The organism is Acinetobacter sp. YH12219 (assembly GCF_013417875.1).
Lineage (GTDB): Bacteria > Pseudomonadota > Gammaproteobacteria > Pseudomonadales > Moraxellaceae > Acinetobacter > Acinetobacter amyesii.
Window position 1 is genome coordinate 57,672 of record NZ_VPDC01000005.1, and the last position, 57,671, is coordinate 115,342.

Sequence of the window (57,671 nt, forward strand, 5' to 3'; positions counted from 1 at the left end):
GGGTACGGTGTATGCCTTGTCTGCAACAGATGAAGATGCCATGTCTCAAGGTCTGGCAAATTTAATTAGTAGCGATGGGTCATTGGGTTGGTCATTGGCAACCGGTCTATCATTATTGGTATGGTTTATTTATGCGCCACATTGCTTGGCGACACTGGCGACAGTTAAACGTGAAACTGGCTCCTTGAAAACGGTGAGTTTCATGACTATCTATTTATTTGGTTTGGCTTATCTAATGGCATTCATCACGTATCAAATTGCAACACGCTATTTTGGATCGTGAATTGTGAATGGCAAAAGCTGAACAAAGGAGAGAGACATGCTTGAATCAATAATTATTGCGGTATTGGTGATTTGGAGTGCTGTCGTGGTGTTTAAGAAGGTATTTCCAAAAACATCGAACTCAGTCTTCACAACTTTTTCTGAGCACTGTGCAAACCGTGGTTGGAACAGTTTAGCCAAATGGTTAAAGCCCAAAATGGCCGCAGGCTGTGCAGGCGGTTGTGGATGTTCAGCTTCGGATAATCCATCTGCAAAAAAAGCTGAAGTACAAGCGGTGAAATGGAAATAAGCTCACCGTCAATTGCTTGAAGAAACCGCCCAAGATGGGCGGTTTTTTTACGAGCGGACACAAAAAAACTGCGAGAAAGTGAAAACATAAAAAGCATTCAAAACAGCAAAGTGCTAACATTTTGTCAGATTTAAAAACCGACCAAAAAATGGGGCGAAAATGTTAATACAGCGTGGTGGATTGAAGGTTGTTGCCGGATTAGGGATTTCTGGTGTTTCCGCAGTGAATTTCTTACATAGCCATGGCTACCGCGTTGCAGTCACCGATTCACGAGCAGTCCCACCGGGTCATGATCAAATTCCAAGTGATGTACAAACTAGTTTCGGTCAGTTGGATCAAGATTTATTACTCCAAGCAGAAGAAATTATTATCAGCCCGGGGCTAGATCCAAAATTACCGCAAATTCAGGCGGCCATTGCAGCCAACATTCCTGTGGTTTCAGAAATTCAAATTTTACGTCGTGCGACAGATAAGCCAATTGTTGCAATTACAGGTTCGAATGCGAAAAGTACCGTAACGACTTTATTTGGTCTTATGGCAGCAGATGCAGGCAAAAAAGTGGCAGTGGGTGGAAACTTGGGCCGTCCAGCTTTGGATCTCACCAAAGATGATCCTGAGCTTTATGTTTTAGAGCTTTCAAGTTTTCAATTAGAAACCACGTCGAACTTGGCAGCAGAAGTGGCTGTTGTGTTGAACATGAGTGAAGACCATTTGGACCGTCATGGCGATATGATGGGCTATCACACTGCGAAGCATCGTATTTTCCAAGCGGTGAAAAAAGTGGTGTATAACCGTGATGACTCATTAACACGTCCATTGGTTCCAGATATTACTCCAATGCAAAGCTTTGGCCTAAATGCACCAGATATGAATCAGTTCGGTATTTTACGTGATACTGATGGCACAATTTGGTTGGCACGTGGTCGTGAGCGGTTACTGAAAAGTGCAGACATGTATATCCAAGGGACACATAATGTGGCAAACGCCTTGGCATGTTTAGCTTTGGGTGAAGCGATTGGTTTGCCCCTAGAAGGCATGTTGGAAACTTTGAAAACATTTAAAGGTTTAGAGCACCGCTGTGAATTTGTCAAAGAAGTGCATGGTGTTCGTTATTATAATGACTCTAAAGGCACCAATATTGGTGCGACTTTAGCTGCGATTGATGGTCTAGGTGCTGCGATTGAAGCCAAAGGCGGTAAAGTTGCGATTATTTTAGGTGGTCAAGGCAAAGGGCAGGACTTTACTGCGCTGCGTGATTCACTTTCAAAATATGCCAAAGTTGCGGTATTGATTGGTGAAGATCGTCCAATTATTGAAAAAGCGGTTGAAGGGACAACCACGCTGATTCATGCTGAAAGTTTGAAACAAGCGGTTGAGCTGTGCCAACAAAATGCGGTAGCCAATGATGTGGTGTTATTGTCTCCAGCGTGCGCAAGTTTTGATATGTTTAAAGGCTACAGTGAGCGTGGACACCAATTTGTTGATTGTGTGAATGCACTCGTTTAAAAGAATGATAAGGAAAGTTGTATGGCTGGGTTAGCTCAGGCGACCATAAATAGAATAAATGAAGTTGTAGAGCGTTGGATTCCTCGGTTACCTGCCGAGGTCAACGTGCGCAATGTTCTGGTGTTCTGTGTTTTGGCATTGTTGTGTATTGGTTCGATCATGGTGGCATCTGCATCGATGCCTTATGCAGAACGCATGCATGAAAATGCCTTTCATTACATTTCACGACACGGTATTTCGATTGCCGCTGCCGCCGCCGCCGCCTATATCGCCTATAAAGTGCCGTTGAATGTTTGGTTTAACAACACCTTCTTTTTATGGATTATCACGATTATCTTACTGGCTGCTGTATTGGCTGTCGGGACAGAGGTCAATGGTTCTAAACGTTGGATTCGTATTGCTGGTTTCACCTTACAGGCTTCGGAAGTCGCCAAAGTCATGATGGCGATATTTACCGCGGACTATGTGGTACGACGTGCTGAAGAAGTTCGCAATAACATCAAGGGCTTGGTACGATTGGCAGTGATTATGGCTGCAACTGTCGGTTTAGTCATGGCAGAGCCTGATTTAGGGGCGACGGTGGTGATTGCCTTAACTATGCTAGGGGTATTCTTCCTCGCAGGTGCACCGTTGATTCAGTTCGCAATTGCCTTTGGTGCGATCATCATGGCCTTTGTGTTCTTGATTTTATTTGAACCTTATCGTTTAGAACGTTTGATGTCCTTCTCAAATCCATGGAATGATCCATTAGGCGCAGGCTATCAGTTGTCCAATGCATTAATGGCTTTTGGTCGCGGTGAATGGTTTGGTGTCGGCTTGGGTCATAGTATTCAAAAAATGTCGTATTTACCTGAGGCACATACCGACTTCATGTTGGCGGTTTTGGGCGAAGAATTTGGCTTCTTTGGGATTTTGACCGTATTGACGCTGTCATTTGTGATGTTGGTCTGCTGTATTCGCATTGGTCATCGTGCTTTACGTCATCAATACTTACGTGCAGGCTACTTGGCTTATGGCATTAGTATTATCTTCTTGCTGCAAATTTTGGTGAATGCCGGCATGAACATGGGCATGCTTCCTACCAAAGGTTTGACCTTACCGTTTATTAGTTATGGGGGGTCTTCTTTGATTATCTGTGCGGTTATGGTGAGTCTGATCTTAAAGATCGATGCGACGACCAAAGAAGTAAACCCAAGTAAAGAAGAATCAAGCTTCTAAATTGGTATCTCGTTGCGGATCGGGAGATGCATGGTGGAGGACACTGGCTGGCATCTCCGTTCCACAATGGAGACATTTGACCAAGCTCGCCTTGGCTTTAGAAAGGGGAATCAATGGAATAAAAAATAAAGAAAAATAATTACGTTGCTGTTTTAACTCATACTGAGTTCTGCTTCGGCAGACAGGGCAAGTAAATTGGCTCTTTTCAATGACTTTGGTTTTCGGACCAACTCCAAAAATAAAAAACATTAGGCTCTCCAATGGTCGATTGATCACTTTATTAAAGCATAATTCAATTGAAAATCGAGTGATTGGCTTAGATCAATATTTGGGTTTATTGATAGATTTGAGGCAATGCTGTGCCATGGGGAATATGTTGAATATCCCACTGCGCAATCGCCTGTTGCAGCATAATACGCGGCGTGTCTAAGTCGACTGGCGGTTGGTGTAGGGCCTGCAATGCTTGTTGCAATAAAGATGCTGCTTTTTTTAAATCAAGAGCTTGAGCCATATTCTGTTTTGACAGTTTTTGTCCCTGATTATTCATTGCCAATGGCAAGTGCATGTATTCAAGGCGTGGATAACCCAAAACCTGTCCGAGCCAAATTTGACGTTCGGTATTGTCCAAAAGATCAGCTCCACGTACGACATGGGTCATCCCTTGTAGGTAGTCATCCACCACGACAGCAAGTTGATAATTGATAATGCCATCACGGCGTTTTAAGACAAAGTCACCCAAATCCTGTTGCAGATTGGAGCAATGCGTCCCTTGTAAGCGGTCGGTAAAACAAATGTTCTGTGCATCGACTTTGATTCGAATGGCCTGATCCTGAAGGGGAAGGCCGAGATTGCGACATGTGCCTTGATAGATATGATTCGAACCAAGCATTTTTCGGGTGCATTGACAAGCATAGATCAAGTCTTGGGAATACAAATGTGCAATGACTTCCTCATAGATTTCTAAGCGGTCTTTTTGGAAAATGATCTCGGCATCTGGTTCGAATTGAAATGCATCAATACAACGTAAGATATGTTCTTCGCTGCCGGGAAATATACGTGGAATGTCGGTATCTTCGATACGAACCACCCATTGCCCCTGATGGGCACGGGCATCGCAGTAGCTTGCGACTGCTGTAATTAAAGAGCCAAAATGCAAAGGGCCGGTTGGCGATGGCGCAAACCGACCCACGTAATGCTCTGCAGCTTTCCCTCCCTTATCTAAAGGGAGGGCTAGAGAGGAATTACTCAACACAGAATTAACCGTTATTTTGCTTCTCTTTGATCTCTGCAAGTGTTTTGCAGTCGATACATAAAGTCGCTGTTGGACGCGCTTCTAAGCGACGTAAACCAATTTCGATACCACACGTTTCACAGAAGCCGTAGTCATCATTTTTGATCGCTTCAATTGACTGTTCAATTTTACGGATCAGTTTACGTTCACGGTCACGTGTACGAAGTTCAATCGCAAATTCTTCTTCTTGCGTTGCACGGTCGTTCACATCTGGAAGCGCAGTATTTTCGTCTTGCATGGTATTCAAAGTACGGTCTACTTCAGACATTAACTCAGCTTTCCACGCCAATAAGATGTGACGGAAATGCTCAAGTTGCCCTTCAGACATGTATTCTTCATTCTTTTTAGGCTGATAAGGTTCAATACCAAATAAGCTTGCAGTAGAACCACCTTCAGTCGCCTTTGGCTTTGATTTGCGCACGCGTTTGGTAGACTTTTCGTCTACTACATCAGTTTGTTCGTCTAAGACTTGATTTTGGTTGTCATTCGCCATGTAGGGCATTCCTCATCATATGCATATATCTATACGCAAAAAATATGGTGATATGCAAGTTTTTTATCCACCCAACACAGAGTTTCCTTCTGTGGGGGTCGTCATCATATAGACTTTTTCTGCTTATTGATAGTCTTTGATGTTTGGATTCTAACTATCACTTTTCCTTTAGAAGCCATAAAGTAAAGCAAAAAAATCAAATTGAAAAGTTAATAACCTGAAATTTCAACATTAATTTGAGGTTGCTTTAATTTGACCCGAACAACTTCAGTTTTAAATTCACCATTATCATTCAGATAGAGTGCACGATACCCTGGTAAAGCCTCATCTAAGGCAAAATTTTCACTATGCGGTTTGAACTGAACACTGGTCGAAGGCGTCGATAAAAACTGAATATTACGCCATTGATTAGACGAGTCTTGATGTACGTGTCCGCATAGTACAATTTTGACATTGTCATGGCGTGAAAGCACATCTATGAGATGTTCAGCGTTCTTTAGTTTATGCTGATCTATCCAATGCGATTGCATGGCAAAAGGGTGGTGGTGGCATGCCACAATGATATGTTGCTGTGGGTGTGCTGTGAGTAACTGATCTAATTGTTCCAACTGCTGTTGTGATACCCAACCATCCACTTTTCCTTTAACCGCACTGTTCAGTAAAATCAGACACCAATTGCCTAATGCGATGCAGTGAGCACGATCTTCCTGTTGATGAAATGGGAAGCAAGACGCTTCGTCATGGTTCCCCGGAATCTGATAAAACGGAAACGGCTGCTGTTGCATATATTCGAGATAACGCGCATAGGTACGCTCTACCGGCACTTGTGCAAGATCGCCAGTATGGACAAGCGTATCGATGTGATGATGGTTCAACTGAATTTGTTGAATCACATCGTGAAAACTCTGCTCTGGATTCATGCGGACAAATTCAAGATCTTCCTGATCCATTAAATGTGTGTCCGAGATCTGGATCAGTGTCCAGTCGTATTGTGGTGTATCCCTTAAAGTCATGTCCTTCCCCTTAGACATTCCTTGTAGTATGTATTTGTTGTTGTAACCATTGCAAGGCCATAATGACAGGTGCATTTTTTAGCCGACCATTGGTTAATAATTCAGGAATATCAGCATAGTTTAAGATATGCAATTGAATATTTTCTCCCTCATCAGGCATGCCAAAGACTCCTCCATGTTCGGGCAGTTCAGCTTCAGCACTATAAAGGTGGAATAATTCAGCACAGGCACCCGCAGAGGGATAAAAACTAAATAAATGCTGTAGTGCATCTAATTCACAGCCTGATTCTTCCAAACTTTCACGACGGATACAGCTTTCAGCAGATTCATCACCATCGAGCACGCCGGCAATGATCTCTAGTTGCCAAGGTGAAGTTTCATCATCAATCGCCCCAATGCGGAATTGTTCAATTAAGGCAAATTTTTGTTGTTGATGGCTATAAATCAGTACACCTGCTGCTTCAGGACGATGAATCAATTCACGCTGAATGGTTGGAATCATGCTGTCTTGATGGAATAAGCGGTGTCGAAGCAGAACTTTTTCAACTTGAATAAAGCCTTTATAAAGATGTTCACGCCCTTCAATGCTGTAATCTTTTTTGTTATATGTGGCCTGTTTAATAATATTCATAAGCGCTAATTAGGATGAAATCTTCCATTTCATCCTAACCGAGATTTTGTTGAATACAAAAGATTTTTTTTAAGCTTTACACTTTATGGTACAACTTTTGACCATGTTCATGATAGGCCGCTTTCATGCTCTGTAAACCTGTTTCAATTTCAGGATTAGATTCTGAAGAAGGCTGCATATCTTGCTGATTTTTTGCATAATCTCTCACATTTTGTGTGATTTTCATTGAGCAAAATTTAGGTCCACACATGGAACAAAAATGGGCCGATTTATGTGCTTCTTTCGGCATGGTTTCATCATGCATGCTGCGCGCTGTATCAGGGTCTAAGCTCAGATTAAATTGGTCTTCCCAGCGGAATTCAAAGCGTGCTTTCGACAATGCATTATCACGGGCCTGCGCACCGGGATGACCTTTGGCAAGGTCTGCGGCATGGGCTGCAATTTTGTAGGTGATAATGCCGTCTTTGACGTCTTTTTTATCTGGTAAACCAAGGTGCTCTTTCGGGGTCACATAACACAGCATCGCGGTGCCATACCAACCAATCATTGCTGCACCAATCGCAGAGGTAATGTGGTCATAGCCCGGCGCAATATCAGTGGTGAGTGGTCCAAGGGTATAGAAAGGTGCTTCTTTGCAAACCTCTAGCTGTAGATCCATATTTTCTTTGATCATGTGCATTGGGACGTGGCCTGGACCTTCAATCATGACTTGCACATCATGCTCCCATGCACGGTGAGTCAATTCACCTAAGGTGCGTAATTCACTAAATTGGGCTTCATCGTTGGCATCTTGAATACAGCCCGGACGTAAACCATCACCTAAACTGAATGACACATCATAGGCTTTCATGATTTCGCAGATTTCATCAAAATGCGTATACAGGAAGTTTTCTTCATGATGCGCTAAGCACCACTGCGCCATGATGGATCCGCCACGTGACACAATCCCTGTTAAACGGTTGGCGGTGAGTGGAACATAACGAAGCAGCACGCCTGCGTGAATCGTAAAGTAATCGACACCTTGCTCTGCTTGTTCAATCAGTGTGTCTTTGAAAATTTCCCAGGTTAAGTCTTCTGCGACACCGTCAACTTTTTCTAAAGCTTGGTAAATCGGTACGGTGCCAATGGGTACAGGTGAGTTGCGAATAATCCATTCTCGGGTTTCATGGATATTTTTACCTGTCGATAAATCCATAATGGTGTCAGCGCCCCAACGAGTTGCCCACGTCATTTTTGCCACTTCTTCATCAATGCTTGAGCCGAGCGCTGAGTTACCAATGTTGGCATTGATTTTCACCAAGAAGTTACGACCAATAATCATCGGTTCACATTCAGGATGGTTAATGTTGGCAGGGATAATGGCACGACCTTCAGCCACTTCTTGACGTACAAATTCAGGCGTGATTTCAGTTAAATTACGGGCGCCAAAATTTTGACCGGCATGTTGGCGCATATCAACACCTTCACGCTGACGTTGATTTTCACGAATCGCAATGTATTCCATTTCAGGAGTGATGATGCCTTGTTTGGCATAGTGCATTTGAGAGACATTGTGTCCACGACGAGCGCGACGGGGTTTTGAAATATGCGCAAAACGAATCTCTGCAGTACGAATATCTCGAAGACGCTCTTGTCCAAATTTTGAAGTTAAGGTATCGAGTATTTCCGTATCATTTCGAGACTCGATCCAAGATTCACGGACATTAGGTAGACCTTGATTCAGGTCAATTTGAATATTGGGGTCTGTATAAGCACCAGAGGTGTCATAAACCATGATCGGCAGATTTTTTTCTCCACCCAGACCTGTAGGCGTATCTGTAAGACTGATCTCACGCATTGGTACGCGAATATCTGGACGTGAGCCTTGGATATAGACTTTCTTTGATGCAGGGAGAATACGAGTGAGATCTTTAGCATCTTGTTCATGTTGAGCAGCGCGATCTGAAGCGGTGAGATTCGTTAATTGGTTCATTGCAATGATCCTTATGAATGACATCAACGAATCAAGCACGACCAAAAACGTGGCGGTTTATCTGATGGATTCACCTGAAAATAAAGGCGTAAAACCAAGAGATAAGAAGGGCTTAAGTTTTTAGATGGCTTGATTCCTACGCAGGTATTAACCTGATCAGGTTCAACGGTACTCATCCTTAAATTTAGCGAACTAAATTTAGATGATCTCAGCAGGAAATTACCTGCGCTCCGTCAAGCTTTGTGCGGATATTAGCATGAAGGCTGTTTTAAAACAGTGTTATTTTTCATCGATTTTGCAGTGCAGAATTTTGGCTAGGCACATGTGCAATTGAACTTGCATTGGCTAAGTAGAGGACTGATTTACACAGATGGCGTCACTAAAACAGTCTTTCTTATAATGCGGATCAGGATTGCGGACACCAATTAAATTCAACAGCTGCGCTTCTGATCGCTGATTAGATGCAGCAGTATTTTGATCTAATAATTTTAAAAATAAACGCGCCTGATCTGCCAATTTGGAGTTTTTTAATTGAGCCAAGCGTTCAATTTCTTCTAAAGAACTGGCTTGAATACTGAGGCGGTCTGAAAAATCATTGGAAACTGGACTATGTGCCGAACCAATAAATAACAACTGGCTATATTGATATAGTAATTGTTGTGCATCTTTTTTGTAGGGGCTATCTGGATATTGTTTGAGATAGTCTTCCCAAAAAATTGCACGTGTCGCAATCTCTTGTGGCTCAATGGCTAAACTTTGTTGCAGCAAGGCAGGTTGTGCATTTTGTTCAGCCAGTTTTTCAATAAAGACTTGCTCAGATTCTTCCATATAAGGCGCAAAAATTTTGGCTAAATATTCAGGACTGCGGCGATAGCGTAATTGTCCTTCACCTGCATCGAACAACTCCACATAAGCTTGGCCTTTATGTTTCAGTAAATACTGATCTCGGGCAGTGAGCTGCTCATAATGATTTTGTTGAATGGTGGGATGCTGAGCCATATCAAAGGCAAATTGTTCGAACGCCATTTGCTGTTGAGCTGTACGTTCAACATGTAAAAAGTTGCGATACATTTGATTGGACAAACGCAGTAATTTTTTTTGTTCGTCCGCTTTTAATAGCGGTAAGCAGACTTTGAGATCTTGGTTGATTTGTTCTAAAGCGAAAGTTGTTCGTTGATCGTCTATTTCCAGCATGTTTTTTTCAAGTTTTTTGCACAGCAAAGACAAATCGACTGCTTCTTTTTGAACAGTCTTATTGTTGGGAAACTCTGGTGCAGGTTGAGGTTCAGGCTGTTGTTGGCATCCATTCAACATACTGAAACATAAAAACATTGCACTAAACTTTGCAGGCAGCTGAAAAAATTTTGACACAGGAACTCGATGCGCTATAGAAGTGGTATTGTCCGATGGAATGTCGACTATTTTATAGATGAAACACGTGCAATATGTGTACTATTGTACAGTTCTTTGTTATAGCGTTGTGAGTAGTGTCCGAAAACGACTGAAATTATCCGGTTTTGTCGCATTTGATATAAAAAATTAATAAAAATCATACGGAAATTTGCAAGGATATGATTAGTATTTGCTTAGTTTTAGGCTTGAATATTCAATCTCGGGTATTTGAATATTAGGAATTTACAAAAAAAATGAACAAAAAAGTTGTGGTGGGTCTTTGTTTGCTTTTCACGAGTAAATGGGCGTGTGCGCTAGACCTTGTGCAAGCTTATGAACGTGCAAAACAAGAAGACCCCAATTGGCAAGCCAATAAACTACAATATGAAGCGGATAAATTGAATTTGGGGATTGCCAATGGGAACTTACTTCCAACGGTAACAATCTCCGGAAATGTGACCCGAAAAAATCAAAATTCCAACCAAAGTGGCGCTCAAGCAGGGCTGATCATGCCAGACAGCACCACAACAAGACAAATTGCGCTCACTGCCCGTCAGCCCATTTTTCGTTGGGATGCATGGGAAGGGCTGAAGCAAGTCAAGACCTCGATTAATTTAAGTGAAATTAATCTGCGGATTCAAAAACAAGATCATATTTTAAATGTTTCTGAAGCTTATTTTAATGTCCTACGCCAACAGGCATTAACGGTTGCCAACCTACAAGAAGAACAGGCGCTTTCTGAACAGCTGCGCATGATGAATGGCAAATTAAAAGAAGGCTTGGTGGCAAAAAGTGATGTCAGCGAAGCCAATGCACAATATCAAAATGCACGGGCAAACCGCATGGCAACCAATGTTCAATTGGTTTTGGCGCAGGAACAATTACAGCAATTGATTGGGCCATATCGAGAAAATTTGGCGGTGTTACGTGAAGATTTTCAGTTTGAAAAACCGATTCCAAACAATGTACAAGCGTGGGAAGAACTGGCTCAGGGGCAGAATCTAGGTATTTTACAAGCGCGTATGCAACAACGATATGCGGAAGATGGTAAACGTGTCGAAAAAGCCGCCTTATATCCTCAGATTGAAGCGGTAGGTACCTATGGGTATAACAAGCAAAGTCCACAATCCATCATGTCGCAAGATGGTCAATTTGATCAGGTGGGGATTGAAATGAACTGGAATGTGTTTAATGGTGGACGGATACAGAAATCCATTAAGCAAGCGGCGATCAATGTTGAAAAAAGCCAAGCACAGGTGGATGCAGCGATTCGAAAAGCACAAACCGATGTAAAAAAATCTTATATGCAAGTCGAAACGGATCAAAGTAAATTACAGGCACGTAAAGCTGCGATGGATTCTTCCGCGCAAGTGTCTTTGGCGTCACAAGCCCAGTACCAAGAAGGTCTGAAAACTATGGTTGATGTGCTACTGGCACAGCGTAATGCTTTTTCAGCCCGTCAAGATTATTTAAATTCCAAGTACGATTATTTAATACATGTACTGCAACTCAAAGCCTCCGTTGGGAAATTAACGGAAGCTGATTTAGTGGAAATGAATGCGTGGTTGGTCGATCAGAAAAATCAGCCATCGATCCTACTAAAGAAATAATCCATGGTCATAAAAGTTTCACAATCAATATGCTTTAATATGGCACTAAAATCTGCCGATTCAAGTTGTAGTGGAGACTCGCTTTGCCTAATAATCCTGTTTTAAACCATCACATTTCTTCGCAATTCAATGAAGAATTGCAGGATGTGCATACCAAATTTATGACCATGGGTGGTTTGGTGGAGCAACAGGTTGCAAATGCCATTCATGCCTTATTGGATACGGATGCAACGATAGCGATCGATGTTCAATTTCAAGACAATACGGTGAACCGTATGGAAACTGAAATTGATGAAGCGCTTACCCTAATTTTGGCACGTCGTCATCCTGCTGCGATTGATCTACGCATGGTGATTGCGATGTCGAAAGCCAACACCGATTTAGAACGGATTGGTGATGAAGCGGCAAAAATTGCCCGTATTGCACAAAGCTTGTGTGAAGAGGGTGGTTCACCGCGGGGTTATATGGAAACACGGCATATTGGCAACCAAGTCCGCGTGATGATTCATGATGCGCTTGATGCCTTTGCACGTTTGGATGTAGATCAGGCTTTACGTGTCCTTTTGGCCGATGCTGATATTGACCGCGAGTACCAATCGGCAACCCGTACCCTCATGACGTATATGATAGAAGATCCACGCCACATTACTCGGGTCATGAATGTACTTTGGGTGCTGCGTTCACTTGAACGTATTGGTGACCATGCTCGAAATATCTCTGAACAAGTGATTTATATGGTGAAAGGTCTAGATGTCCGTCACACCAGTGTTGAAGAAATTGAGCAAAAAGTTCAGCGTTAATGGATTAGCATCAAGATGAACGAAGCCCATCAAACGATGGGCTTTTTACGGTCTAAATTAACTATGTGTTTCTTCGTCTTCCTCAAAAGTTCGGGCAATTTTGTCAATATTTAAACTTTTCGCCATCGCATCGAAGATTTGCTTATAGGCACCTTCTTGATGGTACAAATCATGATGCTCCCCGTGTTCTACGATTTGTCCGTCTTTCATCACATAGGTGTAATCAGCATCGATAATTTGCGACAAACTATGCGAAATCATGATAACGGTACGCCCTTGCTTAATTTGATCCAGACTATTTTTAATTTGTTCAGCCGCGATCGCATCTAAACTAGCAGTCGGTTCATCCAAGAAAATAATCGGCGGATTTTTTAGGAACATACGTGCCAAGGCAATGCGCTGTTGCTGTCCACCTGAGAGCAGTAAAGCATCGGCTTCATAGGCATGTGGCAGTTTTAAGATCTGATCATGGATCGAGGCTTTCCGTGCGGCATCAAAGACTTCTTGCTCTGTAGCTGTACTTTTGCCATAGCGAATATTTTCAAAAATTGAACCTGGGAAAATATGATTTTTTTGTAAAACCAAACCAATATTTTCACGTAAATACTGCGTATCAATCTGTTCTAAATCGATGCCATCGAGTTTGATATTGCCCGCTTGAGGATGATAAAACTTATCCAGTAAGCTAATTAATGTCGATTTACCAGCGCCAGATAAACCAACCAAGGCGGTAATTTTATTTGGTTGGATGGTCATATTGATACGGTGTAATGCCTGAAAACCATTGGGATAACTAAAGTCGACATTGCTCAATTCAAATTGACCTTGAATCGGAGGTTGGGCAGTACCACTGGTTTCAATTTCATGATCCGCTTCTAAGATGTTAAAGAAGCTTTCTGAATAAATCATCGCAGAGTTAATTTCATCATAGATACGATGCAGCGAGCGAATCGGGGCAGAGACATTATTAAATAACAACACGTGATACATAATCATCCCGATACTCATTTGCCCATCCAAAACAAAATAGGCCGTCAGAATGATGATCAGCACTACACCGACCTGTTCAATAAAGGTTTTGAGTCCGTCAAAGATATAACTGGTTTGCCGTGTCTGCATCTGGTTTTCAGTCAGTGACTTTTGCAGATTTAATTGCTTTTTCGATTCGACGGCTTCTTTGTTAAAAGATTTAATGACCGTTATCGAATTGATAATACTCAGAGTACCCTGATTTTTCTTTTCAAAATTATCGCGTAGGGCACGGCGTTTGCCTGCCAGTTTTTGTGATTGTTTAAAGGTCAGCCAAAAATAAATCGGCACAATAATTGTGGCCACCACACCTACCCAAACATTGGCATAATACATTAAGCCCAGTGCAATAATCGCACTGGTAAAAAGCGGTAAAATATCAATAAAAAAGATTTGAACCAATCGTGTGAGCGAGCTGACCCCCCGATCAATTCGAGTTTGGAGCTTACCTGCTTGGTTGTCTTGTTGATCGAAGAATGCCAATCGATAGGTGATAAATTTTTCAATAATGCCTTGGGACAAATCCTGAGAAATTAAAATACGTAATTTTTCACCAAACGATTTTTGTCCAAATTGCACGATGGCATTGATGACTTCTTTTCCCAGTAAGACCACGCTGATGGTGATTAATATATGCCAACCATTGGCTAGACCGAGACCTTGTTGCAAAAGCTGATTGATGCTGTCTACGGCATATTTGAGTGTTAGGGCATTCACCTGTGCCGTAAGTGAGCCAATTAAAGTCAAGATCAGCGTCACGACCACCAGCCAGCGGTATGGCTGTACGAATGGGCGTAATTTTTGGAAAAGTTGCCACAGATTCATAAGCAATTATTTTTATTGTGAATATGAGCTTTAGTCTAAGACTGAAAATTCTATGCGACAAGTAATGACAATGTTTTGATTTGTGATGAGCGTTTTTCGGCTAAGATATTTTTTAAATGTGCTCACGACATCAGCATCACGCTGCTGTGCCAAACAGTGTTGAGTTGAACCGATGAATTTTGAATTATTTACGCCTGAACCGCATGCAAATCTGTTGCCCTATGATGGTGAAGTTGAAGATTATGGATTGATCTTCAATGCTGAAGACAGTGAAAAATATTTACACTATTTCCTCACGCAGTTGGCTTGGCAGCATGATGAAGTCATTTTGCATGGACAGTATTATCAAACGGAGCGAAAAGTGGTTTGGTATGGAGATGCTCATTATGAGTATCACTATTCAGGCATGCAAAAGCAGGCATTGATCTGGAATCCAGCTTTACTACGCTTAAAGCAACATATTGAGCAACGGGTGGGTCAGGCGTTTAATTCCTGTTTGGCCAATTTATACGAAAATGGTACGCAAGCGGTAGGGTGGCATAGTGATGATGAGCCGTCTTTACTTTCACCCACACAGCAGGTGGTGATCGCATCTTTAAGTTTTGGCGCAAGCCGAAAGTTTTGCTTTAAACATAAAAGCACCCAAGAGAAAGTACAGCTTTTACTGCAAAGTGGACAGTTGATCGTGATGCGTGGGCAAACCCAACGGTATTGGAAACATGCCCTAATGAAGTCGATGAACGTGACCGAGCCGAGGGTGAATTTAACCTTTCGTTATTTCTATGATCAACAGCCATAAAAAAAGCCCATATCTAGATGAGCTTTTTTCTTTCTCTGAGGAAGAGTATAGCGACAATCAACTGAAATCATGGAACACATGATTGAGATGACTGCTAAAGAACAATAATCATATTATGATAATATATCTGGAATTTATAATTAATAAATTCAATTAACAACATGGATTTATCAGATTAATTAAATAGCATCTTTACAATATTGCATCAGTTATGCGCAAACAGATCAGGCTTAAATGGCGTCCGATTCTTCCATCATACTGCTGTATTTTTTCTCAATACGCGCTGTACAGTCTTGCAGCATTTCTACAACTTTCTGAAAATTCATAAAATCAAAACGATTTTTAGACGCCAATAGGGTCAAAGCAAGTGGGGGTTCTTTACTGGAGAATTTAATCGGAATCGATAGGCTCGACATATTCGGGTCAACTTCACCATTGGAAAAATAATAACCCTGCTTTTTAATCTTTTTCATTTGCAGCATAAATTCTTCTTCATTATGCGCAAAACCAACTTGAGATAATTCATCTGCAAAACGGTGGTAATAATCTAAAATCCGTTGCTTGGGTAACTGGGACAAAATCACTTTAGATGATGAGCCTTTATACATCGGACGCGGGCTACCTCGACCATAAGCCAAGGCAGTATAGTCTTTGTAAAGTTCATGATGCACATCAATACAAGAGTCGATATTCAGATGCGTCAATAAGCAACAAGACTCTGTGCGTTCCACAATTTCTTTCATGAAGGGAATGCTAATTTGCACCAATGGATCGGTGGTGCGAGAAATAAAATCAAGCACAGCAATTTTTGAACCCAGTGTGTAATCGCCAGAAGTCCCACTGAGGCGCTGCAATAATTCAGCAGAAACCAGTTCTTTTAAATAGCGATAGCTCGTTGGTTTAGATAAGCCTAATTCTTCACTAATAATGTCGACATTGATGATGGGACGAGCAACTGAAAATAAGTCGAGTACGGTGAGAATTTTACCAAAACTGGAAAGCGCCATAAGAACCTGCTTGGTCACAATAAAAAATGAATCGTTAAGTTACTTTATAACAAATTGCTCGGCCTGATGTTGCGATTTTCTACACTGGAAATGAAACAAATCTGAAATATCACAGGGTTTCTTGGGTCATCCTGATAAAAGCATAGTAAAAACCTGAAATACTCATTTAAAATATAGTTGAATTATCAAAATAAGATATTTTTATTGACTTCGGTTTGTTTTTTTAGCAAAATTACTATGAAAATATCCTATATTGAATAAATATTGCCCATCTGTTCGATGCGCAGGCAATGTTGCACATTACTTTTTGTATTCAAATGGTTTGAAATACGATTTGAATCGCTTCTTTACTTATTGAAATTTCTAGTCATTCCTGTGCCGTGATACAGGTTGTGCTGTCGAATGTTTAAGCATTCGATACGAGGTCGTTTTCACTAAAAAGAAGCAAACCACCGAGATCCATCATGCTGCTGACGAAACAAATACTCGCTTTTCGGCCCAATAAAATGGACTGGATTTTTGCGACCAAAACGTTCATCGCGGGCATGTTGGCATTGTATGTAGCCTTTGTACTGAATTTGGCTTATCCGATTTGGGCAATTGGCACCGTTTTCGTGATCGCGAATCCATATTCAGGGATGACGTCTTCAAAAAGTTTGTATCGAGTATTAGGGACGTTCTTAGGGGCGGCCGTGTCGGTGGTGGCACTGCCACATCTCATTCACATGCCTGTACTGTTTACAGTGTTTTTGGCGGTTTGGGTTGGGTTTTGCCTGTATTTGTCACTGCTAGACCGTACGCCTCGTAGTTATGTTTCCATGTTGGCGGGTTATACCACGGTCATTATCTGTTTTAACGTGGTGCATTTTATTGATACCGCTTCGATTTTCGATATGGCTTTGGGGCGTTTTCTCGAAATTACGGTGGGTGTGGTCTGTAGTGCCATCGTGACCACGACATTATTTCCAATGCATATTGGCCCTGCAGTCGAAACACGCGTGAGCAAAACCTTTGCCGATACCAAAGAAATTTTTGATCAGATTTTATTAGAGCCTGCTGAGCTAGAAAATTATTCTAAAAATCTTGGCAATATTGCACGAGATATCGCGGATATACATGTCATGGCGGTGCATTTGTCTTATGAAAAATCCATCTTAAAAGGCATGACACGTCCATTGCAGGAAATCTTGCATCAGTTGAGTTTGTTGGTCAGTAACTTGGTGGCCATGTCTGAACGGATGAAACAATTAGATGGTCTGGACACACATTATCGGACGGCACTCAAGCAAGCCCATGAACATATTGCCGCGTTTTTATTAGATCAACATCAGATTGAGGAAAGTGAACTTAATCAATTGCCTGAACAGTTTGAGCAAGATTTTCAACACATTCATGCACAGGCATTGCCATCACAACAGGTGATTTTGGGCAGTCTAAAAATGGATATTCGCCATTTTATTCAGAATATTCGTGCGATTCGCTTGCTTTGGCAGCGGGTACAGCAAGGCGACTCCACTTTACCAGCTACACTGACCGCCTTGGGCAATAGTCATTATCCGACTTTGCACCGAGATGCGGGGGTTGCCATTCGTGGCGGGGTGTCTGCATGTTTGATTATTTTAATTTCTACGGGTTTTTGGATCGTTAGTGGTTGGAAAGCTGGATTTATGATGGCCGAAATGGCTGCGATCAGTGCCTGTATTTTAACTGCAATGGATAACCCTGTTCCTGCATTGAAAATGTTTATTCGCGCCAATATGTATGCGGCTTTCATGGTGTTTATCTACGCCTATGGCATTTTCCCGCATGTGACCGCTTTTTGGCAGTTGATCGTGGTGTTAGCACCGTTTGTGATGTTCTGTCTGATGCTGTTTTTACATCCGCCTTTGATTGGGATCAGCTTGCCGCTTTTGATGGGCACCATCATGGGACTGAATTTTCAAAACCGCTTTAGCCTCGATCAGGTGTTTTTCTTTGATGCATCGATTGGGACGGTTTTGGGACCCATTATCTCGGTATTTATTATTCATTTAGTACGTGCAATGTCACCAGATATGACGGCCCAACGCATACTTTCACAGCACTACAAAGCACTGCGTCAGGCTTTATATCTGCCGTACGGCTTACCGTTTCGGGTGCATTTACGCAGTATGTTGGACCGAATTGGCATCCTAAACAGCAAAATGGTGCAATCAGGGAATTTGAAACAACAGATCGAGTGGGCTTTGGTGGAAGCCAGTGCCGTGATTGATTTGACCCGCTTGCAAGAACTCATGAATAAACTCGATCCGAATGATGCACTGGTCAGTGAACTTGAAGAGTTACAACAAGATTTAGATGACTATTTCCGTGCCATGGAACAAGGGCAAAAGAATGTGTATATGAGCTTGAAACAGCAAATTGTAGAGCGAATTCAACGATTGAATCAGGCCGTTCAGGGTATTGAAAACGACGATGTTATGCATCGAATTCAGTATTCACTGAACAATATTCAAAGCAGTTTTTGTCATGTTCTAACACAGCAGACTCCAAATCATTTACAGGTCGAGGCACAACATGGGTGAGCTAAATGTATATGGCGTCTATGTGCCCATTCTATTGATTCAAGCGGTATTGGCCTATCTGTTATTGCGGGTCATCATGCGTTTGCTTGACCGATGGATGGCGCAAGATTGGGTGCCGATGCCCAATATTTTTTATTTGGGTGTATTTGTGATGTTGCTTTGGCTGGTGCATGAAATCTTTATTTTCTGCCAGTTCTAAGCCCCTAAAAAAATGAAATGATTGAGGTAATCGTATGACCAATTTGAATGTCCGAAAATATATTCGGCCTATATTGCTAATAATTGTGCTATGTGGCGCATTACTTGCGCTGAAACATATTTGGGAATATTACAATTCGGAACCATGGACGCGTGATGGACGGGTACGTGGTGATGTAATTCAAGTGTCATCGGATGTTTCAGGTTTGGTCACAGACGTCTTGGTTCAAGACAACCAACAAGTGAAAAAAGGCCAAGTGTTATTTCGTATAGATGTGGCACGTCAAGCGTTGGATGTTGAGCAAGCGAAATCTGACCTGGCGAAAGCCAAAGCAGGACTGGCAGGGGCTGAAGCACAGCTTGCTGAAGCCAAAGCCAATCTAGTGAAGTCACAAGCCAATATCAATCTTGCAGATAAAAATGCAAATCGTTATGCAAGTTTGATGGACGGTGCGATTTCAAAACAAGAACAAGATCAAATGTTTGCAGTGCGTGATCAATCACATGCAGAGCATGAGCAAACTCAGGCAGCGATTGAACAAGCCAAAGCCAGTGTGGTGCAGCAAAAAGCCCTAATTGAAGCAGCGAATAGCAGTTTGCATTTGGCTGAGTTGAATTTAAAACGTTCGGAAGTGGTTGCACCGACTGATGGAACATTGTCTAACTTTGAACTCAAAGCAGGGAATTACGTCAAAGTTGGCCAAGCCGTAGCGGCCTTAATTGACCGTCAACAATTGTATGTTGTGGGATATTTTGAAGAAACCAAACTAGATAAAATCTATGTTGGCGCACCTGCAACAATCCAACTGATGGGAAGTTCTGAAGTTTATAAGGGGCATGTACAAGGCGTTGCAACAGGGATTGAAGACCGTGAACGTACATCGACTGATGGTTTACTGGCTAATGTCAATCCAACCTTTAGTTGGGTCCGTTTGGCACAGCGTGTACCAGTGAAAATTGTACTGGATGAAGTGCCGCATGATCAGCTGGCTTTTGTCGCGGGTCGAACCACCACGATTCATATTGTGGATAAAAACTAAGTTATCCCCAATCATTTCATTTGCGCAGCATTGAGTGATCAATCTTGCGCATAAAAAAGCATCCTTTTTCGGATGCTTTTTTATTTGCCTGTTTGTTGAAAGCGCTTAAGGGTTCAGTCCCACTGGATTTCGATACCAACTTTCAATAAATAATGCTGCAGCAAGGCTGTCGGCAGAAAGATTCTTCGCACGGCCTTGGGCTTGATAATGATCTAATTCATCACGCGCTTCACGTGTCGTTAAGCGTTCATCGACCATCAAGGTTTCAATATTGGTTTGGTGGCGAAGGCGTCGTGCAAATTTACGCGCACGTGTGGAGAGTTCAGATTCGCTATCATCCATATTGAGCGGTAGACCCACGATAAACAAATCCGGCTGATACTGTTTCACAATCTTGAGTAGATTATCCCAATTGGGAATGCCATCTTTCATGGGAAAGAGTGGTAGAGGATTTGCACTTTCAATCAGGGCTTGTCCCACAGCCATTCCTGTTTTTTGTGTGCCAAAGTCAAAGGCCATAATCATTTGATATTGTGGTAAATCAGGCATGTCCAATCTCAGATGATAACCACATGCGGTCTACCCCCATTTTTTTATAGGCAGCGTCCCAGCGGTCGTCATAAGGTAAGTTAAATATTAAATCCATGTCTGAGTCACAAATGAGCCAATCACCCCGAGCAATTTCTTCTTCTAATTGGCTTTTACCCCAACTGGCATAGCCTAGGGCCACCTGATAGCGACCCACACCTTCATTGTGTGCAATCGCATCTAAAATATCTTTAGAGGTGGTAATACAAACATTTTCACCTACAGCAATAGACGAATGCCATGTCGGTTGACCGGTATGAAGAACAAAACCTGCCTCTGGGCGCAAAGGTCCACCTTGCAACACTTCATGAGGATGCACATTATCTGCCTCAATTTCCAAATCATTCAAGAGTTCTTTGATCTGTAAACCTGATGGACGATTAATGATGATGCCTTGAGCGCCATCTTCATCATGTCGAGCCAAATAAATCACCGTATTGGCAAAGAATTCATCGTTCATTTCGGGTGGAGCAATCAGGCAGCGGTGTGTGAGGTATTGTTTAGTCACCTAATGGCTTCTCCTTATTGGGGTAAGTTTAATTTTTGGGGTGAATTGCATTCGAATAACGTTGTATTTATCAACATACTAGACTCACAAGTTTTCAACAATGAGTTTTTCTGCAAATTCAATATTTGTCATGCTCGACCGGTGAGGGGCATGATCAAAATCGTCATCGTGCAGGCAGGTCTGCAATGTGGTGAATTGTGAAGAAATGATTGGTGATTTGAACAACAGCAGTACAAAAGCGAGGAGAAGTTATACGTGATGGATGACTGAGATTGCTTAAAATAGCAGGATAAACTGAGGGTGCAACAATGACACATTTTTCAAAAATAATAGGGATGGCACTCTGTGCAAGCCTACCTATTTCAGGCTTTGCAGGAAGCGCTGACTTACAAAAACATGAATCTCAGGTGATTAAAAAATATAAAAACTTAAATTTTTATGAGGTCAATGAAGCGATAGAACGTGAAATTGTGGATGTCATTGCGGCAGATCCGAGCAGTTTTCACTACGGATTTACGCAACTGGAAAAGCAAGGTTTTGTTCATGTGCAATATTCACCAGATAAAAAACTTAAATTTTATAGTTTTGATGTGTCTGGCGGAGGCACCATGGGGGAGTGGAGCAGCTATGTGCAATATGCAACGGGAAAAACGCAACATTTAGATCAATTTGACTCAGGCTATATCAATCAAATTTTGCCGGTCAACATCCAAAATAAAACCGTCTATTTGGTGAGGAGTTATTATAAAGGTGATAATTGCAGTGGACTACATCATCTAAGAGCTGTTGAAGTTGGACTAAAACAGTTACTTAAATCTTATGTATTTCAAACTAAGCAAAAGAAACTAGATCAAATCTCGGTAGATTATGACTGCCATTATGAAACCGATCGTCGTAGCGGTAATGAATATCTCAAAATCAGTCCGAAACACGTGGATGTTATGTTACTCAATCAACAACATCAGCCGCAGTATAAATATTTACGCTATACCTTAGGCTCGAAAGCCTTTGTGTATCAGGGAATTGTCAAATAGTGTGTTTAAGAAAAAAGCCTGTGTAGTTTTAATCCACAGGCTTTTTTGAAAAAATTAAAATTAACTATGTTGAAATTTTAATTGTCGTAATTGTTTTGCGTGTTGTAAGGTCGTTTGACTAATCTCCACACCACCGGTCATTCGAGCCAGCTCTTGAATCCGATCATCTTCTTCTAATTCGATAATGGTACTGCTTGCAGGATCCGTTTGACGTTTTTTCACCAAAAGATGTTGGTCAGATTGAGCAGCGACTTGGGCTTGGTGAGTAATACATAAAATTTGAACATGCTGCGCCAAATCAGCCAACAAACGTCCGACAATTTCTGCTGTTCCGCCACTGATCCCGACATCAATTTCATCAAAGACTAACACTTCTGATTCAGTTTTTTCAGCATTCATCACTTGCATGACTAAGGCAATACGTGACAATTCACCCCCCGATGCCACGCGTGCTAAAGGCTGAGCAGGAATCCCTTTGTTTGCGGTGAACAGCAGTTGAATAAAGCTCAAACCTTCACTTGAAGCTTGTTCTAGAGGCTCAAATTTAAATTCAAAATGAGCCTCTGGGAGCGCGAGCTGCTTCACTTGTTCAGTCAATTGCTTCGCCAATGGGGTAGATGCTTCACGACGAATATCATCCAAATGCTGTGCTTTGGCTAAAAAGTCTTGATGAGACACTTCCACTTGTTCAGCTAGGGTTTCAGGATCTTCAAGTTGATGTAATTGTTCTAGCTCAAGTTGCCACGCATCATAATCATTTTTTAAATCTTCAGGCTGAGTACGATATTTACGCGCTAAGCGATGAAAAACTTCGAGTTTAGTGTTTAATTCGTCCATACGTTCAGGATCGAAACTTTGACGATCAATAAACTGACGTAAATTTGCGGTGGCATCTTCAATTTCACTTTGAGCGTTCAGTAGCGACGTATAAATTTCAGAAAGTTGTTCACTACGTCCTGCATGCGATTCAATCCGACGAATGATCGCGCCCATTTCTTGATTGATATTTTGCTCGGCGTCATCGAGGGCATTTAGACCATAGCTACAATCTTGCATGATATGTTCATGATGACTGAGACGGTCAAATTCTTGCTCGATTTCTTTGTAGTCCGTTTGCACAACGTCTTCAAGTTCTTCCAATTGAAGTTCAAGCGTTTCTATCCGTTGCTTACGTGTGGCTTGGGCGTCGAGTGCTGCTTGGTGCTGACGAATGTCCTTTTGCCATTTGCTATAGGCATCACGCACGGCTTGAGCAGGCTGATAAAAATTGTAATAGCGATCTAGCCAATGTTTTGGGTAGGGCGGTTCTAAGAGTTGTTGTTGGCTGTGTTGGCTATAGAGTTGTACCAATAAGCGGCCAATTTCTTTTAACTCGGACAAGCTGCTCGGACGTCCATTTATCCATGCCTTACTACGACCTGTTGCAAAAATTACGCGACGTAAATGGATTTCGCCAGACTCATCATCCAATTCGTGTTCTTTGAGCCACAGTGCTTCAGGACTGTGCTCTTGGTAGCTAAAGGTCGCTGTCACATCGGCTTTGTCTGATCCATAGCGCACATAGTTGGTGTCTGTTCGTTCACCTAAACATGCTGATAGTGCGTCTAGCAGCAAAGATTTACCTGCACCTGTTTCACCCGTCAGGACGTTAAAGCCTTGTTCAATGTCGATGGCTAAATGGTCGGCTAATGCAAAATTGATCAGAGTTAAATGTGTCAGCATAAACGCATCCGAGCTGCGAAAAGTTCTAGTTAAAGATAATTAAGTTTTGTTTTAGTCACAAGATAAGTTTTATTTTAAGATGACGAAAAACCTCATAATTCTATCCTAAATTTCAGTTTAATAAGAAATTAGTTTCGTATCTGCCGTAAGCACGCAGTGTAGTGATGCAAAGAGTAAATGATCTTGCATAACGTGAGCTTAAACCATCCAACATTTTGCTAAGTTCTCACAAAACACGTTCGTGTATGTATTCTTGTATTTAATCTAACGTGTTATTGCCTTAAAACGTCATGATTTGGTCTCTTAAATCCATCCATATAATTCATTATCCATGTATATCTGTGAAATGATTTTGCAGCGTTTCAATAGACCCTAATTAGGACTTTAGTGGATGAAATAAAAAAAGTATTTTGTACAACAGTACAGTTTGTTTTAGATTCTCAATGTCAAGATAGTGGTATGGTATTGGGACACATCCACTTCTCAGATTTTTGTAATTATCTATCTCAAAGTTTTCAACACTGATTGATTAGTTTTTGCAGCACAATTAAACTACTTCAATCAAAATATTATAAATATGCTTTATCTGGAGAAAACGCATGTCAGCACAGTTTGATCATGTATCAGTCATCAAAAAATCAAATGTTTATTTTGGCGGTCTATGTATCAGCCACACTGTGCAATTTGAAGATGGAACCAAGAAAACACTGGGTGTGTTGCTTCCAACTGAACAAGCGCTGACTTTTGAAACCCATGTACCTGAACGTATGGAAATTATTTCAGGTGAATGCCGTGTTCAAATTGCTGATAGCGAAGAAAGCGAACTATTCCGTGCGGGTCAATCGTTCTACGTGCCAGGTAATAGCCGATTTAAAATTGAAACAGATGAAGTCTTGGATTATGTGTGCCACTTAGAAGGCTAATAATTCAATCAATTTAGGCACAGTTTTTTAACCTCAAATCGGTTAAACTATGTGTCATAGCATAAATCCTGTAAAGCTTGCTTTGCAGGATTTTTCTTTTTGATAACCTAAGCTGTGCGCTGGGTGATCATACCCTGTTTAAAAGTTTATCGAAGTTTGCAAATTAGAGGTCGTTCATGGCGAAACCGGAATATTATTATGGCGTTCATTCAGTGGAGTCATTACTGGAACTTGAGCCAGAACGCGTATTAACTTTATTTGCGTTAAAAGGACGTGATGATCAGCGTTTGAAACGTATTTTTGAGTTGGCAGAACCATTTGGTGTCAGCATTCAAAAAGCTAGCCGTGATAGTTTGGAAAAACTTGCGGGACAACCGTTCCATCAAGGTGTGGTCGCGGCTGTACGTCCACATCCAGTCTTAAACGAAAAAGATTTAGAGGCTTTATTACAAGCCAATCCAAATGCACTGCTATTGGCTTTAGATCATATTACAGACCCACATAACCTTGGTGCATGTATTCGTACAGCGGCAGCCATGGGTGTTGAAGCTGTGATTGCACCGCGTGATCGTTCAGCGACGCTTACCCCAACAGCCCGTAAAGTGGCTGCAGGTGGTGCTGAAAAAGTGAAGTTTATTCAGGTGACAAACTTGGCACGTACCTTGGCTCAAATCAAAGAAGACTTTAATGTACGCGTAGTCGGAACCATGCTAGATGAAAAAGCATTGCCGATTCAGAATTTTGACTTCACAGGTACGGGTGTATGTGTGGTGATGGGCGCTGAAGATACAGGTTTACGTCCCATTACGCAGGCGCAATGTGATCAAACTGTGTACATTCCAATGGCCGGCAATTTGCAAAGCTTAAATGTCAGTGTCGCAACAGGTATGGCATTGTATGAAGCATGTCGTCAACGTAATAATGAATTGAAATAGCAGTGATGATGTCTCCCCAAAAGCAAGGTTATTTATATGTTTTCATTACCATGTGTATTTGGGGGGGATTCACCTTAACGGCGCGTTTAAGCGCCAATTGGGGAATCAGTGCTTGGGATATCACGGCACTTCGGTTTGCTTTGGCATTTTGCATCTTAATGCCAATTTTGATTTATAAAAAAGATACGGCTTTTTTATGGAAGAAAGAGCCTTTTATCCTCGCTATGCTCGGTGGGGTGACCTATTGCTTAACGGCCTATAGCGCATTTCATTATGCTCCTGCGGCCCATGCGGCAATCTTCCTCAATGGTTGTATTCCCTTATGTACGGCCATAGCCGCATTCCTGATCTTCAAACAGCCACTCGATAAGCATACCTGGATCAGTGTGGTGATTATGGTCTCTGCCATTAGCTTAATGAGTTATTTGATGTATGTGGAAACCGGTGTAGCGTTTGGTTTAGGTGATTTGCTGTTTTTTATCAGTGCCATTTGGTGGGGAATATTTACGGTATTGCTTAAGCAATGGAAACTCTCTGCTTGGCATGCCATGGCAGGGGTTGCGATTTGGTCTGCCGTGGTATTTGTGCCAATTTATCTAATATTTTTCCCTAAACATTGGTCCGATCCTGAGCCGCTGCAGCTCATTGGGCAAGTCATCTTTCACGGTATTTTTGTGGTGATTATTGCGACTTTAACGTATGTAGAGGCGATCAAGCGCTTGGGTGCATTTAAAGCCGGAAGCATCGTAACTTTGGCACCTTTTATTGCTGCGATTTTAGCGGTGCCGCTGCTAAATGAACCTTTAAGTTTTGCAATCGTGTGCGGATTAGTCGGGATGGGGATTGGAGCGATTCAACCGTGGAAATGGTTGGGGCGAAAGGACAGTCTAGAGCAGCAACTCGAACAACAAAAAAAGCAGTCTGAGTAAGACTGCTTTTTTATTTAGTTTTTTTCAGCGTGCGCTAAGTACTTGAGATGCAAGGGCCGAAGCTGCGCATAAAGATGATCTAAATGACCATCATTCAGCACGATATCATCGGCGATTTTTTGCTTTTCCTGACGTGACATTTGAACTTGAATAATTTTTTGGATTTGCTCGATATTTTGACTATCGCGCTGTGATGCACGCTGAATTTGCAATTGTTCTGTGGCATCAATCAGCAAGGTGTGATTGGTCAATTCATGTTGATTGGTTTCAAATAATAGTGGTGAAACCAAGATGACATAGGGGCTGGTGGCTTCATTTAACTGTTGGATAATGGACTGGCGTATTGCAGGATGGGTAATGGCTTCAAGTGCTTGACGTGCTGTAGGATCTTTAAAGATATGTTCACGTAAAGCGCGCCGATTTAACTCACCATTTGCAAGTAAAACCCAATCACCAAATTGTTGTTGAATTTGATTCAGTGCAGGTTGACCAGGTTCGACAACTTCCCGTGCAACGATATCAGCATCGACGACTTGAATGCCTTGGAGTTCAAACCAATTGCTTGCAGCAGATTTACCGCTACCAATACCACCTGTTAAACCCAAGACAAATGTCATACAACGACCTTACTGACCCAAATAAATTTTCATAATTTGATCACCCCATAAAAAGGCGATCCATCCAGCGATGGCAATATAGGGACCAAATGCAAAAGGTTGGTTTTCTTTACGGACTTTGAGCAAAATAATGCCGATGATTGCACCCACCAGTGAAGAGAGTAATACAATCAGTGGAAGCAGGAAAGGGCCCATCCATGCACCCAAGGCAGCTAAAAGCTTAAAGTCACCATAGCCCATACCTTCTTTGCCAGTGATGATTTTAAATAAATAGTAAACAATCCATAGGCATAAGAAGCCGATGATATATCCCCAAATGGCTGAGGTTGCAGAGGTATAAATGGCATAGCTATTCACGCCAAGCCCGAGTGCAGCCAAAGGAAGGGTATAACGGTCAGGTAAAAGTTGGGTGTCAAAGTCAATAAAGGTTAATGCAATCAATACATAAGTCAGCACCAAACCAAACAGCATCTGGATGGTTGGACCAAAAACTGCAACAACAATCAGCGCACAGATCATGGTGAGTAGCTCAATCAGTGGATAACGGCTACTGATCGGGTTTTGGCAACTTCCACATTTTCCGCGTAAAACAATCCAACTGATAACCGGAATGTTTTGATACCAACGAATTGGCGTTTTACATTTTGGGCAGGTTGAAGCAGGAGTACTTAGGGTAATCTTTGTTTCATCAATAATCGGTTGGTCTGGATGTAAAAACAGTTGGCAATCCGTGCGCCATTCTTGTTCCATCATCTTCGGCGTGCGGTAAATCGCCACATTCAAAAAACTGCCGATGCAAAGACTAAAAATCCCAACTGCGATATACATCGCAGTTGGGTTGTTGATTAAGTAGCTAAAAAAATCAGTAAACAAAATATTTCCTTTTCTTGGTTTTAACCAACCACTGAACCCATTTGGAAGATTGGGAGGTACATTGCGACAACAAGCCCCCCTACTAAAATCCCGAGAATAGCCATAATTAAGGGTTCCATCATCGAGGTTAAGCCATCAACGGCATTATCTACTTCATTCTCATAATGTGTCGCCACTTTATCTAGCATGGCATCTAAAGCACCAGACTCTTCACCAATAGCGACCATTTGGACTGCCATAGGTGGAAATTTATCGGTAACACGCATGGCGAATTGCAATTGCTGACCAGTCGCGACATCTTCACGAATTTTCATGACCGCTGTTTCATAGACCACGTTGTTGGTTGCACCTGCAGTTGATTCTAGTGCATCGATTAAAGGTACACCTGCGGCAAAGGTGGTTGCCAAGGTACGGCTATAGCGGGCAATAATCGCTTTATAAACCAAATCACCAAAAATTGGTGCTTTTAGTGCAGCTTTGTCTAAGAAGTCTCGGAAAGCTTTGCTACGTTTTTTTGCTTCTAGAAACCCACCAATTAATATTGCAATAACCACAAGCATGATAAACCAATAATCTTTAGTCCAATTTGACATATTGACAACCATCTTAGTAAAAGCTGGCAGTTCTGCACCAAATGAACTGAAAAGGCCTTCAAATACGGGTACAACTTTCACCATCAAAATAATCGTCACAATTATCGCGACCACAATAACTGTGGCTGGGTACTTCATGGCCTTTTTGATTTTTTGCTTAAGCAATTCACTTTTTTCTTTATAAATGGCAACACGATCCAGCATGGTTTCAAGTGCACCCGATTGTTCGCCTGATTCAACCAAAGAGCAAAATAGGTTGTCGAAATACTGCGGATATTTACGCAGTGCACCTGCAAAGGTATTGCCGCCTTCAACTTCACCTTTAATCCCCAAGACCACTTCACGCATGGCTGGGTTTTCTAAGCCTTCCGCCACGATTTCGAACCCTTGAACGAGCGGTACGCCGGCTTTCATCATGGTTGCAAGTTGGCGCGTGAATACCGTGATATCCAAAGTGGATACTTTCTTTTTCATCAAGCCTTCGAGAATGTTTTTACGTTTTTCTCGAATGGTTTTAATGGTGATGCCTTGCTTACGTAAAGTGACTTTAGCTAAAGCCATATTACGCGAAGGCATTTCCCCTTTGATTTTCGCCCCTTTGCGATCCACGCCTTCATAACTGAAGGTTGGCATCATCTGCGCTTTTTTTACAGCCATGAATTTATCCTTATTTTTAAATACTAATTCACTTACTCACTGGTCACACGATTGACTTCTTGAAGTGAAGTCACCCCCTGCATGACCTTAATTAAGCCTGAACGGCGTAAATTGTTGAAACCTGCTTGATTTGAAGCTTCGGCAATTTGTAAGGCATTGCCGTCTTCCATAATAATTCTTGAAATTTCAGGTGTCACTTTCATGACTTCGTAAATACCGACACGGCCTTTATAGCCTTCACGGCATTCGGCACAACCCACAGGCTGGTATATTTGGAATTCTGGTGTATTTAAATCATCTTCGGTAAAACCAAGCTCCAATAGACTTTGTTTTGGTACGTCTACTGTTTCTTTACATTGTGAACATAGGCGACGTGCAAGTCGCTGCGCAATGACAAGGTTCACGGATGTCGCGATGTTAAATGAAGGCACGCCCATATTGCGTAAGCGTGTCAGTGTTTCAGGTGCACTATTGGTATGCAGTGTAGACATCACCATGTGACCTGTTTGAGCCGCTTTAATTGCAATTTCAGCCGTTTCTAAATCTCGAATCTCACCGACCATCACAATATCAGGGTCTTGACGTAAGAATGATTTTAAGGCTGCAGAGAAGGTGAGGCCGACTTTATTATTTACGTTTACCTGATTGATCCCTTCTAAGTTAATTTCCACAGGGTCTTCGGCCGTTGAAATATTGGTATCTTCACGGTTGAGAATATTTAAACCTGTATATAGAGATACGGTTTTACCGGAACCCGTTGGACCGGTAATGAGCAGCATGCCTTGTGGTTTTTCTAAAGCCTGCATGAACAGTTCTTTTTGATCAGGTTCATAACCCAACGCATCAATCCCTAGCATCGCACTAGATGGATCAAGGATACGTAGAACAAGTTTTTCACCAAACAATGTCGGTAAAGAGTTCACACGGAAGTCGATAGCTTTGTTCTTTGACAGCTTTAACTTGATACGACCGTCTTGAGGTATACGTTTTTCCGAGATGTCCATTTGTGACATGACTTTTAAACGTGAAGCAAGTCTTGTAGCGAGCTGCAAGGGCGGATTAGTAATTGTTCTTAACACGCCATCGACACGGTAGCGGACGCGGTAAGACTTTTCATAGGGTTCGAAATGTAAGTCAGATGCACCCATGCGAATTGCGTCGACTAGTAGTTTATTGATGTATTTAACAATCGGAGCTTCATCACCCGTTGCCTCATCTTCATCTTCTTGAGATGGATCGGGTGTTTCATTATCTAAATCAAGATCAAAGTCATCGTCAAAGTCGAAAGTACTTTCTTCAGCGAAGTTCTGTTCAATTAACTTTTCAAGTTTGTCATGTTCAACAATAATTGTTTCAGTATTCAGCTTACTACCAAATCGAATGGCATCCACTGCTTCAATATTGGTGGGATTACTGATCGCAACGAATAATAAATTGCCATGTTTAAAAATAGGCAAAATACGATGCTTAGTAATGAGTTTATCTTCAAATTCATCACGTATAATTAAAGACGTATCATAAGTTGAAATATCAAAAACCGGTTCACCGAACTCTATCGAGATGGTTTCTGCGATCAGGCGTGCTGAAAGGTGATATTCCTGAATCAAATGCGGCACGATATCTTGATGAGCCTTTTTTGAATTTTGCAGCGCTGCTTGCATTTTTTCGGCAGACAGATGCCCTTCGTCAACTAAGCGACGAATAAACCCCGTAAATCTTGAAGAACCTTGAACTGCTGTCATGCTTTTACTTGCCTATGCTTCAGTCTGTTTATAATTGGTATAGCAAAATTATACTTTTGTTGCACAAAAATACCATATCTTAAAGTGTTGTCACTAGCTAAGAATTGGTAAAAAGCATGAACCAGTCCTTAAATCTGCTTAATTTTTTTACAGAAAAGTGAAGATCTTGGAATGACTGGTGTGGTTCGAAGATGCAAATGTGTTGAAATTTATCTTCAAAATTATGAATTACGTGTAGAATGTGCCCGATTTCATCTTTGTCATGTGGGATAAATATGTCGGGTTCGACGATTACGCCTTGGGTAGTGGGTAACTGGAAAATGAACCCATTGCAAGCCGATGCTGGCGCACTTCTTAAGAATTTTAAGCAATTATTAAATGAACAAAATATTGCTGAAGCGGCATGCCATATTGGGGTTGCACCAACAGCTATTGCTCTGACCTCGGTGCAAAATGAATTAGTACAAGCAAGCCGTAATATTATGACCGTTGCACAAGACGTTTCTCGCTTCGCAGGTACAGGCGCATATACGGGTGAGCTCAGTGCAGAGCTATTAAAAGATTATGGTGTTGAGTTTGTACTGATTGGTCATTCAGAACGCCGTGAAATTTTTGCTGATCAACCGCATATCATTAATGAAAAAGTAAATAATGCATTAAACGCAGGTTTGACTGTGATTTATTGTGTGGGTGAAAGCTTGGAACAACGTGAAAGCGGCCAAGCAGAACAGATTGTGTTACAACAAATATGTGATATTGCTGCTGTCGTACAAGCAGAGCAGTGGAAACAAATTGTGGTGGCTTATGAGCCAATTTGGGCCATTGGCACAGGTAAAACAGCGTCACCTGAAGATGCGCAAGCGATGCACGCTAAAATTCGTGAAGGTTTAAGCCAAATCACCCCAATGGGACTTCATACTGCGATTCTTTATGGTGGTAGTGTAAAACCTGAAAATGCAGTAGAGTTGGCAGCCTGTCCGGATATCAATGGTGCGCTGGTCGGTGGTGCATCATTAAATGCAGAGTCGTTTTATAAAATTGCTCAAGCATTTGCAAATACAAAATAATTAGGAGTTCAGCATGCATACGTTTGTGCTGGTGGTACATATTATCTTAGCGATTTTAATGATCGTGCTGATTTTAGTTCAGCATGGTAAAGGCGCAGATGCGGGTGCATCTTTTGGTGGCGGCGGTGCTGCAACTGTATTTGGTGCATCGGGTTCGGGTAACTTTATGACCCGTTTGACTGCGATTTTAACGGCTTTGTTCTTCGTTACGAGCTTGACACTTGCTGTGTTTGCAAAGAAACAAGCGACAGATGCTTATAGTCTGAATGCGATTTCTTCAGTACCGACTGCGCCAGTAAAATCGGCTGAAACTTCGCCAACTGCACCAAAAAGCGCTGAATAATTTATTTAGCGCTTTCTTTTTTGACGTGTTGCGACTAGAATGCGTCACAGCTGCGGTGGTGGTGGAATTGGTAGACACGCTACCTTGAGGTGGTAGTGCTTTCGGGCGTGGGGGTTCAAGTCCCCCCTTCCGCACCAACTTATAATCCAAAACATAAGTTGGTGTATGCAGCAAAACTCTGTTGATGCGGGATGGAGCAGTCTGGTAGCTCGTCGGGCTCATAACCCGAAGGTCGTTGGTTCAAATCCAGCTCCCGCTACCAATCAATTCTATTTTTAAGATGCAAACTTTTAAATGGACAGCTTTTAAAGCTGAGAAAACTATTTGCATATTGATGCGGGGTGGAGCAGTCTGGTAGCTCGTCGGGCTCATAACCCGAAGGTCGTTGGTTCAAATCCAGCCCCCGCTACCAATCTTATATAGCACACAATCTATATAAGCAGTTTATCTGAAAGTCATTGTGATGTTGATGCGGGATGGAGCAGTCTGGTAGCTCGTCGGGCTCATAACCCGAAGGTCGTTGGTTCAAATCCAGCTCCCGCTACCAATCCTCTGAGATGCAACTCAGTAGGGCAATTCTTCAGGTTGTTTTAGATTGAAAATGACCAAGAAATTGTATATAATTTTTGCATGTTGATGCGGGATGGAGCAGTCTGGTAGCTCGTCGGGCTCATAACCCGAAGGTCGTTGGTTCAAATCCAGCTCCCGCTACCAAGTTTCTAAAAGAGGCTCACAACTAGGTGGGCCTTTTTGCACAGTGGACTATGGTTTTCTGTGTAATAATGGGGCGATTTACGCCCTTTTTTATTGGCTATCGTGTAGTGTCGACAGTATTTTGGTCAAACCGTCATGTTTCACTACTACTATAGTTTTGCATTGGTCTGTAGTGGTCATTTCGACCATCGAATCGCACAAATTTGACGAGAGTAAATGAAGCTATCAAATAAAACTCAAGCACTTCAGGACTTAATTGCCCCAGCGGTGCAAGCATGTGATGTAGAACTTTGGGGGATTGATTTCCAACCTCAAGGAAAACGTTCACTGTTACGTATTTATATCGACCGTGAAGTTGATGAAAATGCAGAACCTGTCATCAATGAAGATGGCGAAGTTGAGCAAGGCCGTGGTATCGGCGTGCAGGACTGTGTTCGTGTCACTCAGCAAGTGGGTGCGATGTTGGATGTACATGATCCAATTTCAGGCGAATATGCATTGGAAGTGTCATCTCCAGGTTGGGATCGTCAGTTCTTTAAATTGGAACAAATGACGGCATACATTGGTCAGCAAGTCGCTTTGCGTTTGATCAGTGCTGTGGATAATCGTCGTAAATTCCAAGCCAAACTTGTAAGCGTAGACCTTGAAAGCGAAATGATTCAGGTTGAAGTTGAAAAGCAACAAGTGTTGGATATTGACAGCCACAATATTGATAAAGCAAATCTGGTTTTCCAAGATTAATTTAATAAATAAGAATCTGAACGAATAGGTGACTTATGGCTCGTGAAATTCTTACCGTAGTAGAAACGGTTAGTAACGAAAAAGGTGTAAGTCGTGATGCAATTTTTGAAGCGCTTGAACAAGCTTTAGTTGCAGCGACTAAGAAGAAATTCTACGAGGGAACTCACTCGGAAGAAGCTCGTCTACGTGTAGAAATCGACCGTCGTACTGGTGATTACCGTACTTTCCGTCAATGGGAAGTGGTTGCCGACGAAGATCACGAAATGCCAGCATGCCAAGATGCGATCTCTGATGTAGATCCTGCAAAATGGGCAATTGGGGATATCCGTGAACTTGAAGTTGAATCGATTGATTTCGGTCGTATTGCGGCACAAATTGCGAAACAAGTGATTGTTCAAAAAATTCGTGAAGCAGAGCGAGCGCTAATTGCAGATGCTTACGAATCTAAAGTTGGTGAACTCATCTACGGTGAAGTGAAAAAACAAACCAAAGATGGCTTTATCATTGATTTAGGTGACAATGCAGAAGCATATCTTGCGCGTGAAGAAATGATCGCTAAAGAAATTCTACGTCCTAAACAACGTGTAAACGCGATTTTGTTTAACGTAAACCGTGAAGGCCGTGGTGCTCAGTTATTACTTTCTCGTTCTAAACCAGAAATGCTTATTGCATTGATGAAGAAAGAAATTCCTGAAATTGCTGAAGAAATCATTGAGATTAAGGCTGCTGCACGCCAACCTGGCGTTCGTGCTAAAATCGCTGTGAAAACAAACGATCACCGTATTGATCCTGTAGGTGCATGTATTGGTATGCGTGGTACACGTATCCAAGCAGTTCAATCAGAGTTAAATGGTGAGCGTATTGATGTAGTCGTTTGGTCTGATGACGCTGCACAATACATTGCAAGTGCTCTAGAGCCTGCTGATGTATCAGGTATCGTGATTGATGAAGAAGAACGTACTGCAGATATTATTTTTGCAACGAGTGATCAGTTAGCACGTGCAATTGGCTCTCAAGGTCAAAACGTACGCTTAGCATCTGAATTGACTGGTTACAAGCTCAATATGATGCTTGAAGAAGAATATCACGCACGCCAACAAAACGAAGCGCAACAATATTTAGATATGTTTGTTACACGTCTAGATATTGATGAAGACTTAGCGATGGCGTTAGTTGAAATGGGTTTCACATCATTAGAAGAAATCGCGTATGTTCCTGCGGAAACATTCGATGAGATCGAACTTGATGCTGAAACTGTTGAAATGCTACAAGGTCGTGCAAAAGAAATTGCATTGGCTGATGCATTGAAGCAACAAGAAAACATCCAAGAGCCAAGCGAAGAGCTTGCTGCAATGGAAGGCGTGACTAAAGAAATCGCATATGCGCTTGCCGCTCGCGGTGTGGTAACTGTAGATGATCTTGCAGATCAAGCCACTGACGATATCTCTGATATCGAAGGTTTAGGTGCTGAAAAAGCAGGTCAACTTATTATGAAAGCGCGCGAATCATGGTTTAACTAGGAGGTAATATATGACGGACAAGTCGATTAAGGAGTTAGCTCTCAGCGTGGGTCGTCCAGTTGAGAAGCTACTGGAACAGGTTCGTGATGCGGGTTTACCACAAACTAAACCTGACGATATTATCTCCACTGAACAACAAAATGCCCTCGTTAACCATTTGAAAAAAGTTCATGGTCAGGATGCGGGCAATGCAGGACAAATCACGTTGAAACGTAAAACTACCAGTACTGCTAAAGTGGCGAGTACATCGGGCAAGGCAAAAACGATTAATGTAGAAGTTCGTAAGAAACATACATTTGTTAAACCGGATCCTGAGCAAATTAAAGCTGAAGCATTAGCGAAAGCACAAGCTGACCAACAAGCACGTAAACAGGAACCTAAGGTTGAAGCGAAAGCTGAAGAACCGAAGCAACAACCAGTATCTAAAGCGAAACAAGCTTTAGAAGCAATGCGTGCTGCTGCGAAGCAAGAACATGCGAAGCAAGAAACACCGAAAGCTGCGGTTGTTGTAAAACGTAAGTCAAACAACAAGCCAATTACAAAACCTGTTGAAACTCTAGAACAGAAAAAAGCACGTGAAGCTCAAGCAGCACAATTGAAAGCTGTAGAAGAAGCGGCGCGTCGTAAAGCCGCTGAAGAAGCGCAACAACGTACGCTTGAGCAAATGCGTCAAATGGCGTCTAAGTATTCTAACGAAGACACTACTGCGACCATTCGTGTTGTAGATGATTCTCCGCTTGCTGCCGGCCTTGTAGGTCAGGCATATGAAGATTCATTTGCGAAAGAAGACCGTGAAATTAAACGTGGTACCAATACCAACAATTCACGTTCACCTAAAAAAGGTGGTCGTCGTGGCGAAGAGCAATCTTTCCGTGATAACTCACATAAACGTGGTTTAAAAACAAGTCAAGCGAACAAGCATGGCTTTGAAAAACCAGTTAAAAAACAAGTTTATGATGTTGAAATTGGTGAAACAATTGTTGTTGCTGACTTGGCTGCGAAAATGGCGGTTAAAGTTCGCGAAGTTATCAAATCACTCATGAAAATGGGCGAATTGGTTACTCAAAACCAAGCGATTGATCAAGAAATTGCAGCACTTGTTGTTGAAGAAATGGGTCACAATCCAGTACTTGTTTCGGATACACAAGCAGAAGACAACTTACTTGAAGCAGCTGAAGAAGCGCGTGGTGTCCAAACCACTCGTCCGCCAGTTGTGACAATTATGGGTCACGTTGACCATGGTAAAACATCACTTCTTGACCGTATTCGTCGCTCTAAAGTGGCTGCAGGTGAAGCAGGTGGTATCACACAGCATATTGGTGCTTACCATGTGAAAACTGAAAAAGGTATTATTACTTTCTTAGATACACCGGGACACGCAGCATTTACTGCAATGCGTTCACGTGGTGCGAAATCTACAGATATCGTAGTGTTGGTTGTTGCAGCAGATGATGGTGTTATGCCACAAACTGCGGAAGCGATTGACCATGCACGTGCAGCAGGTACGCCAATTATTGTTGCTATCAACAAAATGGATAAAGAGTCTGCTGATCCAGATCGCGTATTGAATGAGTTGACGACGAAAGAAATCGTACCTGAGCAATGGGGCGGTGACGTTCCAGTGGCAATGGTTTCTGCGCACAGCGGTGCAGGTATCGACGAACTTCTTGACTTGATCTCAATTCAAGCCGAACTTCTTGAGCTTAAAGCATCTGAAGAGGGTGCGGCACAAGGTGTTGTAATTGAAGCACGTGTAGACAAAGGGCGTGGTGCGGTAACATCGATTCTTGTTCAAAACGGTACATTGAAAGTGGGTGACCTTGTTCTTGCAGGTTCGTCATACGGTCGTGTACGTGCAATGACAGATGAAAATGGTCAACGTATTAAATCTGCTGGTCCTTCGATTCCTGTGGAAATCTTGGGTCTTCCTGAAGCGCCAATGGCGGGTGACGAAGTTCTTGTTGTAAATGACGAGAAGAAAGCACGTGAAGTTGCTGATGCACGTATGGATCGTGAACGTCAAAAACGTCTTGAGCGTCAATCTGCGATGCGTCTTGAAAATATCATGGCGTCTATGGGCAAGAAAGATGTGCCTATTGTCAACGTGGTATTGAAAACAGACGTACGTGGTACTTTGGAAGCATTACACGTTGCACTTGCTGAACTTGCAACTGATGAAGTGAAAGTACGTATTATTGGTTCAGGTGTTGGTGCGATCACTGAGTCTGACGTAACACTTGCTGAATCATCAGAAGCGGTTCTTCTCGGCTTTAACGTACGTGCTGATAATACTGCACGTCAAAAAGCTGATGCTGATGGTATCGACATTCGTTACTACTCAATCATCTATCAATTAATTGATGATGTGAAAGATGCGATGAGCGGTAAATTGGCGCCTGAACACCGTGAAACAATTCTGGGTGTTGCTGAAGTACGTGAAGTGTTCCACTCAAGTAAATTCGGTGCTGCTGCAGGTTGTATGGTACTTGAAGGTACATTACACCGTAATAAACCGATTCGCGTATTACGTGATGACGTGGTGGTATTCCAAGGTGAGCTTGAATCTCTTCGTCGCTACAAAGATGTGGTTGAAGAAGTTCGTGCCGGTATGGAATGTGGTCTTGCGGTGAAAGGCTATAAAGACATCAAAGCACAAGATAAGATTGAAGTGTACGATGTTCAATTAATTAAACGGAGTCTTTAATGGCGGGTAGTCAACGTCTGAAGCGTATGGCGGATACAGTACAACGTGAGTTGTCAGAACTGATCCGTCAGGAGCTGAAAGATCCACGCTTAGGTGGTCTAGTGACCATCTCTGCCGTGAAGGTGAGCCCAGACTTAGGATATGCCGAAGTTTATGTGACTGTAATGGGTCGTGAGCTAGGCGATGAGCAAAGTGAAGCCGCAAATAAAGAGACTTTAGATGTCTTGAATAAAGCATCTGGTTTCTTGCGTCATGAACTAAGCCATCGTATCAAAACACGTATTACGCCACGTTTGCGTTTCCATTACGACAAAACAAATGCTTATGGCAACTATATGTTTGGTCTAATTGCGGAAGCGGTCAAGGACTTACCTCCTACTGACGAAGCAAAAAAAGATGATGAATAATTCAGTTCGCTGAATGAAAAAAGCCACCTTCGGGTGGCTTTTTTATGTTTGAATGGTCATTCTTTAAAAATCCCCAATAACACACAGAATTATAACTAGATGATAAAACTAAGCTTGAAAATGACATTGGATAGTCCAGTCTATACACACAATATAATAAAAAAATCATGCTATTGAGCAGCATATTACTCATCACTATGCCAAGTTGGGCATGTTTAAATACCTATGTAGAAGATTTTTATACATCTGATTCAGAAAAAGAAAATCAACACGAAGAAGATCATGATGAAAAATTGAATAACTTTGTCTCAAGGCATCCTAGCCCAATAGACTATCAGGCAGAAAATGATTATGCCGTACATCAGATCTACGCAGGCCGTTACGATTTAGCCATTAAGGTTTTGCGTGCAATTGAAAAAGAGCATCCAGGTTTACCAAAGACTGCAGTGAATTTAGGTACTGCATATGAGTTGATTGGCAATATTCCACAGGCCAAAAAATGGATTGCTGAAGGCATGAAGCGTGATCCATCGATACATCTTGGCAGTGAATGGATTCATCTGAATATTTTAACAGCCAAAGAAAAACGTGCGACAGCAAAATATTTTCATGAATATCCATTGTTGAATGTACATTATGGAATAGGTTATGTACCTGATGCGCACTGGAAGAATCAACGAAAACTCACAACAGCGGAATACGATGCCATACGAGAGCAGGCCAGTTTACAGATTAATGAGCGGAAAAATTTTGTTTCAAGACAGGATGCCGTGATGGCACAGCTGTTTTATGAATTGGCGAATCTTGAGATGAGTCAATATCAGCCTAATTGGTCTGATCATTTTCAAAGTAGTTATGAAACAAATATACTGATTGATTTAGCAGAAAAATATGGATTAAAGACGACGCCATATAACCAAAAGCGTTTGCAATATATGGCTCAAAGCAGCGTATTTGAAAAAATGTGGATGCGAATCAAAGATTTTTTTAGCTCGAAGGCATAATCAAAACTAGATCTGGATTTAATCCAGATCTTCCGGTTTTGAATGGACTTTAGAGTGAAATGCACGGCGGCGAGTTCGCTGCCAAGGAAGAGGGCGATTAAGCGCTTCTGGTGCATCACCACTCATCGAGCGCAGTCGTAAATGTAATGCGGCTTGTGCCATGAGGTTTGCAGAAACCGGTGCAGTGATAAAAGCAAAAAGCGTGATCAGGATTTCTGCAAATCCAAAACGCCCTTGAAATGCTGCATAAATAATTGCAGCAATTAGAAAACTTCCTAAACCTAAGGTGCTTGATTTAGTCGGTGCGTGTAGACGCATAAATAAGTCGGGTAGGCGAACCATACCAATACCCCCGACCAACATGAAAAAAGCGCCAATCACCAAAAAAATCGAGACCAAAATTTCCATGACTAATTGCATATTAATGTACTCCTAGTCGATGACGTGGCCAGTGGTGAAATAGCGTGCTAAAGCGGCTGTAGACACAAACCCAAGCATGGCAACCAATAAAGCCCCTTCAAACATCGATGTACTTGCCCAATAAATACCTAAAATGACAATTAAACAGGTGGCATTTAAGAATAAGGTATCTAAAGCAAGTAGCCGGTCTACGATTGAGGGTCCCATCACCAAGCGAATGAGACACAATAACATCGAGATCGTCACAGCAACTAAACAGATGCCAAGCGCATACGGTAAAATTGTCATGCAGATTCTCCTGTATCAGCGCCAAAAATGAGGATGAGAGGGCGTTCATAGCGCTCTTTAATGGTTTGAATTTCCGCTTCGGGATCATCCGTGCTCAGCGCATGGACCAAAATATCACCACGGTCTTGGTCAATCCCCGCAGACACCGTACCAGGCGTGGTGGTGATGATCATCGCAAGTAAAGAATTGACTTCCTCATGCTGTGTATCGAGAGGAACACGGAACCATTTCGGGTGCAGTTTATGTGTTGGCCCAAGGACTAATTTTGCAACATGGATATTACTGACAATAATATCCCACAGCACCACAAAGAATAATTTACATGCTGCCAGCCAGTTGATATTCGGCGTTCGGTCAATAAAAGGGCGAACCAATCGTGGAATAACAATGGCTAAAAACAAGGCCATGCAGAGTGTGGCCGCATCTAGACTGTGCGCCAACATAACCCAGCTCAGACCAACCATGACTGAAACTAATGGATGTGGAAACCAGCGATTTAATACAGATGTTTTCGCCATGTTAAGGTGCCTCCATCGGTTTTAGTTGGGTTTCTTCAGGCAGTTTTTCTTCTTGCTGCTGTCCCTGAATTTGGCGTTGCTTATACTCAGAAATATGCTCGCCATGTAGAGTTTCAGGCGCGATCAATGCAGGAATGAGGTGTGCATTTGGATCGGCTGATTCACCACCATATTTGGTTTCAGGTAAATTTTCAGGGTCATAAGGTTGAACACTGATGATTTTACCTTCTTCATCCTTTTTCAGCAGCAAGGATTCATATAATGGATTGTCTTGAATTTGCTGCGCAGTTTTGTAGGTGTAGTCATAGATCGGCGCAGCAAAAACCATATATCCCACAAGCGCTGTTAACAGCAAATAAATAGTTTTGTCATTACGAAGCGGTGCCTTATTCGGCAAAGCCTGATAACGCTGATATTCTTCAGTATGAATATCATCTTCTGGGCGAGATGAACGCCAGAAAAGTACAAAACCAACTCGGGTGAATGCGATAATACTGAGTAAACTCACCAACAATACAATCAAAATAATCATGATTTGGTAAGGTGAGTTTGCCGTGGCTTGCAAGAGAAATACTTTACCCAAAAATCCGCTAAATGGCGGTAGACCAGCCATCATCAACGCAATGATGAAATAGCAGACAGCAACGGTATTATGTTGTTTCATGCGAGGTGCAATTTTAAAATGATCTTTAAATTCGCCGCGTTGTGAGGTAATCCAACCTGAGAGAATATAAAATGCTGCACCAATGATGGTACTGTGAATCAGGTAATAAAGCCCCGCAGCCCATGCATCCGTATTAAAGAATGAAATTGCAACCAATATTGTCCCGATAGAAGACAAAATCATAAAACCGACAAAACGACGTAAGCGATCCGTTCCGATTGCGCCATAAGCACCATAGAGCGAGGTTACTAAGCCAATTGGTAACAGCCACTGTTGTAAGATTTCACGGCTAATCCCATCGTCAAAAACAGTACCATTGACACGGAGAATGGCATAGATGCCGACCTTGGTCATGATAGTGAATAAGGCTGCGACAGGCGTGGTTGCCACAGCATAGGTCTTCGGTAACCAGAACCCTACAGGCAGCATTGCAGCTTTGATGCCAAAGACGGTAAACAGTAACAATGCACCAGCCACTGCGATACGATGTTGATCCGCTTCAAGCAAAGGCATAAGTCGTGCAACATCAGCCATATTTAAGCTACCTACACTGCCGTAAATCATCCCGAGTCCAATCAGGAAGAGGGCAGAGGCAAATAGGTTAATGGTGACGTAATGAATACCAAGCTGAAAACGTGCTTTGCCTTGACCATGTAAGAGCAAAACATATGATGCCATCAACAGGATTTCAAAGAACACAAATAGGTTAAATAAATCGCCTGTCAGGAATGCACCACATAAACCCATTAGTAAGAAATGGCACATGGCATGGAAATAACGACCACGCTCATCCCATTCTTTGCTGGCAAACCACATCACTGGCACAGCAAGACCATAAGTCAGCACCAACATGAATGCTGAGAGTCGATCTAGAACTAAGACAATACCAAACGGTGCGGCCCATTCACTCAGGTTATAAACCAAGACTTGGCCAGAGCTGGCGATCATCAAATAACTGATAGATGTGATCAGCCCAAGGATGCCAGAAACATAGCTGATTCCACGACGCCAAGGTTGTCGCCAGTCATGTGCCAGCGAGCCAGAGCCGGGGTTGCCCAACAGGACTAAAATAAATGCAGTAATTGCAGGAATTAAAATACTGAAAATCGGGCTATGCGTAGTCCAAAATTGGATGAAATCATGCATTATGGCTCATCCTCCCGCGGGTCAATTTGCGGTATTTCTTCTTTGGAGTCCACATGATCTGTTCCAGTTTCATAGCGGCTACGCAGAGCCAATTGTACGATAAAGGCAGTGGTCGCAAAGCCAATCACAATGGCGGTCAGGACCAAGGCTTGTGGTAAAGGATCGGTCGCTTTGGTGGTTTCAGTTAACACGGCAGGTGCGTTGACATGAATACGCCCCATGACAAATAAAAATAAGTTCACGGCATAGCCAATCATGGCTAAACCCAGTACGACAGGAAAGGTACGTGCCCGCAAAATCAGGTAGACCCCTGTTGCAGTCAGTAAGCCAATGGCTGAAGCGAGTAAAAATTCTAAACTAATCATCTTATTCGCCTCTTGGAACTGGACCAGACATACTCGAGTGACGCGAGTCGCCTAAGACGGAAATCATTAACATCGTCGCGCCCACAACGGTGATGTAGACACCTGTGTCGAAGAGGGCAGCGGAGGCAAGGTGCATTTCACCTAAAATGGGTGGCGATACATAGATATGAGCACTGGTCAGGAATGGACGCCCCCATAGCCAAGCCGCGATACCTGTCAGCCCCGCAATGGTTAAACCAATACCAATCCAAACTTCATATAAGCGACCTGATTTTGCACCAATCAATTGTTCGGCACGGTCTTGACCGAGCGCGATATATTGAATCACTAAGGCTAAAGAGGTAATTAAGCCTGCAATAAAGCCACCGCCTGGTAAATTATGACCCCGTAGGAAAATATATAAGCTGATGACGAGTGCTAAAGGCAAAATCCATGATGATGTAATACGGAACATCAGTGGTGACGGATTAAAACGATAGGTCAGACCTTGCGTAATGGTGGTACCATGAGCACGCATACCATCCATCATGCACAGCGTACCAATTGCGGCAATTCCCAGTACGGTAATTTCACCAAAGGTATCGAAGCCACGGAAGTCGACCAAGATCACGTTGACCACATTGGTACCACCACCAAGTGGGATGGATTGCTGCATAAAGAACCATGAGATGGAATTATGATCGCGGGTCATGATCAGCCATGAAATCCATGCGATCCCTAAACCTGCAATAATCGCAATTATTGCATCTCGCCAACGACGAGACACACTCGACTCATAAGGTGTGAGCTGTGGTAATAATGATAAGCTCATGAGTAAGAGCACGGTGGTCACCACGTCAACAGTAATCTGCGTGAGCGCCAAATCTGGAGCGGAGAAACAGATAAACACCATAGTCACAACCAGACCGACTGCACCACTGATGAGGACGGCTTTAATCCGTTCATGGTGGAACCAAAGCATCATCCAACATGCAGAGAATAATAATAGCCACAGAACGATTGCGATGATTGGTGCATGTATCAGTTCACGGCTGCCTGTGCCGATACCTTGCAGCCAAAATGGAACAATGACGATGGCTACACTAAAGATTAAAATCCACAATAAATAGCTTTGTAATTTGCCATTTTCAGTAAAGCGACGGAACTTTCTTGAGCTGAGTAAAAGATGCTTTAAAAATAAGTCGAACAGGATTTTGCCTTGCAAACGGCCCAAAAGAGGATCCAAATCGATACGGCGTAATTTGCCGCCCTTTGCCAATGCGAAATAGAAAACTAAACCACCTAAAAGTGCAATCACACTCATCAAAAGGGGTGCATTTAAACCATGCCAAATCGCTAAATGTGTACCTTCAAACGCAGTATTTTGAATACTCGCACGCGCGGTACTATTGACAATATGCTCAACCAATAACGCAGGGAAGAGTCCAACTAAAATACATAAAGCAGCCAGTAATGTCGCAGGAGCACGCATGCCAAACGGTGGTTCATGCGCTTCTTTATTGGGAACATCTTTCCCTAGTGGACCATCAAAAAATACCCCATGAACCAAACGTACCGAATACGCGACAGCAAAGATACCGGCAAAGGTGGCAATGATGGCTGACACGATCATCACTGGCCCAGTCAGGTTGGCCAAAAGTTCAGTAAAGAACATCTCTTTAGAGAGGAAACCATTAGTTAATGGGACACCTGCCATAGAGGCCGCAGTGATCATGGTCAGCGTTGCTGTAAACGGAAGTAATTGCCATAAACCAGAGAGTTTTCGTAAATCACGTGTACCTGATTCGTGGTCAATAATCCCCGCGATCATAAATAGGGCTGCTTTGAAGGTTGCATGGTTAATGATATGGAAAATAGCAGCGGCAACTGCGAGGGGAGAACCGATCCCGAGTAAACAAACGATCAGACCTAAATGGCTGATGGTGGAATAGGCCAACAGCCCTTTTAAATCTTCTTTGAAAATGGCAAAGAAGGCCGCCATACATAAGGTAAACAAACCAATAAAGGTGACCAAGTTGTGATACAACGCCGCGCCTGCAAAGATTGGCAATAAGCGTGCAAGCAAGAAAATTCCGGCTTTCACCATCGTGGCAGAGTGTAGATAAGCCGAGACGGGGGTCGGTGCCGCCATGGCATTTGGCAACCAAAAATGGAAAGGGAACTGTGCACTTTTGGTAAAGGCCCCCATTAAAATTAATAGCAGTGTGGGCACAAAAAGCGGATGCTGCTGAATTTGGCTACTCATCGTCAGGATTTGGTCAATCTGATAGGTGCCCGTGATTTGCGCCAACAGAACAAAACCACCCAACATACATAGACCACCCATGCCTGTAATGGTTAAAGCCATTCGAGAGCCACGCTGAGCAGCATCGTAATTACTCCAATAACCGACCAACAGGAAGGATGAAATACTGGTGAGTTCCCAGAAAATGAGTAATAAAATTAAATTATTAGACAATGAAATGCCGAGCATGGCAGCCATGAACAGCATCAATAAAACATACAGTTTACTGAGCGAGTTCTTTGGACTTAAATAATAGTAGGCATAGATATAAATTAAGGTGCCGATCCCCGTAATGAGCAGGGAAAACAACAAGCCCAGTGCATCGAGACGGAAACTGAAATCAATGCCAACTTGAGTGAGCCACGGCCAAGTTTGAATGATGGTTTTGCCATTAAAGACATCTGGGGCCTGACTCAATAATAAAACTAAACTGCTGAGGCTGACGCCAATCGCCCCTAAAGCTGTTACCCCGCGAGAGAATTGCTTCAACCACGAGACAAGTGTTGTGCCTAGTATTAACGGTAACAATATAATAATCGGTAGCACACTCGTATCCATTGTCATGATTAGGCGGTGAAACCTAGGTGTATTTCATCTTTCAAGGATTACAGGACAGCAAAGAGCAGTCCAAAAATTCAATCTTGAAAGCCATGTGTGTCAAAAAAATTAAAAACAAGCTGTGTTGCGCAACTCGTGAAGCGATAGCAATTTCCGATGTTACTATGAAAATTGCAAATAAAACCGATCATATTACATGCGTAAAACAACATCAATCTTTTTTATGAACCACTTACACATTATACGCCTGACGCAACTGACTCGACATTTATCGCGGCCTTGTTGCTGAATATTTAAACATCGAGGCTATGGATTACGCTCAGCCAATCAGCCGCTGTATTTTTAACTCAGCGGTTGGATCGTAACGTCCTGATCACCTCGCTGTGATAGAGCTCTAACCAATTCGTGTTGCTGTTGCTCGGTCAGTTGCGTCTGGATTAACTGCAACATGTGCTGGATCGAATCCGGACTGTTCAGCGGCTCATTTAATTCAGTGTCTTCAGTTTTGGGCGGAAGCAATGGCTTTGAACCGAGTTGCAACTGTTGATAAATCTGATCATAGGTTTCTTGTAATTTTTCAGGCTGAATCTCACTGAGCTTTTTATTCTGTAATTGTAAGCACTGAAAACGAGAAGCCTGTTCCAGCAGTTCAGGACGGTTGCCGCTGGCAATGATTTGGAGTCGTGGAAATGCTTGATTTAAACGGGTCAAAATCACTTGGGTCATGTTTTGATCGAGTTGGTGATCTATGGCGTCGATCAATAAAATACCGTCACCTTCTTGGCACGGATACAAGCTGTGAGGATTGAGTAGACAAAGGCGACGCACAATATCACCAATTAAGGCCACAAGGTTGCGCACACTATTCGACAACTGTTGAAACAACATGTCTTTGCCTTGGTAGCAGACCATTAACTGTAATTTGGGGTGATATTGCAGATAAATATTGGTCACCTCGGGCAACACGGTCTCTAAGGCTTGTTTTAATGATCTGAGTGACGATGCGTGTAGCTCGGCCTGAGCTTGCGCTAGTTTTTGTCCGAAAAGTGGCGTGTCGGATGTGTTGGATGAGTCAGTTGGGTTTTTTGGATGTAATAAATTTTGAATTAATTCGGCACTTTGTGCATTTTCTATATCGGATATTTCTCGAAACCACTCAAAAAAACGAATAAACGTGGTAAAGGGAATGGCCGAGATTTCATAGGCATGTGAAGGCTGAAAAATAGCAGGATTATTTTTATTGAGAATATTCACATCGTTGACGAAACGTTCAGCAGGGTAATAGGCAATGAGTGGCAACCCTTGTAACGGATCAGCTTTGAGGGCTTTTTGATACAGCGCAACCATCGATTCTAATTGCTGTGTTTCGGCCTTACTGAGGCCGACGCCTTGACTGTTTAAGGTTTTATACAATTGCCATGAACAGCGCTGAGGGTCTTGGTCTTGCTGATCACTTGAAAGCTGAAATGCACCAATGTCTTCGGGAAAACTGACCTGAATATCAAGTTTCGACTGTAAGCGATTTAACATGATGTCTTGATCAAGCATCACCACACCTGCGGTACGTAAATCTTTATAGCGTGCAGCAAACCAAGTGAGGGCCTGGTAACTAAAGCGCAGTAGGGAGGTTTTTCCAGAACTTTGATCACCCAAAATTAAGGTAATCGGCAGATCGTGATAATTAAAATTGAGGGTGATATCAGTAAAATGAAGGGTGTGCTTGAGTTGAATCGATTGTATTTTCATGGTGCACCTTTTACTGATTTATTGTTTATTCACCTTTTTCATCATACTAGCTGACCGCTTGCGCCAAAGATTTGGGCATTTGACGTTTTAAGTGCTGCATCAAGTCATAAATATGATGGATATTTAAACTTACTTTAGCACGTGTGCAGGCCACGTAAAGTAACCGTAACTCTTCGTCACTAATTTTATAATCTTTATCGTTGAGCTTAAATTGGTAGTCATCTTCAATATGTACCCGATCCCATTCTAAACCTTTGGCTTTATGGGCGGTCGAGATGATGTAGTCGGCTTGATCAATCGGGGTGATTTTCGCCAGCGCCTTTTTCAGTGGGTCAGTACCGTGGTCATCGACCAACTTCACTAGCGGTTTAATATCGCTGCCGTCATTGGTCTCGCAATATTCATGTACATCATGCCATGAGTTAAACCATGCAAGCTCTGGGACATCGACCACGCGTTTACCTTGCTTGAGCATGGCTGCAGCATCGACAAAACGATTGAGTCGTGCATGATCTGCTTGCAGGCTGACTTTTTCACCTTTGACCAAACCTGCCAATAACAGTTCCATCGCACGTGCATTGGTACGACATAAAATGGCATCGCGCATCTTGGTATGCGGTTTATTGACCACTTTAGAGTTGAGCTGCGGATTACCCAATAACGGCACGGTTTCATTCAATGCGCCCAGCAGAGCATTGGCGTTCAAGGCAATTTCTTCACCAAAACGGAACGACGTGGTTAAACGTGATTCGGGTAAAGGGAGTTGCTGCATGGCATTGACTGCGCCACGCCATGCATAAATTTGTTGATGCGCATCGCCCACATAGATGACTTGGGTATTCCGCTGTTTCAGTAAAATCCCTAGCATTAGTGGGTCAGCATCTTGAGCTTCATCGAACAGCACATAATCCGCAGGAATATTCGGTTCAGACAAAGCCCAAAGTTTTAAATAAATATCGTGTCCAATCCCTGCTGCATGGTTCGGATCAATCGACTCTAACCAACGACGTTCAATCGCAGGATATAAGTGCTTTTGTAAGCTTTCGATATCGTCAGGATGCAACCAACTCGGTGCTTGTAGATGTCGTGGGGCAGGGTACTGTGAACTGGTTGAACAGAAATAACTGACAGCGTTTGCTACCAGACTCGCCAAACGTGATGGCATGAGCACATATTTTTCATAACGACCACCCATCATACGACGTAGGGTGATCGGTTCTAGTCGATATTCTTTGGCAATAAAACTGGGGCTTAAACGCGGTAGACGCAGTTTGTCAGTCACTCCACGTGGAACACTGCGATAGGCCAATGAGTGGAAGGTGCGACAGTCGACATTTTGATGAAAACGATTCTGTGCTTCGGTGGCAATGGCTTTGTTAAAGGCCAAGTACATGCCACGCCGCTGAGGCATGGCATCACTGATCATTTGGAGTGTAGTGGTTTTACCTGTGCCAGCATAGGCAATCACTTTAAATGATTTTCCAAGACGTGCGTTATCTATGGCAGTGGCCTGCTCATAGGTCGCGGTCGGTTTTTTAAGCTCTGGCACGGTTGCGTCTTAGTGCTGACGGTTGGCTTTTTCAACCAAACCGGAAAGGCCTTGACGACGAGCGAGTTCGTTAAGTACCAATTGAGGATCAATATCGAAATAACCCAACATCACAATGGTATGGAACCAAAGGTCTGCTACTTCGTAAATCAAATCGTTTTTGTTGTCTTCATTGGCTTCGATTTTGAAATCTTTAGCGGCAATGATGGTTTCAACACTTTCTTCACCGATTTTTTCTAAAATTTTGTTGAGGCCTTTATGGTAAAGCTTTGCCACATAAGAGGACTCAGGATCGGCTTGTTTGCGTTCAGCCATCATTTTACCTAAGTAGTCGAGTACTTCGACTTGCTCAGATTGTGCATTGGATGCATTCATCGCAAGGGTATGTGGATTTGCTGATTTTGCGCCATAAATTGCAGCAGGATCTTTTAATTGCGCATCGACAATTTCCCAGCCATTGGCAGTAAGCTTGCGGTAGAAGCATGACTCACGGCCGGTATGGCAGGCAATGCCGCCATGCTGTTCAATCTGCAGCACAATCACGTCAGCATCACAGTCCAAACGGATTTCATGCACAGTTTGGAAATGGCCAGATTCTTCACCTTTATGCCATAACTTATTGCGTGAACGTGAAAAGTACACCGCTTGATTTTTTTCTGCAGTTTGCGCCAACGCTTCACGGTTCATCCATGCCACCATCAAAACGCGTCCGCTTTGATGATGCTGTGCAATAGCAGGCACTAAGCCTTGTTCGTTAAATTTTACTTCATCGAGCCATTGCAGGTTGTTCATGAGGATTTCACCAATTCAAAAATCAAAAAATAAAATGCTGCAGCATTTGAGCAGCACCATAGTGTAAGCCATCAAGAGAATGATGGGGAGTTAATTCTTAATCAAATTTTAAATTGCGCAGTTCAGCAGCAGAATCATCTGCAGGCTTACGGGCAATGTCGGCATAATTCATTTGTCCAAATGCACCTGTTTTTAAGCCAGAAATCGTGATGGCCATTTCTTTGCGGAAAAACGGCAGCTGATACATGGCACGAAATGAAATATCACGCAGCGGTGCTGTCCAGCGATGATGTGATTGATAAAACGGTGTCAGTAGGCGGCTAAAAAATTGGTAAAACCGCACGGACGGCAACCGCAGTTGATGATACTGCTGCCAGAGGTTTTGCAGTGAGGAATCCTGTTGATATTGGAGCAGGGCATGACTGATGGCCCATGCATCGAGCAGCGCCATATTGGCACCTTGTCCAAGTTGTGGACTCATGGCATGAGCCGCATCTCCTAAGATACCGATACGACCTTCACCGAGTTTGCTCAGCACCACATCACGATAGTTGGCAGACAGCCATTGCTGCGGATCATCTGGATGTGGAATCACATGCGCTAACCATTCTGCAACACTCGGCCAGCGTTTCGAAACTTCAAGCAACCATTGCTGCTGTGCGCTTTTGGTTTTTAAGAATCCTTCTAAATCTGCTGTAGGTAGACTCCAGAAAATGCTCGAAAGACGCTGTTCAGGCTGCGTTGGAATTGCTCCCGTAGGCATTACACCCATCATGATGTTGGAGCAGTCATAGAACTGATGCAAGATCTGTGGATTCAGCACTTCGCATTCAGGCACGATGATCCACTTTGCCCCCCAAGGATAGGCTTGGTTGAGCTTTTCCCATGCTTTAGGGCGTAAATGGCTGCGTGCGCCATTGGCGATCAGCACGAGATCAAACTGACGTTGAAAGGATTGATCTGCGGACTGCCCAATCACGTTGATACCGTCACAGGATTCTTGAAGTTCATGTACCTCATGCGCCATGCACCACTCAACGTGTTGAGGATATTCTCGGACTTTGGATGCAAGGACATGACAGAGTGTGGCACGGTGAATGCCGAGTCCATATGAACGTTCATCGGCTTGTCGATATTGACTGTTTATCAGCAAGTCGCCGCCAGCCAGTTGACCTTCAAGACCGGTTACCACAGCACCTAGGCTTAAGGCGTGTTCCAAAATGCCTAAATGTTCGAAAACCGCCAGCCCGGCGGGTTGTAATAATAATCCTGCGCCCACAGGTTCAAGTTGTGAGACTTTTTCATATAAGCAGATCTGATGGCCTTGAGCAGCAAGCATTGCTGCAGCAGCTAATCCTGCCGTACCTGCACCGATGATGGCAATGTTTTGAGTTTTCATTGTTATAAAAGTTGATTTTATCTCAGCCCAATGTAGCAAAGTTGTCGTATAAAACCCAATAAAAAAGCCCTCATAAGGGCTTTTTTAGAGGTGAGTCAAGTCTTACCAGTGTTCACCTGGGAATAGGCGAGCATATGCCTTTTGTACCCAATTGAGTTTTTCTTGCTTACCAATAGACGCTGAAGAGCTTGGGAACAAGTTATAACCAATCGACATGAGTTTGTTATTAATGTCAGGTGCAATGGAGTAGGTGATTGAAGCCAGACGGCCCAAATTGGTCGCCACTTTCTTCGGACGTTTCACGATGGCATAGGCAATCAAGTCAGTTGCTTGTTCTGGAGAAAGGGTTGGAACGTATTTATATATTTTGGTTGGGGCGATCATTGGCGTGCGCACCAATGGCATGTAGACCGACGTGATGGCAATATTATGCGAGTGAACTTCAGCGCTCAGGCAACGGCTAAAAGCATCTAATGCGGCTTTAGACGCAACATATGCAGAGAAGCGCGTTGCATTGGCCAATACACCAATCGAACTGATGTTGATGATATGACCTTCACGACGAATCATCATTTTAGGCAACAGGTTCATCACCAAACGTACCGCGCCAAAATAGTTCAACTGCATAGTACGTTCAAAATCATGGAAACGATCGGTTGATTCATGTACGGCACGACGAATAGAACGGCCAGCGTTATTAATTAAGATATCGATATGATCGACGGAAGCGAGGATTTGTTGTGCCACAGCATCAATGGAGTCCATGTCATTGAGGTCACATGGGAAAACATCAGCTTTACCGCCATTGGCTTCAATTTCAGCTTTTACGGCATCGAGGGTTTCTTTGGTACGTGCAACCAGTAGAACATGTGCGCCAGCGTTGGCAAGGCGATGCGCTGTGGTTAAACCGATACCACTCGATGCACCGGTGATTAAAATAGTCTTACCGTTGACACGGTCAACGAAACGTTTCTCAAGTCTTGAATTCACGATGAGGTTCCCTGTTAAATCAGTTTTATTGTATTCATTTATCGGCCCGACAACGTTATTTGCAGGGCTGTTTTAAGTCAGCGGTATGATAGCGTTTTATTTAAAAAAAGCCATATGATAAGTAATTGATAATAAAATAATATTTAGAGTTTTTACTCTAAATTAAAATCCCTATTTACTCAATTTTTAACACATAAATATGTGAAAGAGAAGTGCTTTTAGCAACATCGTTGCAACGCAAAAAAAGTCGATTTTCAAGATAAATAAAATTGTAAATAAATATAGAAGCAGGGCCATAGATGCCCAAATTTGGAAGGCGGATTATGTGGGAGTGGTTATTTAAATGAAATGGAAATAAAAACAGGCCTTAAAAATAAGACCTGTGGATTGTGCACTTGTGGTTTAAACAGCAGCTAAGGCTTGATCTAAGTCGGCAATCAAGTCATCTGCATGTTCGATCCCAATCGATAAACGAACCATATCAATGCTGACACCGGCGGCTTTGAGTTCATCTTCATTGAGCTGACGATGTGTCGTGGTCGCGGGATGGCAGGCTAAACTTTTGGCATCACCAATATTCACCAGGCGAGTAAACAACTGCAAGGCATCGATGAAACGTGTGCCACCTGCAAGGCCGTCTTGAACCCCAAAGGAAAGAATTGCCGACGGTTTTCCTTTGACATATTTTTGCGCCAAAGCATGCTGTGGATGGTCTTTTAAGCCAGCGTAGTTGACCCATTTTACTTTTGGATGCGCTTGTAAATATTCAGCCACTTTTTGCGCATTTTCGGTATGACGTTCCATGCGCAGGCTTAAGGTTTCCAAACCTTGTAAGATCAAAAACACATTGTGTGGGCTGATCGCAGCGCCTGTATTACGTAGTGGTACCACGCGCGCACGGGCAATGTAGGCGGCTTCACCTAAAGCTTCGACATAATTCACCCCGTGGTAGCTTGGATCAGGGGTGTTGAGTGATTTAAAGCGTTCAGGGTATTTGCCCCATGGGAACTTGCCGCTGTCGACGATGATGCCGCCTATCGAATTACCATGACCGCCAATATATTTTGTGAGTGAATGCACCACAATGTCGGCACCAAATTCAAAAGATTTTTGCAGGACAGGGGTGGCCACAGTATTGTCCACCACCACAGGTATGCCATATTCATGCGCAATTTTCGAAATTGCTTCGAGGTCAATAATATTGCCCAATGGGTTACCAATAGATTCGACAAAGACCAGCTTGGTTTTGTCATCGATGAGGCTACGCAGCGCTTCAGGGTTCTGATAATCAAAGAAGCGAACTTCAATGCCTTGTTTCGGCAGAGTGTGGGCAAACAGGTTATATGTGCCGCCGTACAGGGTCGAAACTGAAGCGATATTGTCGCCTGCTTCAGCAATGGTTTGAATCGCATATGTAATGGCCGCCATACCTGATGCCAACGCCAGTGCGCCTATACCGCCTTCGAGTGCTGCAACACGCTGTTCAAGTACCGCCGTGGTTGGATTCATAATGCGGGTATAAATATTACCCTGAACTTTTAAGTCAAATAAATCAGCACCATGCTGTGTGTTATCAAAGGAATATGAGGTGGTTTGATAAATCGGCACCGCAACCGCTTTGGTGGTTGGCTCCGGGGTATACCCCGCGTGAATTGCTAAAGTTTCGTCTTTATAGGTCATGATTACATCATCTAAGTGAGCTAATTTTTTAAACAGTCTATCACTTATATATATGAATAAAAGTGCTTTATTTATAAAACTAATATCATAATTATTCATATTATTGAAAAATTTTCAGCTAAAGATGAGCGAAATTATGCTTAAAAACGCATGTTTAAATTTTGTTCGCCATTAAACTTGTAACAATGCATTGAAGGCGTGTGCGAAACCTTATTTTTTCACGACTTTATGCGTATAATAGCCGATTATTTTTTCGCTCAATTGAGCAGGGGCAACTTTGTGTTGTTCCGTATATGTTTTGACTATTGAGGAGTCCTAAGTGGCCCAATATATTTACACGATGAACCGTGTGTCGAAGATGGTTCCGCCTAAGCGCGAAATCCTGAAAGACATCTCTTTATCATTTTTCCCAGGCGCAAAAATTGGTGTGCTTGGTCTAAACGGTGCAGGTAAATCTACCTTGCTTCGTATTATGGCGGGCGTAGATAAAGATTTCTCAGGTGAAGCACGTGCTCAACCGGGTATCAAAATTGGTTACCTTGAACAAGAGCCGCCATTGGATGAAAGCAAAGACGTTCGTGGTAACGTTGAAGACGGTTTACGTGAGCCGTTAGATGCTTTGGCGCGTCTTGATGAAGTGTTTGCAGAATATGCAGCAGAAGATGCTGACTTTGATGCACTTGCAAAAGAACAAGAGAAGTTAGAAGCCATTATCCATTCATGGGATGCACATAATATTGTGAACCAAATGGATCAGGCTGCTGCAGCGTTGAACCTTCCAGCTTGGGATGCAGATGTATCTAAGTTGTCTGGTGGTGAGCGCCGTCGTGTTGCACTTTGCCGTTTGTTATTGTCTAAACCAGACATGTTGCTTCTAGATGAGCCAACGAACCATTTGGATGCTTCATCAGTATCATGGTTGGAACGTTTCTTGAAAGACTTCCCAGGTACGATCGTTGCGATTACCCATGACCGTTACTTCTTGGATAACGTGGCAGAGTGGATTCTTGAGCTTGACCGCGGCATGGGTATTCCATACCAAGGCAACTACTCTTCTTGGTTAGAGCAGAAAAATGCCCGTTTAGAGCAAGAACAGAAGCAAGAAGAATCTTTTGCTAAAGCATTGAAAAAAGAACTTGAATGGGTTCGTTCAAATGCTAAAGGTCAGCAAAAGAAAAACAAAGCGCGTATGGAGCGTTTTGAAGAGCTTAACTCACGCGAATTCCAACAGCGTAACGAAACGTCTGAAATCTATATTCCACCTGGTCCACGTCTAGGTAACAAAGTTGTAGAAGTTGAAGGTATCAGCAAGTCATTTGGTGATCGCACGCTTTATAAAGATTTATCATTCGTTGTACCACCTGCTGCAATTGTAGGTATCGTGGGCGAAAACGGTGCGGGTAAAACCACATTATTCCGTATGATGACAGGCGAACAACAACCAGATACAGGTACAGTTACACTGGGTGAGTCTGTTAAAGTGGCTTATGTTGGTCAGATTCGTGACACCTTAGATGACAACAAAACTGTTTGGGAAGAAGTTTCTGGCGGTTTAGATATCTTGAAAATTGGTGAATACGAAATCGCATCTCGTGCGTATATCGGTCGCTTTAACTTCAAAGGTCAAGATCAGCAAAAACGTGTAGGTCAATTGTCAGGTGGTGAACGTAACCGTTTACAACTTGCGAAAATCCTGCAAATGGGTGCAAACGTCATCTTACTCGATGAACCGTCAAACGACTTGGATATTGAAACTTTACGTGCGCTTGAAGATGCTATTCTGGTATTCCCAGGTACTGTCATGGTGATCTCGCATGACCGTTGGTTCCTCGACCGTATTGCAACGCACATCTTGTCATTTGAAGGTGAAACCCCTGAATTCTTCACGGGTAACTACCATGAATTTGAAGAATACCGTCGTAAACGTGATGGTGATGACCTTGTTGCAAAGCGTCAAAAATACCGCAAAATTGGTAACTAAGTTCCAGTTTTAAAATAAAAAACCAGCCTGCGGGCTGGTTTTTTATTGCGTGAGAAGCAATGACTATACAACAATGTCTTCATAGGCATGATGTAAGACGTAGTCTGCTTGTTCATGGCCTTGTGCAGCCGCTTTACTGAGCCAAAGCTCTGCAAGTTCATAATTGCGGTCTAAGCCGAGTTCTCCATGTAAATAACCGAGACCTAAGCGATATTGGGCATCTTTATGACCTTTTAATGCGGCACTTAAGAAATTCCACATGGCATTGCGATAGTCAGTAGGGGATTGGTCTGCTGAATCCATAGTATGGTGACTGAGAAAGTCTTGATGGTGTTGAGCCGCAAGAATTTCAAAATAAGTCCCTTGGGCGTAATCACCCTCGGCTTCTGTAATCGAAAGGTGCATTCCTTGCAACTTTGGATTCATCTGTTGTGACAACAGTGCATAGATTTTTTTCAGAGCTTGTATCATCATTGTTAAACTCCTTGTTGCTAAATATAACCACTTGATTAATAAAAATATTAATTGCAGTCATTCGTGCGCTGCGATGAATGATTTAATTGTTTTAAACAGATCACACTTAAGATGAAAATTAGCATGCTTGTCATGATATGTGAATAGTTCTTGAAAAATATTTATAAGTAATTTCAGTCATCTAGATCGCGAAAAATTAATTTGAATAAATTGAAAGAGGATGCTGAAAAAGCAGTTTTTAAGCTTGAAAGTAAAACGTAATACTGAAGGTTGAATGATGTAATTTTATTACGTTTACTGCACCTGTTAAGCTCAAGACTGAAGAATATATAATTTATAAAGGTCAGAAAATAATGAGTGAGCATCATGGGCATGACCACAGCCATGCCGTTGTGACGGAAGGGAATGTCAAAAAATTAAGTTTTGCCTTAGCACTGACCACGACGTTTTTGATTATTGAAGTCATTGCCGGATTTATGACGCAAAGTTTGGCGCTATTGTCAGATGCGGCACATATGTTCACCGATGCCGCAGCCCTTGCTATAGCATTAGTCGCGATTAAAATTGGCAAGCTTCCTGCTGACAACAAACGCACCTTTGGCTATCAGCGTTTTGAGATTTTGGCTGCCTTGTTTAATGCCTTGATGTTATTTGTAGTTGCAATATATATTTTGTATGAGGCCTATCAGCGCTTTTCAACGCCGCCGGAAATTCAAAGTATGGGCATGATGATGGTCGCAGTTATTGGTTTGATCATTAACTTAATCTCGATGCGTATTTTATTTTCCAGTTCACAAGAAAGCTTGAATGTGAAGGGGGCGTATCTAGAAGTGTTGAGTGATGCCCTAGGTTCGATTGGTGTAATTATTGGTGCAGCGATTATTTATTTTACGGGCTGGATGTGGGTCGATACACTAATTGCGGTGCTCATTGGCTTTTGGGTTTTACCAAGGACTTGGATTTTACTCAAACAAAGTATCAATATTTTATTAGAAGGCGTGCCTGAAGAAATTGACATAGAAAAGTTACGCAATGATTTATTGGCACTCAATGGGGTAGAGAGTATTCACCAGTTAAAGGTCTGGGCAATAACATCAAAGAATGTGCATTTGACAGTTCATCTCTTTGCACCTGAAGCCGATCGTAATGCCTTGTATTTTGAGGCGATTGAAATGTTGCAACATGAACATGGAATCACGGAGATGACATTACAAATCGAAGAAGATGAATGTGTGGT

General features: G+C 42.6%; 52 protein-coding genes, 5 tRNA genes and 1 riboswitch (2 of these 58 cut by a window edge). Of the genes, 28 read left to right on the plus strand and 29 right to left on the minus strand.

Annotated elements, in window-relative coordinates:
* The 4 genes from feoB to ftsW form a co-directional block, all read left to right on the plus strand.
* Positions 1-283, plus strand: the final stretch of a protein-coding gene (gene feoB, locus FTV04_RS04700) for a ferrous iron transport protein B (protein WP_078192582.1). It extends 1,583 nt beyond the left edge of the window; 283 of the gene's 1,866 nt are visible here — the last part of the coding sequence; the start codon falls outside the window, past its left edge; the stop codon is at positions 281-283.
* 36 nt (positions 284-319) lie between these two features.
* On the plus strand, positions 320-571 hold the full coding sequence (locus FTV04_RS04705; RefSeq protein ID WP_180035955.1) for a DUF6587 family protein: 252 nt from the start codon (positions 320-322) through the stop codon (positions 569-571).
* A 159-nt stretch (positions 572-730) separates the two neighbouring features.
* Complete coding sequence (gene murD / locus FTV04_RS04710; protein ID WP_180039946.1) at positions 731-2,077, plus strand: UDP-N-acetylmuramoyl-L-alanine--D-glutamate ligase; 1,347 nt, start codon at positions 731-733, stop codon at positions 2,075-2,077.
* A 21-nt stretch (positions 2,078-2,098) separates the two neighbouring features.
* Positions 2,099-3,295, plus strand: coding sequence for a putative lipid II flippase FtsW (gene ftsW / locus FTV04_RS04715; protein WP_180088855.1), 1,197 nt, complete (start codon positions 2,099-2,101; stop codon positions 3,293-3,295).
* On the opposite strand, the gene FTV04_RS04720 is transcribed toward ftsW, so the two are convergent.
* From FTV04_RS04720 to FTV04_RS04750, 7 genes are all read right to left on the minus strand, one after another.
* Positions 3,284-3,544: a zinc-ribbon domain-containing protein gene (locus FTV04_RS04720; RefSeq protein ID WP_078189439.1), complete on the minus strand. Its 261-nt coding sequence runs from the start codon at positions 3,542-3,544 to the stop codon at positions 3,284-3,286. The two genes, ftsW and FTV04_RS04720, sit on opposite strands and share 12 nt — an antisense overlap.
* Positions 3,545-3,629: 85 nt before the next feature.
* A complete protein-coding gene (gene gluQRS / locus FTV04_RS04725) occupies positions 3,630-4,547 on the minus strand; it encodes a tRNA glutamyl-Q(34) synthetase GluQRS (RefSeq protein WP_373684694.1) in 918 nt (305 codons plus the stop codon).
* Between the two features lie 4 nt (positions 4,548-4,551).
* A complete protein-coding gene (dksA, locus tag FTV04_RS04730) occupies positions 4,552-5,079 on the minus strand; it encodes an RNA polymerase-binding protein DksA (protein WP_078189438.1) in 528 nt (175 codons plus the stop codon).
* A gap of 209 nt (positions 5,080-5,288) precedes the next feature.
* Entirely contained in the window at positions 5,289-6,092 is an 804-nt protein-coding gene (cpdA, locus tag FTV04_RS04735) for a 3',5'-cyclic-AMP phosphodiesterase (RefSeq protein WP_078192576.1), read from the minus strand.
* Between the two features lie 10 nt (positions 6,093-6,102).
* The gene (locus tag FTV04_RS04740) at positions 6,103-6,723 is read right to left on the minus strand and encodes an NUDIX domain-containing protein (RefSeq protein WP_180039952.1); all 621 of its coding nucleotides are present in this window, start codon (positions 6,721-6,723) and stop codon (positions 6,103-6,105) included.
* Positions 6,724-6,799: 76 nt separating this feature from the next.
* Complete coding sequence (gene thiC, locus FTV04_RS04745; RefSeq protein WP_180088859.1) at positions 6,800-8,695, minus strand: phosphomethylpyrimidine synthase ThiC; 1,896 nt, start codon at positions 8,693-8,695, stop codon at positions 6,800-6,802.
* Between the two features lie 116 nt (positions 8,696-8,811).
* A riboswitch (TPP riboswitch) is annotated at positions 8,812-8,938 on the minus strand.
* Between the two features lie 102 nt (positions 8,939-9,040).
* Positions 9,041-10,027: a hypothetical protein gene (locus FTV04_RS04750; protein WP_180004716.1), complete on the minus strand. Its 987-nt coding sequence runs from the start codon at positions 10,025-10,027 to the stop codon at positions 9,041-9,043.
* Positions 10,028-10,341: 314 nt separating this feature from the next.
* Here FTV04_RS04750 and FTV04_RS04755 point away from each other — a divergent pair, with 314 nt between their 5' ends.
* Together FTV04_RS04755 and phoU are read left to right on the plus strand one after the other, a co-directional pair.
* The gene (locus tag FTV04_RS04755) at positions 10,342-11,697 is read left to right on the plus strand and encodes a TolC family outer membrane protein (RefSeq protein ID WP_180088861.1); all 1,356 of its coding nucleotides are present in this window, start codon (positions 10,342-10,344) and stop codon (positions 11,695-11,697) included.
* 83 nt (positions 11,698-11,780) lie between these two features.
* Positions 11,781-12,497, plus strand: a complete 717-nt coding sequence (gene phoU, locus FTV04_RS04760; RefSeq protein ID WP_180088863.1) for a phosphate signaling complex protein PhoU — start codon at positions 11,781-11,783, stop codon at positions 12,495-12,497.
* A gap of 57 nt (positions 12,498-12,554) precedes the next feature.
* Here the strand turns inward: phoU and FTV04_RS04765 are convergent, their stop codons facing one another.
* Positions 12,555-14,351 carry an ABC transporter ATP-binding protein gene (locus tag FTV04_RS04765; protein WP_180088865.1) on the minus strand — a complete coding sequence of 599 codons (1,797 nt, stop codon included), beginning with the start codon at positions 14,349-14,351 and terminating at the stop codon, positions 12,555-12,557.
* Positions 14,352-14,523: 172 nt separating this feature from the next.
* Between FTV04_RS04765 and FTV04_RS04770 the strand changes: the two genes are divergently transcribed.
* On the plus strand, positions 14,524-15,150 hold the full coding sequence (locus FTV04_RS04770; RefSeq protein WP_180088867.1) for an alpha-ketoglutarate-dependent dioxygenase AlkB: 627 nt from the start codon (positions 14,524-14,526) through the stop codon (positions 15,148-15,150).
* A 230-nt stretch (positions 15,151-15,380) separates the two neighbouring features.
* Here FTV04_RS04770 and FTV04_RS04775 read toward each other — a convergent pair whose 3' ends face one another.
* Positions 15,381-16,157, minus strand: coding sequence for an IclR family transcriptional regulator (locus FTV04_RS04775; RefSeq protein ID WP_168378212.1), 777 nt, complete (start codon positions 16,155-16,157; stop codon positions 15,381-15,383).
* A gap of 464 nt (positions 16,158-16,621) precedes the next feature.
* Here FTV04_RS04775 and FTV04_RS04780 point away from each other — a divergent pair, with 464 nt between their 5' ends.
* From FTV04_RS04780 to FTV04_RS04790, 3 genes are read left to right on the plus strand one after another with little or no spacing between them, the layout of a single operon-like run.
* On the plus strand, positions 16,622-18,721 hold the full coding sequence (locus FTV04_RS04780) for an FUSC family protein (RefSeq protein WP_180088869.1): 2,100 nt from the start codon (positions 16,622-16,624) through the stop codon (positions 18,719-18,721).
* Positions 18,714-18,920 carry a DUF1656 domain-containing protein gene (locus FTV04_RS04785; RefSeq protein ID WP_168378210.1) on the plus strand — a complete coding sequence of 69 codons (207 nt, stop codon included), beginning with the start codon at positions 18,714-18,716 and terminating at the stop codon, positions 18,918-18,920. Before FTV04_RS04780 ends, FTV04_RS04785 begins: the two co-directional genes overlap by 8 nt.
* A 34-nt stretch (positions 18,921-18,954) precedes the next feature.
* Positions 18,955-19,959 (plus strand): HlyD family secretion protein, encoded by a 1,005-nt coding sequence (locus FTV04_RS04790; protein WP_180088872.1) that lies wholly within the window; start codon positions 18,955-18,957, stop codon positions 19,957-19,959.
* 105 nt (positions 19,960-20,064) lie between these two features.
* Here FTV04_RS04790 and ruvX read toward each other — a convergent pair whose 3' ends face one another.
* Complete coding sequence (gene ruvX, locus FTV04_RS04795) at positions 20,065-20,508, minus strand: Holliday junction resolvase RuvX (protein ID WP_180088874.1); 444 nt, start codon at positions 20,506-20,508, stop codon at positions 20,065-20,067.
* Positions 20,501-21,055 carry a YqgE/AlgH family protein gene (locus tag FTV04_RS04800; protein WP_078189425.1) on the minus strand — a complete coding sequence of 185 codons (555 nt, stop codon included), beginning with the start codon at positions 21,053-21,055 and terminating at the stop codon, positions 20,501-20,503. The genes ruvX and FTV04_RS04800 overlap by 8 nt, the downstream gene beginning before the upstream one ends.
* A gap of 308 nt (positions 21,056-21,363) precedes the next feature.
* Between FTV04_RS04800 and FTV04_RS04805 the strand changes: the two genes are divergently transcribed.
* Entirely contained in the window at positions 21,364-22,089 is a 726-nt protein-coding gene (locus tag FTV04_RS04805; protein ID WP_180088876.1) for a hypothetical protein, read from the plus strand.
* A gap of 60 nt (positions 22,090-22,149) precedes the next feature.
* On the opposite strand, the gene recN is transcribed toward FTV04_RS04805, so the two are convergent.
* Positions 22,150-23,811 carry a DNA repair protein RecN gene (gene recN, locus FTV04_RS04810; protein WP_078189423.1) on the minus strand — a complete coding sequence of 554 codons (1,662 nt, stop codon included), beginning with the start codon at positions 23,809-23,811 and terminating at the stop codon, positions 22,150-22,152.
* A 599-nt stretch (positions 23,812-24,410) separates the two neighbouring features.
* On the opposite strand from recN, the gene FTV04_RS04815 reads away from it, so the two are divergent.
* The 3 genes from FTV04_RS04815 to FTV04_RS04825 all read left to right on the plus strand — a co-directional run bounded on the left by FTV04_RS04815 (position 24,411) and on the right by FTV04_RS04825 (position 26,598).
* Positions 24,411-24,734: a pyrimidine/purine nucleoside phosphorylase gene (locus FTV04_RS04815; RefSeq protein WP_067763086.1), complete on the plus strand. Its 324-nt coding sequence runs from the start codon at positions 24,411-24,413 to the stop codon at positions 24,732-24,734.
* A gap of 176 nt (positions 24,735-24,910) precedes the next feature.
* On the plus strand, positions 24,911-25,669 hold the full coding sequence (rlmB, locus tag FTV04_RS04820) for a 23S rRNA (guanosine(2251)-2'-O)-methyltransferase RlmB (RefSeq protein WP_168378207.1): 759 nt from the start codon (positions 24,911-24,913) through the stop codon (positions 25,667-25,669).
* 8 nt (positions 25,670-25,677) lie between these two features.
* Positions 25,678-26,598, plus strand: coding sequence for a DMT family transporter (locus FTV04_RS04825; RefSeq protein WP_373423634.1), 921 nt, complete (start codon positions 25,678-25,680; stop codon positions 26,596-26,598).
* Between the two features lie 14 nt (positions 26,599-26,612).
* Here FTV04_RS04825 and coaE read toward each other — a convergent pair whose 3' ends face one another.
* From coaE to pilB, 4 genes are all read right to left on the minus strand, one after another.
* Positions 26,613-27,215 carry a dephospho-CoA kinase gene (gene coaE / locus FTV04_RS04830; protein WP_180088878.1) on the minus strand — a complete coding sequence of 201 codons (603 nt, stop codon included), beginning with the start codon at positions 27,213-27,215 and terminating at the stop codon, positions 26,613-26,615.
* Positions 27,216-27,224: 9 nt separating this feature from the next.
* On the minus strand, positions 27,225-28,043 hold the full coding sequence (locus FTV04_RS04835) for an A24 family peptidase (RefSeq protein WP_180064909.1): 819 nt from the start codon (positions 28,041-28,043) through the stop codon (positions 27,225-27,227).
* 65 nt (positions 28,044-28,108) lie between these two features.
* Entirely contained in the window at positions 28,109-29,338 is a 1,230-nt protein-coding gene (locus FTV04_RS04840; RefSeq protein ID WP_180059132.1) for a type II secretion system F family protein, read from the minus strand.
* Between the two features lie 32 nt (positions 29,339-29,370).
* On the minus strand, positions 29,371-31,080 hold the full coding sequence (gene pilB, locus FTV04_RS04845; RefSeq protein WP_180088881.1) for a type IV-A pilus assembly ATPase PilB: 1,710 nt from the start codon (positions 31,078-31,080) through the stop codon (positions 29,371-29,373).
* Between the two features lie 275 nt (positions 31,081-31,355).
* Here pilB and tpiA point away from each other — a divergent pair, with 275 nt between their 5' ends.
* The 12 genes from tpiA (at position 31,356) to FTV04_RS04905 (ending at position 39,580) form a co-directional block, all read left to right on the plus strand.
* Positions 31,356-32,147 carry a triose-phosphate isomerase gene (gene tpiA / locus FTV04_RS04850; protein WP_180088883.1) on the plus strand — a complete coding sequence of 264 codons (792 nt, stop codon included), beginning with the start codon at positions 31,356-31,358 and terminating at the stop codon, positions 32,145-32,147.
* A gap of 13 nt (positions 32,148-32,160) precedes the next feature.
* Positions 32,161-32,490: a preprotein translocase subunit SecG gene (gene secG / locus FTV04_RS04855; RefSeq protein WP_180088885.1), complete on the plus strand. Its 330-nt coding sequence runs from the start codon at positions 32,161-32,163 to the stop codon at positions 32,488-32,490.
* Positions 32,491-32,542: 52 nt separating this feature from the next.
* Positions 32,543-32,627 (plus strand) — tRNA-Leu (locus FTV04_RS04860).
* A 48-nt stretch (positions 32,628-32,675) separates the two neighbouring features.
* A tRNA-Met gene (locus FTV04_RS04865) sits at positions 32,676-32,752 on the plus strand.
* Between the two features lie 73 nt (positions 32,753-32,825).
* Positions 32,826-32,902 (plus strand) — tRNA-Met (locus tag FTV04_RS04870).
* Between the two features lie 58 nt (positions 32,903-32,960).
* A tRNA-Met gene (locus FTV04_RS04875) sits at positions 32,961-33,037 on the plus strand.
* A 90-nt stretch (positions 33,038-33,127) separates the two neighbouring features.
* A tRNA-Met gene (locus FTV04_RS04880) sits at positions 33,128-33,204 on the plus strand.
* A gap of 216 nt (positions 33,205-33,420) precedes the next feature.
* Positions 33,421-33,945 carry a ribosome maturation factor RimP gene (gene rimP, locus FTV04_RS04885; RefSeq protein ID WP_078189416.1) on the plus strand — a complete coding sequence of 175 codons (525 nt, stop codon included), beginning with the start codon at positions 33,421-33,423 and terminating at the stop codon, positions 33,943-33,945.
* A gap of 35 nt (positions 33,946-33,980) precedes the next feature.
* Complete coding sequence (gene nusA, locus FTV04_RS04890) at positions 33,981-35,465, plus strand: transcription termination factor NusA (protein WP_078192558.1); 1,485 nt, start codon at positions 33,981-33,983, stop codon at positions 35,463-35,465.
* Positions 35,466-35,475: 10 nt separating this feature from the next.
* Positions 35,476-38,169, plus strand: coding sequence for a translation initiation factor IF-2 (infB, locus tag FTV04_RS04895; RefSeq protein ID WP_111884116.1), 2,694 nt, complete (start codon positions 35,476-35,478; stop codon positions 38,167-38,169).
* The gene (locus FTV04_RS04900; RefSeq protein WP_180088887.1) at positions 38,169-38,576 is read left to right on the plus strand and encodes a ribosome-binding factor A; all 408 of its coding nucleotides are present in this window, start codon (positions 38,169-38,171) and stop codon (positions 38,574-38,576) included. The genes infB and FTV04_RS04900 overlap by 1 nt, the downstream gene beginning before the upstream one ends.
* Before the next feature lie 167 nt (positions 38,577-38,743).
* The gene (locus FTV04_RS04905) at positions 38,744-39,580 is read left to right on the plus strand and encodes a tetratricopeptide repeat protein (protein ID WP_180088889.1); all 837 of its coding nucleotides are present in this window, start codon (positions 38,744-38,746) and stop codon (positions 39,578-39,580) included.
* Between the two features lie 18 nt (positions 39,581-39,598).
* Here FTV04_RS04905 and FTV04_RS04910 read toward each other — a convergent pair whose 3' ends face one another.
* From FTV04_RS04910 to FTV04_RS04965, 12 genes are all read right to left on the minus strand, one after another.
* The gene (locus FTV04_RS04910; RefSeq protein ID WP_168378199.1) at positions 39,599-40,000 is read right to left on the minus strand and encodes a Na+/H+ antiporter subunit G; all 402 of its coding nucleotides are present in this window, start codon (positions 39,998-40,000) and stop codon (positions 39,599-39,601) included.
* A gap of 12 nt (positions 40,001-40,012) precedes the next feature.
* A complete protein-coding gene (locus tag FTV04_RS04915) occupies positions 40,013-40,288 on the minus strand; it encodes a monovalent cation/H+ antiporter subunit F (RefSeq protein WP_078189410.1) in 276 nt (91 codons plus the stop codon).
* Positions 40,285-40,806 carry a Na+/H+ antiporter subunit E gene (locus FTV04_RS04920; protein WP_180088891.1) on the minus strand — a complete coding sequence of 174 codons (522 nt, stop codon included), beginning with the start codon at positions 40,804-40,806 and terminating at the stop codon, positions 40,285-40,287. The genes FTV04_RS04915 and FTV04_RS04920 overlap by 4 nt, the downstream gene beginning before the upstream one ends.
* A 1-nt stretch (position 40,807) precedes the next feature.
* Entirely contained in the window at positions 40,808-42,616 is a 1,809-nt protein-coding gene (locus FTV04_RS04925; RefSeq protein WP_180088893.1) for a monovalent cation/H+ antiporter subunit D, read from the minus strand.
* On the minus strand, positions 42,616-42,981 hold the full coding sequence (locus FTV04_RS04930; RefSeq protein ID WP_078189407.1) for a Na+/H+ antiporter subunit C: 366 nt from the start codon (positions 42,979-42,981) through the stop codon (positions 42,616-42,618). Before FTV04_RS04930 ends, FTV04_RS04925 begins: the two co-directional genes overlap by 1 nt.
* A 1-nt stretch (position 42,982) precedes the next feature.
* Positions 42,983-45,823 carry a monovalent cation/H+ antiporter subunit A gene (locus FTV04_RS04935; protein WP_180088971.1) on the minus strand — a complete coding sequence of 947 codons (2,841 nt, stop codon included), beginning with the start codon at positions 45,821-45,823 and terminating at the stop codon, positions 42,983-42,985.
* Between the two features lie 342 nt (positions 45,824-46,165).
* Positions 46,166-47,569, minus strand: coding sequence for an AAA family ATPase (locus FTV04_RS04940; RefSeq protein ID WP_180088895.1), 1,404 nt, complete (start codon positions 47,567-47,569; stop codon positions 46,166-46,168).
* A 46-nt stretch (positions 47,570-47,615) separates the two neighbouring features.
* Entirely contained in the window at positions 47,616-49,118 is a 1,503-nt protein-coding gene (locus tag FTV04_RS04945; protein ID WP_180009538.1) for a UvrD-helicase domain-containing protein, read from the minus strand.
* Positions 49,119-49,127: 9 nt separating this feature from the next.
* Positions 49,128-49,910, minus strand: a complete 783-nt coding sequence (hisIE, locus tag FTV04_RS04950) for a bifunctional phosphoribosyl-AMP cyclohydrolase/phosphoribosyl-ATP diphosphatase HisIE (protein WP_078189402.1) — start codon at positions 49,908-49,910, stop codon at positions 49,128-49,130.
* Positions 49,911-50,007: 97 nt separating this feature from the next.
* Entirely contained in the window at positions 50,008-51,309 is a 1,302-nt protein-coding gene (locus FTV04_RS04955; RefSeq protein WP_180088897.1) for an NAD(P)/FAD-dependent oxidoreductase, read from the minus strand.
* 102 nt (positions 51,310-51,411) lie between these two features.
* Positions 51,412-52,299, minus strand: a complete 888-nt coding sequence (locus FTV04_RS04960; protein WP_180088899.1) for an SDR family NAD(P)-dependent oxidoreductase — start codon at positions 52,297-52,299, stop codon at positions 51,412-51,414.
* A 402-nt stretch (positions 52,300-52,701) separates the two neighbouring features.
* Positions 52,702-53,979, minus strand: a complete 1,278-nt coding sequence (locus FTV04_RS04965; RefSeq protein WP_180055444.1) for an O-acetylhomoserine aminocarboxypropyltransferase/cysteine synthase family protein — start codon at positions 53,977-53,979, stop codon at positions 52,702-52,704.
* Positions 53,980-54,298: 319 nt separating this feature from the next.
* On the opposite strand from FTV04_RS04965, the gene ettA reads away from it, so the two are divergent.
* Complete coding sequence (ettA, locus tag FTV04_RS04970; RefSeq protein ID WP_180042172.1) at positions 54,299-55,960, plus strand: energy-dependent translational throttle protein EttA; 1,662 nt, start codon at positions 54,299-54,301, stop codon at positions 55,958-55,960.
* 63 nt (positions 55,961-56,023) lie between these two features.
* Here the strand turns inward: ettA and FTV04_RS04975 are convergent, their stop codons facing one another.
* Positions 56,024-56,434: a tetratricopeptide repeat protein gene (locus FTV04_RS04975; RefSeq protein ID WP_180088901.1), complete on the minus strand. Its 411-nt coding sequence runs from the start codon at positions 56,432-56,434 to the stop codon at positions 56,024-56,026.
* A 353-nt stretch (positions 56,435-56,787) separates the two neighbouring features.
* On the opposite strand from FTV04_RS04975, the gene FTV04_RS04980 reads away from it, so the two are divergent.
* Positions 56,788-57,671 carry the 5' portion of a zinc transporter gene (locus FTV04_RS04980; RefSeq protein ID WP_180088903.1) on the plus strand. Its footprint extends 88 nt past the window's final position, so 884 of the gene's 972 nt are visible here — the first part of the coding sequence; it begins with the start codon at positions 56,788-56,790; its stop codon lies beyond the right edge, outside the window.

Bases quoted from the DNA above. Each gene is read 5' to 3' on its own strand.
- infB (WP_111884116.1), top strand. From the start codon at position 35,476: ATGACGGACAAGTCGATTAAGGAGTTAGCTCTCAGCGTGGGTCGTCCA.
- FTV04_RS04935 (WP_180088971.1), bottom strand. From the start codon at position 45,823: ATGGATACGAGTGTGCTACCGATTATTATATTGTTACCGTTAATACTA.
- FTV04_RS04775 (WP_168378212.1), bottom strand. From the start codon at position 16,157: ATGGCGCTTTCCAGTTTTGGTAAAATTCTCACCGTACTCGACTTATTT.
- FTV04_RS04955 (WP_180088897.1), bottom strand. From the start codon at position 51,309: ATGAAAACTCAAAACATTGCCATCATCGGTGCAGGTACGGCAGGATTA.
- thiC (WP_180088859.1), bottom strand. From the start codon at position 8,695: ATGAACCAATTAACGAATCTCACCGCTTCAGATCGCGCTGCTCAACAT.
- FTV04_RS04975 (WP_180088901.1), bottom strand. From the start codon at position 56,434: ATGATGATACAAGCTCTGAAAAAAATCTATGCACTGTTGTCACAACAG.
- FTV04_RS04755 (WP_180088861.1), top strand. From the start codon at position 10,342: ATGAACAAAAAAGTTGTGGTGGGTCTTTGTTTGCTTTTCACGAGTAAA.
- ruvX (WP_180088874.1), bottom strand. From the start codon at position 20,508: ATGCCTGATTTACCACAATATCAAATGATTATGGCCTTTGACTTTGGC.
- FTV04_RS04840 (WP_180059132.1), bottom strand. From the start codon at position 29,338: ATGGCTGTAAAAAAAGCGCAGATGATGCCAACCTTCAGTTATGAAGGC.
- FTV04_RS04915 (WP_078189410.1), bottom strand. From the start codon at position 40,288: ATGACAATTTTACCGTATGCGCTTGGCATCTGTTTAGTTGCTGTGACG.
- FTV04_RS04815 (WP_067763086.1), top strand. From the start codon at position 24,411: ATGTCAGCACAGTTTGATCATGTATCAGTCATCAAAAAATCAAATGTT.
- FTV04_RS04905 (WP_180088889.1), top strand. From the start codon at position 38,744: ATGCTATTGAGCAGCATATTACTCATCACTATGCCAAGTTGGGCATGT.
- FTV04_RS04770 (WP_180088867.1), top strand. From the start codon at position 14,524: ATGAATTTTGAATTATTTACGCCTGAACCGCATGCAAATCTGTTGCCC.
- FTV04_RS04900 (WP_180088887.1), top strand. From the start codon at position 38,169: ATGGCGGGTAGTCAACGTCTGAAGCGTATGGCGGATACAGTACAACGT.
- tpiA (WP_180088883.1), top strand. From the start codon at position 31,356: ATGTCGGGTTCGACGATTACGCCTTGGGTAGTGGGTAACTGGAAAATG.
- FTV04_RS04835 (WP_180064909.1), bottom strand. From the start codon at position 28,043: ATGTATATCGCAGTTGGGATTTTTAGTCTTTGCATCGGCAGTTTTTTG.
- rlmB (WP_168378207.1), top strand. From the start codon at position 24,911: ATGGCGAAACCGGAATATTATTATGGCGTTCATTCAGTGGAGTCATTA.
- FTV04_RS04930 (WP_078189407.1), bottom strand. From the start codon at position 42,981: ATGATTAGTTTAGAATTTTTACTCGCTTCAGCCATTGGCTTACTGACT.
- FTV04_RS04925 (WP_180088893.1), bottom strand. From the start codon at position 42,616: ATGCATGATTTCATCCAATTTTGGACTACGCATAGCCCGATTTTCAGT.
- nusA (WP_078192558.1), top strand. From the start codon at position 33,981: ATGGCTCGTGAAATTCTTACCGTAGTAGAAACGGTTAGTAACGAAAAA.
- cpdA (WP_078192576.1), bottom strand. From the start codon at position 6,092: ATGACTTTAAGGGATACACCACAATACGACTGGACACTGATCCAGATC.
- secG (WP_180088885.1), top strand. From the start codon at position 32,161: ATGCATACGTTTGTGCTGGTGGTACATATTATCTTAGCGATTTTAATG.
- hisIE (WP_078189402.1), bottom strand. From the start codon at position 49,910: ATGAACAACCTGCAATGGCTCGATGAAGTAAAATTTAACGAACAAGGC.
- FTV04_RS04705 (WP_180035955.1), top strand. From the start codon at position 320: ATGCTTGAATCAATAATTATTGCGGTATTGGTGATTTGGAGTGCTGTC.
- FTV04_RS04740 (WP_180039952.1), bottom strand. From the start codon at position 6,723: ATGAATATTATTAAACAGGCCACATATAACAAAAAAGATTACAGCATT.
- rimP (WP_078189416.1), top strand. From the start codon at position 33,421: ATGAAGCTATCAAATAAAACTCAAGCACTTCAGGACTTAATTGCCCCA.
- dksA (WP_078189438.1), bottom strand. From the start codon at position 5,079: ATGGCGAATGACAACCAAAATCAAGTCTTAGACGAACAAACTGATGTA.
- coaE (WP_180088878.1), bottom strand. From the start codon at position 27,215: ATGACATTTGTCTTGGGTTTAACAGGTGGTATTGGTAGCGGTAAATCT.
- FTV04_RS04920 (WP_180088891.1), bottom strand. From the start codon at position 40,806: ATGGCGAAAACATCTGTATTAAATCGCTGGTTTCCACATCCATTAGTT.
- FTV04_RS04765 (WP_180088865.1), bottom strand. From the start codon at position 14,351: ATGAATCTGTGGCAACTTTTCCAAAAATTACGCCCATTCGTACAGCCA.
- recN (WP_078189423.1), bottom strand. From the start codon at position 23,811: ATGCTGACACATTTAACTCTGATCAATTTTGCATTAGCCGACCATTTA.
- FTV04_RS04720 (WP_078189439.1), bottom strand. From the start codon at position 3,544: ATGTTTTTTATTTTTGGAGTTGGTCCGAAAACCAAAGTCATTGAAAAG.
- FTV04_RS04805 (WP_180088876.1), top strand. From the start codon at position 21,364: ATGACACATTTTTCAAAAATAATAGGGATGGCACTCTGTGCAAGCCTA.
- FTV04_RS04825 (WP_373423634.1), top strand. From the start codon at position 25,678: ATGTCTCCCCAAAAGCAAGGTTATTTATATGTTTTCATTACCATGTGT.
- FTV04_RS04940 (WP_180088895.1), bottom strand. From the start codon at position 47,569: ATGAAAATACAATCGATTCAACTCAAGCACACCCTTCATTTTACTGAT.
- murD (WP_180039946.1), top strand. From the start codon at position 731: ATGTTAATACAGCGTGGTGGATTGAAGGTTGTTGCCGGATTAGGGATT.
- FTV04_RS04750 (WP_180004716.1), bottom strand. From the start codon at position 10,027: ATGTTTTTATGTTTCAGTATGTTGAATGGATGCCAACAACAGCCTGAA.
- FTV04_RS04790 (WP_180088872.1), top strand. From the start codon at position 18,955: ATGACCAATTTGAATGTCCGAAAATATATTCGGCCTATATTGCTAATA.
- FTV04_RS04965 (WP_180055444.1), bottom strand. From the start codon at position 53,979: ATGACCTATAAAGACGAAACTTTAGCAATTCACGCGGGGTATACCCCG.
- FTV04_RS04780 (WP_180088869.1), top strand. From the start codon at position 16,622: ATGCTGCTGACGAAACAAATACTCGCTTTTCGGCCCAATAAAATGGAC.
- FTV04_RS04910 (WP_168378199.1), bottom strand. From the start codon at position 40,000: ATGCAATTAGTCATGGAAATTTTGGTCTCGATTTTTTTGGTGATTGGC.
- ftsW (WP_180088855.1), top strand. From the start codon at position 2,099: ATGGCTGGGTTAGCTCAGGCGACCATAAATAGAATAAATGAAGTTGTA.
- FTV04_RS04785 (WP_168378210.1), top strand. From the start codon at position 18,714: ATGGGTGAGCTAAATGTATATGGCGTCTATGTGCCCATTCTATTGATT.
- pilB (WP_180088881.1), bottom strand. From the start codon at position 31,080: ATGACAGCAGTTCAAGGTTCTTCAAGATTTACGGGGTTTATTCGTCGC.